The organism is Pseudomonas sp. SM4 (assembly GCF_051913165.1).
Lineage (GTDB): Bacteria > Pseudomonadota > Gammaproteobacteria > Pseudomonadales > Pseudomonadaceae > Aquipseudomonas.
Genome location: NZ_JBODOE010000002.1, coordinates 61,867 through 119,537 on the forward strand (window position 1 = coordinate 61,867; position 57,671 = coordinate 119,537).

The 57,671-nt window shown below is 60.6% G+C and carries 40 protein-coding genes and 1 pseudogene (1 of these 41 running past the window's edge); 22 read left to right on the plus strand and 19 right to left on the minus strand.

Annotated elements, in window-relative coordinates; genetic code table 11:
- Nucleotides 1-560 precede the first annotated feature (560 nt).
- The 5 genes from ACQ4MY_RS03315 to ACQ4MY_RS03335 are packed head-to-tail and all read right to left on the minus strand — an operon-like array spanning nt 561 to nt 17,655.
- Entirely contained in the window at nt 561-2,657 is a 2,097-nt protein-coding gene (locus ACQ4MY_RS03315) for an HlyD family efflux transporter periplasmic adaptor subunit (protein WP_440093710.1), read from the minus strand.
- Nucleotides 2,657-4,006: an efflux RND transporter periplasmic adaptor subunit gene (locus ACQ4MY_RS03320; RefSeq protein WP_440093712.1), complete on the minus strand. Its 1,350-nt coding sequence runs from the start codon at nt 4,004-4,006 to the stop codon at nt 2,657-2,659. The genes ACQ4MY_RS03315 and ACQ4MY_RS03320 overlap by 1 nt, the downstream gene beginning before the upstream one ends.
- Nucleotides 4,003-4,776, minus strand: a complete 774-nt coding sequence (locus ACQ4MY_RS03325) for an efflux RND transporter periplasmic adaptor subunit (RefSeq protein WP_008077548.1) — start codon at nt 4,774-4,776, stop codon at nt 4,003-4,005. The genes ACQ4MY_RS03320 and ACQ4MY_RS03325 overlap by 4 nt, the downstream gene beginning before the upstream one ends.
- A complete protein-coding gene (locus ACQ4MY_RS03330) occupies nt 4,757-6,295 on the minus strand; it encodes a TolC family protein (protein ID WP_440093714.1) in 1,539 nt (512 codons plus the stop codon). Before ACQ4MY_RS03330 ends, ACQ4MY_RS03325 begins: the two co-directional genes overlap by 20 nt.
- A 44-nt stretch (nt 6,296-6,339) precedes the next feature.
- The gene (locus ACQ4MY_RS03335) at nt 6,340-17,655 is read right to left on the minus strand and encodes a VCBS domain-containing protein (protein WP_440093716.1); all 11,316 of its coding nucleotides are present in this window, start codon (nt 17,653-17,655) and stop codon (nt 6,340-6,342) included.
- Between the two features lie 262 nt (nt 17,656-17,917).
- Here ACQ4MY_RS03335 and ACQ4MY_RS03340 point away from each other — a divergent pair, with 262 nt between their 5' ends.
- Together ACQ4MY_RS03340 and ACQ4MY_RS03345 are read left to right on the plus strand one after the other, a co-directional pair.
- Entirely contained in the window at nt 17,918-18,706 is a 789-nt protein-coding gene (locus tag ACQ4MY_RS03340) for a DUF2092 domain-containing protein (protein ID WP_008077551.1), read from the plus strand.
- Between the two features lies 1 nt (nt 18,707).
- A complete protein-coding gene (locus tag ACQ4MY_RS03345; RefSeq protein ID WP_440093718.1) occupies nt 18,708-19,304 on the plus strand; it encodes a hypothetical protein in 597 nt (198 codons plus the stop codon).
- Between the two features lie 15 nt (nt 19,305-19,319).
- Here the strand turns inward: ACQ4MY_RS03345 and ACQ4MY_RS03350 are convergent, their stop codons facing one another.
- From ACQ4MY_RS03350 to ACQ4MY_RS03375, 6 genes and pseudogenes are all read right to left on the minus strand, one after another.
- On the minus strand, nt 19,320-19,913 hold the full coding sequence (locus ACQ4MY_RS03350; RefSeq protein ID WP_440093720.1) for a hypothetical protein: 594 nt from the start codon (nt 19,911-19,913) through the stop codon (nt 19,320-19,322).
- Between the two features lie 237 nt (nt 19,914-20,150).
- Entirely contained in the window at nt 20,151-21,653 is a 1,503-nt protein-coding gene (gene proP / locus ACQ4MY_RS03355; RefSeq protein WP_158830965.1) for a glycine betaine/L-proline transporter ProP, read from the minus strand.
- A 270-nt stretch (nt 21,654-21,923) separates the two neighbouring features.
- On the minus strand, nt 21,924-22,283 hold the full coding sequence (locus ACQ4MY_RS03360) for a DUF6124 family protein (RefSeq protein ID WP_440093721.1): 360 nt from the start codon (nt 22,281-22,283) through the stop codon (nt 21,924-21,926).
- A 693-nt stretch (nt 22,284-22,976) separates the two neighbouring features.
- Nucleotides 22,977-23,081: pseudogene (locus ACQ4MY_RS03365) on the minus strand (DUF6124 family protein); the annotation flags it as partial.
- Nucleotides 23,082-23,496: 415 nt separating this feature from the next.
- Nucleotides 23,497-24,156 (minus strand): DUF3313 domain-containing protein, encoded by a 660-nt coding sequence (locus ACQ4MY_RS03370; RefSeq protein ID WP_440093723.1) that lies wholly within the window; start codon nt 24,154-24,156, stop codon nt 23,497-23,499.
- The gene (locus tag ACQ4MY_RS03375) at nt 24,156-24,470 is read right to left on the minus strand and encodes a hypothetical protein (RefSeq protein ID WP_008077389.1); all 315 of its coding nucleotides are present in this window, start codon (nt 24,468-24,470) and stop codon (nt 24,156-24,158) included. The genes ACQ4MY_RS03370 and ACQ4MY_RS03375 overlap by 1 nt, the downstream gene beginning before the upstream one ends.
- A gap of 147 nt (nt 24,471-24,617) precedes the next feature.
- Between ACQ4MY_RS03375 and ACQ4MY_RS03380 the strand changes: the two genes are divergently transcribed.
- The 3 genes from ACQ4MY_RS03380 to ACQ4MY_RS03390 all read left to right on the plus strand — a co-directional run bounded on the left by ACQ4MY_RS03380 (nt 24,618) and on the right by ACQ4MY_RS03390 (nt 27,937).
- On the plus strand, nt 24,618-25,340 hold the full coding sequence (locus tag ACQ4MY_RS03380) for a response regulator (protein ID WP_008077391.1): 723 nt from the start codon (nt 24,618-24,620) through the stop codon (nt 25,338-25,340).
- Nucleotides 25,337-26,665: an ATP-binding protein gene (locus ACQ4MY_RS03385; RefSeq protein ID WP_158830971.1), complete on the plus strand. Its 1,329-nt coding sequence runs from the start codon at nt 25,337-25,339 to the stop codon at nt 26,663-26,665. The genes ACQ4MY_RS03380 and ACQ4MY_RS03385 overlap by 4 nt, the downstream gene beginning before the upstream one ends.
- A gap of 87 nt (nt 26,666-26,752) precedes the next feature.
- Nucleotides 26,753-27,937, plus strand: a complete 1,185-nt coding sequence (locus tag ACQ4MY_RS03390) for a DUF2252 family protein (protein WP_158830973.1) — start codon at nt 26,753-26,755, stop codon at nt 27,935-27,937.
- A 13-nt stretch (nt 27,938-27,950) separates the two neighbouring features.
- On the opposite strand, the gene ACQ4MY_RS03395 is transcribed toward ACQ4MY_RS03390, so the two are convergent.
- Nucleotides 27,951-29,054, minus strand: coding sequence for a GlxA family transcriptional regulator (locus ACQ4MY_RS03395; RefSeq protein WP_440093725.1), 1,104 nt, complete (start codon nt 29,052-29,054; stop codon nt 27,951-27,953).
- Between the two features lie 48 nt (nt 29,055-29,102).
- On the opposite strand from ACQ4MY_RS03395, the gene ACQ4MY_RS03400 reads away from it, so the two are divergent.
- From ACQ4MY_RS03400 to ACQ4MY_RS03455, 12 genes are all read left to right on the plus strand, one after another.
- Nucleotides 29,103-30,089, plus strand: coding sequence for an ABC transporter substrate-binding protein (locus tag ACQ4MY_RS03400; RefSeq protein WP_440093727.1), 987 nt, complete (start codon nt 29,103-29,105; stop codon nt 30,087-30,089).
- Nucleotides 30,090-30,153: 64 nt separating this feature from the next.
- Nucleotides 30,154-31,272: an aryl-sulfate sulfotransferase gene (locus ACQ4MY_RS03405; RefSeq protein WP_440093729.1), complete on the plus strand. Its 1,119-nt coding sequence runs from the start codon at nt 30,154-30,156 to the stop codon at nt 31,270-31,272.
- A gap of 102 nt (nt 31,273-31,374) precedes the next feature.
- The gene (locus ACQ4MY_RS03410) at nt 31,375-33,672 is read left to right on the plus strand and encodes a TonB-dependent receptor (protein ID WP_440093731.1); all 2,298 of its coding nucleotides are present in this window, start codon (nt 31,375-31,377) and stop codon (nt 33,670-33,672) included.
- Between the two features lie 84 nt (nt 33,673-33,756).
- Nucleotides 33,757-35,046, plus strand: a complete 1,290-nt coding sequence (locus ACQ4MY_RS03415; RefSeq protein ID WP_440093733.1) for an NAD(P)/FAD-dependent oxidoreductase — start codon at nt 33,757-33,759, stop codon at nt 35,044-35,046.
- A gap of 13 nt (nt 35,047-35,059) precedes the next feature.
- The gene (locus ACQ4MY_RS03420; protein WP_440093735.1) at nt 35,060-35,617 is read left to right on the plus strand and encodes a helix-turn-helix domain-containing protein; all 558 of its coding nucleotides are present in this window, start codon (nt 35,060-35,062) and stop codon (nt 35,615-35,617) included.
- Nucleotides 35,618-35,638: 21 nt separating this feature from the next.
- A complete protein-coding gene (locus ACQ4MY_RS03425; RefSeq protein WP_440093736.1) occupies nt 35,639-36,985 on the plus strand; it encodes a glutamine synthetase family protein in 1,347 nt (448 codons plus the stop codon).
- Between the two features lie 137 nt (nt 36,986-37,122).
- Nucleotides 37,123-37,419 carry a DUF3144 domain-containing protein gene (locus tag ACQ4MY_RS03430; protein WP_158830987.1) on the plus strand — a complete coding sequence of 99 codons (297 nt, stop codon included), beginning with the start codon at nt 37,123-37,125 and terminating at the stop codon, nt 37,417-37,419.
- A 266-nt stretch (nt 37,420-37,685) separates the two neighbouring features.
- Nucleotides 37,686-38,363: a hypothetical protein gene (locus ACQ4MY_RS03435; RefSeq protein ID WP_440093738.1), complete on the plus strand. Its 678-nt coding sequence runs from the start codon at nt 37,686-37,688 to the stop codon at nt 38,361-38,363.
- 299 nt (nt 38,364-38,662) lie between these two features.
- Nucleotides 38,663-40,987 (plus strand): hypothetical protein, encoded by a 2,325-nt coding sequence (locus tag ACQ4MY_RS03440; protein ID WP_440093740.1) that lies wholly within the window; start codon nt 38,663-38,665, stop codon nt 40,985-40,987.
- Nucleotides 40,978-42,210, plus strand: a complete 1,233-nt coding sequence (locus ACQ4MY_RS03445) for a hypothetical protein (protein ID WP_440093742.1) — start codon at nt 40,978-40,980, stop codon at nt 42,208-42,210. Before ACQ4MY_RS03440 ends, ACQ4MY_RS03445 begins: the two co-directional genes overlap by 10 nt.
- A gap of 10 nt (nt 42,211-42,220) precedes the next feature.
- Nucleotides 42,221-42,904: a DUF1266 domain-containing protein gene (locus tag ACQ4MY_RS03450; RefSeq protein WP_440093743.1), complete on the plus strand. Its 684-nt coding sequence runs from the start codon at nt 42,221-42,223 to the stop codon at nt 42,902-42,904.
- Nucleotides 42,905-43,004: 100 nt separating this feature from the next.
- Entirely contained in the window at nt 43,005-44,864 is a 1,860-nt protein-coding gene (locus ACQ4MY_RS03455) for an ABC transporter ATP-binding protein (RefSeq protein WP_440093745.1), read from the plus strand.
- 61 nt (nt 44,865-44,925) lie between these two features.
- Here the strand turns inward: ACQ4MY_RS03455 and ACQ4MY_RS03460 are convergent, their stop codons facing one another.
- A complete protein-coding gene (locus tag ACQ4MY_RS03460; protein WP_008077422.1) occupies nt 44,926-45,318 on the minus strand; it encodes a GFA family protein in 393 nt (130 codons plus the stop codon).
- 30 nt (nt 45,319-45,348) lie between these two features.
- Nucleotides 45,349-45,825: a hypothetical protein gene (locus ACQ4MY_RS03465; protein WP_008077423.1), complete on the minus strand. Its 477-nt coding sequence runs from the start codon at nt 45,823-45,825 to the stop codon at nt 45,349-45,351.
- A gap of 179 nt (nt 45,826-46,004) precedes the next feature.
- Between ACQ4MY_RS03465 and ACQ4MY_RS03470 the strand changes: the two genes are divergently transcribed.
- A complete protein-coding gene (locus ACQ4MY_RS03470; protein WP_008077425.1) occupies nt 46,005-46,205 on the plus strand; it encodes a hypothetical protein in 201 nt (66 codons plus the stop codon).
- Between the two features lie 67 nt (nt 46,206-46,272).
- On the opposite strand, the gene ACQ4MY_RS03475 is transcribed toward ACQ4MY_RS03470, so the two are convergent.
- Both ACQ4MY_RS03475 and ACQ4MY_RS03480 read right to left on the minus strand, forming a co-directional pair.
- Nucleotides 46,273-47,571: a carbohydrate porin gene (locus ACQ4MY_RS03475; RefSeq protein WP_440093747.1), complete on the minus strand. Its 1,299-nt coding sequence runs from the start codon at nt 47,569-47,571 to the stop codon at nt 46,273-46,275.
- A gap of 104 nt (nt 47,572-47,675) precedes the next feature.
- On the minus strand, nt 47,676-50,081 hold the full coding sequence (locus ACQ4MY_RS03480; protein ID WP_440093749.1) for a glucose/quinate/shikimate family membrane-bound PQQ-dependent dehydrogenase: 2,406 nt from the start codon (nt 50,079-50,081) through the stop codon (nt 47,676-47,678).
- A gap of 372 nt (nt 50,082-50,453) precedes the next feature.
- Between ACQ4MY_RS03480 and solA the strand changes: the two genes are divergently transcribed.
- A complete protein-coding gene (gene solA / locus ACQ4MY_RS03485) occupies nt 50,454-51,632 on the plus strand; it encodes an N-methyl-L-tryptophan oxidase (RefSeq protein ID WP_440093751.1) in 1,179 nt (392 codons plus the stop codon).
- Nucleotides 51,629-52,408 carry a MetQ/NlpA family ABC transporter substrate-binding protein gene (locus ACQ4MY_RS03490; protein WP_158831011.1) on the plus strand — a complete coding sequence of 260 codons (780 nt, stop codon included), beginning with the start codon at nt 51,629-51,631 and terminating at the stop codon, nt 52,406-52,408. Before solA ends, ACQ4MY_RS03490 begins: the two co-directional genes overlap by 4 nt.
- 43 nt (nt 52,409-52,451) lie before the next feature.
- Here ACQ4MY_RS03490 and ACQ4MY_RS03495 read toward each other — a convergent pair whose 3' ends face one another.
- Nucleotides 52,452-53,354, minus strand: a complete 903-nt coding sequence (locus tag ACQ4MY_RS03495; RefSeq protein ID WP_008077434.1) for a bestrophin family protein — start codon at nt 53,352-53,354, stop codon at nt 52,452-52,454.
- Nucleotides 53,355-53,473: 119 nt separating this feature from the next.
- Nucleotides 53,474-54,607, minus strand: a complete 1,134-nt coding sequence (locus ACQ4MY_RS03500; protein WP_440093753.1) for an aminotransferase class V-fold PLP-dependent enzyme — start codon at nt 54,605-54,607, stop codon at nt 53,474-53,476.
- Between the two features lie 221 nt (nt 54,608-54,828).
- Here ACQ4MY_RS03500 and ACQ4MY_RS03505 point away from each other — a divergent pair, with 221 nt between their 5' ends.
- Both ACQ4MY_RS03505 and ACQ4MY_RS03510 read left to right on the plus strand, forming a co-directional pair.
- Entirely contained in the window at nt 54,829-55,440 is a 612-nt protein-coding gene (locus ACQ4MY_RS03505; RefSeq protein WP_440093755.1) for a dTMP kinase, read from the plus strand.
- 189 nt (nt 55,441-55,629) lie between these two features.
- Nucleotides 55,630-56,694 carry a restriction endonuclease gene (locus ACQ4MY_RS03510; protein WP_440093757.1) on the plus strand — a complete coding sequence of 355 codons (1,065 nt, stop codon included), beginning with the start codon at nt 55,630-55,632 and terminating at the stop codon, nt 56,692-56,694.
- Nucleotides 56,695-57,512: 818 nt separating this feature from the next.
- On the opposite strand, the gene ACQ4MY_RS03515 is transcribed toward ACQ4MY_RS03510, so the two are convergent.
- Nucleotides 57,513-57,671, minus strand: partial view of a hypothetical protein gene (locus tag ACQ4MY_RS03515; protein ID WP_440093758.1) — the 3' portion only. Its footprint extends 102 nt past the window's final position; 159 of the gene's 261 nt are visible here — the last part of the coding sequence; the start codon falls outside the window, past its right edge; it ends in the stop codon at nt 57,513-57,515.

Here is a 57,671-nt window from a genome sequence, read left to right on the forward strand (position 1 = left end):
CCCCTCGCCACAGGTTTTGTATTGGCACGGCGCTCTGGGGCATTCGGCAGTTACTGTCCTGCGTTGCGCCGTCCCTAAGCAGGCTGCGGCCCGATCATCATCTTCGTGTTTGCCGGCTAAACCAAAGCCTCTGTGGTGAGGGGATTTATCCCCGATGGGCTGTATGGCAGCCCCGAACTTTTTGGCCCGGATCATCAGTGAAACCGTATCTGGTGGATTTGCGACTGCTGCGCAGTCGATCGGGGATAAATCCCCTCGCCACAGGTTTTGTATTGGCACGGCGCTCTGGGGCATTCGGCAGTTACTGTCCTGCGTTGCGCCGTCCCTAGGCGGGCTGCGGCCCGATCATCATCTTCGTGGTTGTTGGCTAACCCAAAGTTTCCGCAACCCCTGTGGTGAGGGGATTTATCCCCGATTGGGCTGCATGGCAGCCCCAGAACTTTTTGGCCCGGATCATCAGTGAAACCGTATCTGGCGGATTTGCGACTGCTGCGAAGCCGATCGGGGATAAATCCCCTCACCACAGGTTCTCCATTGGGACTGGGTTTTGTGTGTATTTGTCAGAAGCCGCTTTCGCGCATCAGCACGGCCAGGACGTGCGTAGCGCCGTCCGCGAGCAGGCTGCGGCGTTCGCCTTCGATCTTCAGATGACCACGGGTTTCGCGCAGGCTCGCCAATGGCTCATCCAGTTGAATCAATACCTGAAACAACGCACTGCTTGGAATCAGCGAATGTTCGGCATTGGTCGTCGGCACCGGCCCGCCAAAGCGGGACGACAACATGCGGTGCGACAACTGGCTGGCGCGGGTGCTGCCGATTTGTACAACACGGCCGGGCAGCGGCGCGGTTTGGCCGTCCGGGTAAAAACGCACATGATCACCGATCGCCATACGATGCACCTGATCCTGCGCCACGTAAGCGTCGACCTGCCAACTGCGCGGATCGATCAGCACGCCCAAGGATTCCTGGCGACCCACCCATTGCCCCGGTTTCCAGTCCGGATTCACATCCAGCCAGATCCCGGCAAACGGCGTCTGCAGGTTGAGCCGGGCGATTTCCGAGCGGGCGGCGCGGGCCTCTTCGAACTGCACGTTGAGGCGCTGACGAGTTACGGCGTCTTCGGCCAGGCCGCCGGGGTCGGCAATCAGCCCGGACAGTCGTGCTTCATAACTGCGGGCGCTGGCTTCGCTGGTTTGCAGGCGCGAGGCGATGTCCGGTTCGTCCAGGGTGATCAGCGTTTCCCCGGCCTTGACCGGGCCGTCCGGGTGAATCGATTGCAGGCGCGCCGGGTAGGGCGCATACACACGCAACTGGTGTTCGGCGCGGGCGACACCGACCGCATCGATCTGCGTACGCCACGGCATCGCCAGGCCCAGCAGAATCGCCAACAGCACCGCGTAAAACATGATTTTGCGCCGACTCGCAATCGCCGCCCGATTCTTCCACCAGTGACCCAGTTCGCGCATCACCGGCATTGCGATAAACCACGACAGTTCGACCATGAACAGGAAAATCCCCAGAACCTTGAAGAAGAACAGGTAAACCGCCAGCGCAATCCCCAGAAACAGCACGAGTCGGTACACCCAAGTGATGATCGCGAAGGTCACCAGCAAGCGCCGCTGACCGCTCGGGAACGTTTCCGGCCAATCCTCCTGCAGCCCCAGCAGATTGCGCCGCAGGGTGACGCGCGCCAGGGCCGAGGCACGCTCGTGCAGGTTGGGAAAATCCAGCAGGTCGGAAAGAATGAAGTAACCGTCAAACCGCATGAACGGACTGGCATTCAACGCCAGTGACAGCAACCAACTGGTGGTCGCCAGATACAGCAGCGCATTACGCAGCGCGCCCGGGTCGCACAATGCCCAGCCCAGCGTCGACAACCCGGCCAGCGACAGCTCGGTGACGATGCCTGCCGAGGCGATTGCCAGCCGTTGCCGCGAGCGGCTGAGTTTCCAGCTCTCTCCGGTGTCGGTGTAGAGCATCGGCCACATCACCACAAACGCGATACCCATGTGCCCGACCCGCAAGCCCAATCGCGTGGCGACCAAGGCATGCCCGAGTTCATGCAGGGTTTTCGCGACGATCAGCGCCAAGGCAAAACTGAACAGGCCTTCGGTGGAAAACGACTCGACCACGGCACTGGTGAACACGTCCCACTGTTGCAACACCAGAATAATCCCGAGCAGGCTCAGGCTCAGCACGACCATCCCCGTCAGCGGATGAAACAGCCAGCCCAGCGCCCGAGCGAGCACCTGCAATGGCTTTTGCGGGCGCAGCAGCGGGATGCGGAAAAACAGGTAATGGTGCAGCCACCAGCGCCAGGTCAGCCAACTGCCTTCTGCGCTTTTGCACTTCAGACGCTCAAGCGCGGCAGGCCCGGCGCGCAGTAATTGGTGCTGCTCAAGGAACTGACGAAAATCGAGCACCTGCTCGACATCCGGTTTGAGTGCCGTGCCTTCGGCGATCTGCTCGCTGATCGCGCGGGGTGATTGACCCCAGCGCAGCAGGCACTCGAACTCCAGCCAGCCGATGCGGTAGAAACGGTTGATCACCGTGTCCTGAATCACCCACGCCGGTTCGCCGTTATTGCCGTGGGCCGCTTCACTCAAGCGCAAATCTTCGCGCAGGGGCGGCACCGGCAGATCGGCCGGATCAAGCATTACCAACCACTCCAGGCACGCAGCGTCGCCAGCGGTCGGCGTAGCAGGTAATAACCGAGCATCACCCGACCGCCGTAAAGCTTCGCCGTGCCGTGCAGGCCGAGGCGTGCGTGCTCCGGAGCGCCGTCAATGCTGGCGAGCAAGCGGTAGGCGACCACACCTTCATCGCTGGGCCGCGCCTGATAACTGGTTTCGAGAATCTGCCCCTTGAGCGGCGTCAGCGGGTACGCGGTCAGAAACAGCGTGACCTCGGCGCCCGGTTCCAGTGCGATGGCATCGGCCACCGCCAGTTGAATGAGCATGGCCGGCTGAGTCGGATCAGCCACCTGCATGATGCGCTCGCCCGTGACCACCGGCTTGCCCAGCCAATCGTTGGGATCGCTGAACACCGCAACGCCGGCCTTCGGCGACAGCACTTGCGTACGTTTCAATTGCGCCTGCACGGCTGCCAGTTCGGCCCGGCGCTGCTGCGCGCGACCGGCCAGCAAGGTCAACTCGCTTTTGCTTTGCGGGTTATCGAAGGCGCGCTGACTGGCTGCCTGCAACTCGGCATCGGCGACGGCGACTTCCTTGCCAAGCACTTCGGCACGGCTGCGCAAAGTGGTTTCGTCGAGCGAAAACAGCGGCGTGCCGGCATCCACTGGTTGATTCGGCCTGACCTGGATCTTTTCGATCACGCCATCAATCGGCGAGCTGATGATCTGTGCCTGCCGCGAAACGATTTCCGTCGGCGCCAATGCCGTTTGCCGCACCGGCAACAGCAGCAACGCGCCGATCACGATCAGCCCCAGCAACAGTTGTTTGCGATTGGGCCGCCAGCGACTGAAACGCTTGCGCCGGGTCAGCGCCGCCCAGCAATACGCCCACGTGGCGACCAAGCCCTTGAGCGGTTGCCACAACACGGCCGGCGGTTCTTGCTCAAGCAACAGGATCAACAGGCCCAGCCGTTGATTGTCACGATCGTGCACCGGCACGCACCACAGCCCCGACGGCCACCATTCGTTCCAGCCTTCGGCAATGTCGGCTGGCGGTGCGGCGGTTTCCTGGGTGATCCACACCGGCTCGGCGTCAGGCACTTGCGCCGCGACCCAGCGACTGGCCCGGCGTAGCCACACCAGATACGGCGAGTCCTCACTGGGCCGCGACAGACCTGAGACGTTCAGCAGTTCCAATGCAGATTCGCGCTGGGCAAACACCAGCGCCTGATGAAACTGCAGCAACGGGTACAAGTCGTTGGCCATGCTGAAGGCCAGACTGTTCAGCGAGTCGGCGGCCATGGCCTTGTCGCGCAGCGCATCGAGCTCCAGCAACAGGTGAGGGTGGGGCAGCAGCGGCTCGTTCATCGTCATGGGCGTGCATCTTGATCGAACTGCGCCGTGCCGCTCATGCCGGCCATCAGGTCGGGGTATTTGTTATCGAGCCGGGCTTCCAGTTCAACCGTTTGCGCCACGGCATCGACGCGTGAATTGATGCCGCTGACATGGGCCGGGTAGGTCTTGCCGGTTTCATGGATGCTGACTTGCAGCGGCAGGCCGGGCTTGAGGTTTTTCAGCAGATTGGACGGCACGTTCAGGCGGACTTTCAGCGCACCGTCGCTGACCAGATCAAACAGCGGCGTGCCCGCGGTGACGGTTTGATAAGGCTTGACGTAAACCTTGGCCACGCGCCCGGAAAACGGCGCAAGTACCTGGCAATAACTGCTTTGCGCCGCGCCCATGGCCCTTGCACCGTCAGCTTTTTGCACTTCGGTGTTGGCCATCGACACTTCGATATCGCCGACCGCGTTGAGCTGGCGCAACTGCTGTTTCGCTTGCAGGTTCTGTTTGGCCATGGCCAGTTCGGCGGCGGCGACTTTCGAGCGCGCTTCGGCTTCATTGCAGTTGAAGCGGGCGAGCAGTTCAGACTTGGCGACCTGTTCGCCGAACCCGGCTTTCAATTCCCCGAGGGTGCCGGCCATTTGGCTGGAGAGGGTGGTTTCCAGTTCGGCAGCGAGCAATACGCGAATGGCGCTGGCACTTTCCAGCGCGGGCGCCGAAGAGGTTTCTTCAGCATGGACGGGGAGGATCAGACTGGCCAACAGCAGCGCCCCGAAACGGGACTCACGGGCGATTTTGCGCATTCGGCGTTCCTTGCGAAGTGGCGGCGAGCAGGCGTTGTTGTTCTTGTTCGTTCAAGGTCCGCTGGATTTCCCGGGCCAGGGTCTTGATGTCGTGTTGCGAAATTTCCTTGGGTAGCACGTCCAGGCCCACCGAGTTGTACATCCGCCCCCACGCGGCCTGAGCACTGGAGAATGCCGCTTCACGTTGATAACGCGAGAGCAGGTAACGGCCCTCGGAGCGAATCACTTCGAGTTCCGAGCCCAACGCGCCGGTTTTCGCCGCTTGTGCGTAGTTGAGCAGGCTGCGGTCGACGCGCAGGCTGTCTTCGGCAAACTCCACCTCTTGACGCGCCAGTTGATAGCGCAGGGTGCCGACCCGTACTTGCGTGAGAATCGCCATCGACAGCGCCACGCGACGGGTGTCGTCGGTTTCGCTCTGGGACTTTTCCGCGGCGTTCAGCGACGGCAGTTGCAGCAGGCGAATGAGGTTCATCGACACTTGCAGACCGGTGCTCATCCAGTCGTTGTTGTAGAGGTATTTGTTGGAGTCGTACTTGTAGCCGAAATCGACGCTGACGTTCGGCCACAACTGCGCCTTGGCGATCTCCAGATCCTTTTGGTTAACGCGTTTGCGATACCACTCTTCCATGATTTCCGGACGGTTCTCCAACGACAATTGTTCCAGCCGCGCCATGCTTTGACGGACCTCTGGCAGCGGTGGATCGGGCATGTCGGCGAGGACCATTTTCGAGCCCGGCGGCAGCGACATCAGCGCCGACAATTCGGCCTGGGCAAATTCCAGATCCTGGCGGCGTACGGTCAGCAGATAAATCGAATCGAGCAGCGCACGCTGATAGGCGAGGATTTCCTGACGCGGCAGCAGGCCACGGGTCTCCGCTTCGCGAGCCGAGGTCAGCGCGGTGTGGGTGCGCATCAGCAGTTTGTCGACTTCGGGCATCAACCGCTGCGCGCCGAGTGCCCGCCAGTAAGCGTTGCGCACGTCTTGCAGGACGTTCTGCGCGACTTTGCGCCGACGTTCCTCAGCCATCAGGATCTGATCGGATTTCTGTTGCGTGCGGTAGTACGCGACACCGAAATCCAGCAGGCTCCAACTCAAGCCCAAACCATAAACTTCGCGATAGCGCTCTTCCGAGGTCGATGGCCGCAGGCTGACCTGGCGGTCTTCGATGCCGATCGAGGTGCCGCCGGAATCGTTGTCACGGCCGGCGTACCCGGCAGAGGCGACCAGACGCGGGAGCATTTCATGGCTGGAAACGTCGCGCAGGTCCGAGGCCAGCGCGCTTTCCATGAGTTTGAGGCGGTAATCGAGGTTGTATTTCAGCGCCCGCGCCGCCGCCTCGTAAAAGGTAATCGGCGCGGTGACCGGCTCCTGGCCGGAATACATGCGGGACTGGTCAGCGATGATGCGCTGGCGGTTTTCTTCATCGGTGGAGGGTTTGGGCTCCGTTGACGAGCAAGCACTGAGCAACAGTGCAGAAGCGATGGCGGTACTGAGAAGCCGGGTCGCATGTATACGCATGTTCATTCCTTTGTATTCTTGGAATTTTCTTCGGGTCGACTGCTTTACCGCTGCGTGCGCCGCTGTGCTGCATCGCGCAATTGCGCGCTGAAGCCCTTGGCCCGTGGTTTTTCCTGTTGTTTTTCAACGTGTGCCGGACTGTGCGTCAGATCGGCCGGGTTCAAGGTGAACAACGACGGATCGCTCAACAGTCCATCGGCACTCAACCCGGTCCGGCCCTGGCGCCCCTGAATCCACAGCAGATCCAGTTCGCTTTCCAGGCGACTGGTGCGCACCGCTTGCTGAACGAATTGCCCCGGCACCAGCCCCAGACCATTGCCCACTGACTCACTGGTGAATTCACCGACCGCTGCCAGACGCAGGTTGCTGCCATCGACGCCCCAGGCCGACAGCTCGGATATTTCTGCCGCACGCTCGACCACCGGCGTGACGAACACCGCCGGCTGTGGATCAGGGATCAGGAAATTGCGGTTCAGGGTGTTCGGGTCACGCTCGAAGTTGTTGCCACCCGGCGCCGGGATGAACGGCGTGGCGATATCGAGGGTGATCGTCAGTTCGGCCTGATCACTGGCACCGGCACGGTCGTTGATGGTGTAGGTGAACACGTCGCGCAGGATCTGCCCGAGACCGGCGGCGGCCAACACGGCGGGGTTGTTCTGGTCGATGGTGTAGGTGTAGCTGCCGTCGGCGTTCAGCACCAGTGTCCCGTACAAACCAATGATCGGCTGGCCAATCACGCCGGCCGTCCCTGAACCCGCCTCGGCGCCAGTGCGCACACCGACCACCACCAGACTGTCGTTGCCATCGACATCGCCATCGTTGGGCAGCACGTTGCCGACGGTTTGCGGGGCAGGGGCCTGGTCGCTGGCAAAGCCGCTGTCGTTTTGCGCCACCGGCGCGTCGTTGGCGCCCTGAATCACCACGGTCAGGCGTGCGTCCGACGTCGCGCCGGCCGTGTCGGTCATGCGATAGGTGAAGGTTTCGCTGAGGGTCTCGCCCGCCGTGCGCAGGGCCTGCACCACGGGATTGTTGTTGTCGATGACGTAGGTATAGCTGCCATCGTCGTTCAGCGTCAGTTGCCCATAGAGGCCGATCAACACTTGCCCGGCGCCCGTCGACTGGCCGGCCTGATTGGTAACGCTTTGCACGTGTTTGCTTTCGCCATTGGCGACGCTGTCGACATCCGTGTCGTTGTCCAGCACGTTGCCACTGGCATTGCTGCCCGGCGTGCCGTTATTGATGCCGCCGGCTTCGACCGCCGTGGCGCGGTCATCGACGGCAATGGGCGTGTCGTTGCGGCCATCGACGGTGATGCGCAGTTCGGCGGTGCTGGTGTCACCCCAGCGGTCGACAATGGTGTAGCTGAACACTTCAATGAGGGTCTGGCCGCTCTGGCGCAAGGCTTGAACGGCGGGCAGGTTATTGTCGACGGTGTAGGTGTAACTGCCGTCGGCGTTGATCAGCAGATCCCCATACAGACCGCGCAATGACGTGCCGACGCTGCCCACCGTGCCGATATCGTTGACGGTGCCGGTGTGAATGCCAATCACCGATAGCGGATCACTCTCGGCATCGGTGTCGTTGTCCAGCACGTTGCCGCCGGGGTTGAGGCCGGGTTGAGTGTTGTTGCTGCCGCCAGCCTCGATGGCTGTCGAGGTGTCGGCATTGGCCACCGGAGCTGAATTACGCCCGCGAATGATGATGTGAATTTCCGCAAGATCCGTCTGCCCGCCACGGTCGCTGACCTGGTAGGTGAAGCGCTCGTTGAGAAATTGCAGCGGACCCAGGGCCAGCACTGCCGGGTTGCTCGAATCGAGGTTGTAGGTGTAGCTGCCGTCGGCGCCGATAATCAGTTGGCCATACAGGCCGCTAATCAGCGTGCCGTTGCTGTTGTCGGTGCCTGTCGTGACCCCCGCCAACGCGCCGCCGGCCGCTTCGGTGCCGAAACGGATGCCGGTAACGGTCTTGCTGTCGCCCTGATCGACATCGGTGTCATTGGGCAACACGTTACCGCTTGGGTTGACGCCATTGCCGTTGCCGTTATCCGCCACGGCCACCGACGTATCGTTGACCGCCACTGGTGAATCCCAGGCACCGTCAATGCGGATGCTCAACTGCGCGATGTCAGTGGCCCCGGCGATATCGCGCAGGCGATAGGTGAAGGTTTCCACCAGCGAATCGCCGACTTTCAATGCCTGCACGGCCGCAAGGTTGTTGTTGACCACGTAACTGTAGGTGCCATCGGTGTTAAGGGTCAGCGTGCCGTACAAACCGTTGAAGGTTTGCGCGCCAGCGACGGTGGTAAAGGTGCCACCGGCCGCTTCGCTGCCGGTGCGTATACCGGTGACGAGTTTGGCGTCGTTGGCATCGACATCGTTGTCATTGGTCAGCACGTTACCGCTCGGATTGACCCCGGGCGTGCCGTTGAACGTGCCGCCGGCTTCAACCGCCACCGCCGTGTCGTCGCTGGCGATCGGGTTGTCGTTGGCCCCGCGAATGGTGATGGTCAGCGTTGCGCTGCTGGTGGCGCCAGCGAGGTCGCGGATCTGGTAAGTGAAGGTTTCCGTCAGGGTGTCGGCATTGCTGCGCAGGGCCTGGACCTGCGGATTGAGGTTATCCAGCAGATAGCTGTAGCTGCCGTCGGCATTCAGGGTCAAGCGCCCGTAGGTGCCATTGAAGCCGCTGCCGATCAAGCCGACCGAGGAACCCTGATTGACGCCGATCACGCTGAGCACTTCGCCGTTGCCATCGACATCCGTGTCGTTGCTCAGCACATTGCCGCTCGGATTGATGCCCGGTGTGGCGTTGTTTGCACCGCCGGCCTCGACAGCGGTGTTGCTGTCGTTCTGCGCGACAGGCGTGTCGTTGCGTCCCTGGATGCTGATGTTCAGCGTGGCCCGGTCAGTGGCGCCGGTGGCATCTATCACTTCATAACTGAAGGCATCGAGCAGGGTGTTGCCGGCGCGCAAGGCTTGAACGGCCGCCAGACTGTTGTCGAGGCGATAGCTATAGCTGCCGTCGGCATTGAGCGTCAGCCAGCCGTAAGTACCGCGCAACTCCGTGCCCAGTGTGCCTGCCGTGCCGGTGCCAGCCTCTGAGCCGGTGCGCACCGAGGACACCGCGCGGGTTTCGCCATAGTCGTAATTGGGCAGATCACCGGGGACTTCACCGCCGTCGACGTCGCTGTCGTTATCCAGCACGTTGCCCGTTGGGTCCTGACCTGGCTGGCTGTTGTTCAAACCGCCGGCTTCGATGGCCACGCCGGAATCGTCAGTGGCCAGCGGATTGTCGTTCTGCCCGCGAATCAACACGATGATTTCAGCGGTATCGATTTGCGGGTTCGCTCCGACGCCATCGCTGACGGTGTAGGTGAAGCGCTCCGAAAGCAGGTCAACGCTGCGGCGCAGGGCCTGCACGTCGGGGTTGCTGTTGTCGACTTCGTAGACGTAGCTGCCATCGGGGAAAATCGTCAGCGTGCCGTACAGTCCGGCTATCACCGTGCCGCCGAGATTCACGGCGATGGGCGTGCCCGGATCGCCGCTGGCGCCGGACTTGATCAGCGTCACCGTCAATGGATCGCCATCGGGGTCGGTGTCATTGGCCGTGACATCACCTGACGGGTTGACGCCCGGTGTGAGGTTGTTGAGGCCGCCGGCTTCGGTGGCAACGGCAATCACGTTTTGCGCCACGGGTGGGTCGTTGACGCCGTGCACGGTGATAACCAGTTGCGCGGTGTCGGTCAGGTCGGTGGTGTCGGTGACGCGATAGGTGAAAAACTCGGTCAGAGTCTGCCCCGGTGCCAGGGCCTGAACCGCCGCATTGGTGCTGTCGACGTCGTAGAAAAACGAGCCATCGGCGCCGATGCGCAAGGTGCCGTAGAGCCCGGTCACGACAGTGCCGTTGGCTGAGGTGGTGCCGGTGGCCACGCCGCTCAGCACATCGACCGCCGGGTTGTAACTGGCTTCGCTTTTGTTGATCACGCCATTGACCAGCAACTGGCTGCTCGGTTGGTCGTTGGCATCGACGTCTTGATCGACGCCGTTGCCACCGGGCTGGGTGATCGGCCCGGGCCTGCTGGGGAATTGGATGACGTTGCCGCTGGGATTGCTTTCCGAGGCGCTGCCGTTGGTGGATGCGGCCTGCGCCGAGGCGGCGTCATCGCTGGCCACCGGGTTGTCGTTGGCACCTTGAATGACGATGCGCAACTGCGCGACATCATCCAGCCCGCCGGCATCGGTCAGCCGATAGCTGAAAAACTCGACCAGTTGTTGCCCGGCACTCAGACGCTGAACCGTGGCGTTGCTGTTGTTGACCACGTAGCTGTAAGTGCCGTCGGGATTGATGGTCAAGGTGCCGTAGAGCCCGGCAATCGCCGTGGCGCCGCTGACTGCGGTGAAATTGCCGGAACCGGCCTCGGCCACCGGGCGAATGCCGATTACGGTGCGGGTTTCGCCGTTGGCCGCGCTGTCGACGTCCAGATCATTGCTCAACACGTTGCCCCTGGCGTCACTGCCCGGTGTGCCGTTGTTGACACCGCCGGCCTCGATGGCCACACCGTCGTCATCGACGCCTTGCGGCGTGTCGTTGGCGCCCTGAATGGTCACGCTCAATGTGGCGGTCGAGGTTTCACCGGCAAGGTCAGCGAGGATGTAATTGAAGTTGTCCTGCAAGGTCTGGCCCGACACGCGCAGCGCCTGCACGGCGGCGTTGTTGTTATCGACGACGTATTGATAGGAGCCGTTGCTGCCAATCACCAATTGGCCGTACAGACCATTGATTACGGTCACGCCGAGCACCGGCGTCTGAATGCCGGCACCCGGGCCGACCGAGACCACGTGCAACTGATCGGCGTTGGTGGCGATGTCGACGTCAGTGTCATTGCTCAGCACATTGCCGCGCGGGTCGATACCGGCGGAGGCGTTGTTGGTACCGCCGGCCTCCAGGGCCGTGGCGCTGTCGTTGACGCCGACCGGGTTGTCGTTGACGGCGGCGAGGACGATTTGCAGGGTGTCGGTGTCCGTCAACGCATCGGCGGCCGTGCCGGGAATGCCGTCGCCATCGGCATCGCCGTAGTTGCCGCGATCGTTGCTGAGCACGGTCAGGGTGTCGGTGCCATTGAAGTTGGCATTGCCCAGATAACGCAGGCTGGCCAGCGCGGTGTTGATATCGGCAACGTTGCCGGTCAGGGTCATGCTCACGGTATTGGCCCCGCTGACCGTGACACCGGGCACTGTCGCGCCAAGGAATAGCGTGCCGTGAGTGACCGTGAGAATAACGCTGATGGCGCGGTCGTTGGCGTTCGGGTCACGGTCGGCATCGACGTCGGCGACGCTGATGCCGCCGATGTTCAGTACCACGTCTTCCTGGCCGTTTTGGCTGCCGGGGAGGGTGTTGACCGGCGCGTCGTTCTGTTCGACATAACCGGCGTTGGCACTTTGCGTGTCGGCATCGCCCAACGTGATTGTGATCTGGCCGAGGGTGCCGGCATCACTGTCGACGCGCACGCGCAGATCACCCACCGGTTGCGGGTAACTGACCAGCCCCGCAGGCACGTCAATGCGGAACACGCCCAGTGGCAAGACGCCGAAGCGGTACTGACCGTTGGCGTCGGTGACGGTGGTGAACTGCAGGTTGTCGGCGGTGGTATCGAGACGCCCGTCGGCGCCGGCCCAGGTCAGGGTCACGGTTTGCCCGGCCAGACCGACGCCGTCCGGGGTGGCGCTGGCGGTCGGGCTGGCGGTGTCGTTCCACAACGTGCCGCTGATCACGCCGAGGCCGGCGTTATCACGCAAGATATATTGGTTCGGGCCAACGCTGCTGCCAGTACGTTCGCCGGTGGTGGTGCCATCGACACCGACGCTGTTGCCGCCCCAACTGGTGAAATCTTCCGGCAGGCTGCTCCAGGTCAGTGTGGCGTTGCTGCTGGCGACAACCGTGGAATTGGGCAGGTCGACCGAATAGCGCACCTGAATCTGCGCGCCGACATCCAGTTGGTCGAAGTTGACGCTCAGGCCCCCGCTGGTGCTGAAACTGATACCCGCCGGCAGATTGCCCGGGCCGTAACTCACGCCATTGATGCTGACGCTGAGCAGGGCGTAATTGCTGCCGCCGGCAAAGCTGTCGCTGACGTTGGCATCGAACGCCGGCAGGCCGCCGTTCTGGGTAAAACTCAGTTGCACCGTGGCGTTGCCGGTACTGCCGCCGGGGTTCGGATTGAAGGTGACGATCTGCTTGTCGAGGCCGCTGAAACCCGGCTCGACCACGCGCTCAAACACCGTGTCACTGACCGCACGGCCGGCGCCATTGACGATTTCCTGCGCGGTGACTGCCAGTTGTGCACCGGCAATGTTGGCGGCGATGTTGGTAACCCTGACGTTGAACTCGATGGAAATGCCTTCGAGGTCGTCATCGTTGCCATTGCCGTTGACCACGTTGCCCAGGTTGAACGTCACCACCTGGCTGCCATCCGGGTTGGTGATGATGGTCAGCCGGCTCGGGTCGAAGATGCCTTGCGGTGCGAGGCCCGACAGATCGGCCGTGATCGGCAGCGCCTCGGGACTGTTTTCATTGCCATCAATGTTCAGCGTGCCGCCGACGATCAGGTTGGCGTCGCTGGTCAACCCACCGTTGGAAATGAAGGCAATGCGCAAGGCATTCACCAGCGCATCCGGCGAAATGAACTGCAAGCCGTTGGCCAGGGTAATTTGTATTTGATAGTTGGGGTTGTTGCCCTCGGGCACCAGCACCACCACGCGATAGCGGATCACTTCGCCGACGGTCACTTGTTCGACCGTCGCGGTGGTCGGCGAGGGCGCGGCGGTGTCCGGCAAGCCACCCACGCGGGAAATCTCGATCGCCTGGGCCACCGGAATCAGCAGGGTCGACAGGTTGCGGTAATCGTTGAGGGTGCCGCCATTGAGCACGCCATCGACGCCGCTGCGTTCGCCGCTGTCCGGGCCGTCGAGGCTGGTCCATTGCACACTGGCAACGTTGGCGATATTCGATAACGCCGCAGCACTGGCGTTGACCACGCCGCTGAGTTGCAAAACGATCGAGCCGCCCTTGGCAATGTCGATATTGGCGCCGCTGGCCGTGCGCAACTGGCCGCCGACAATTTCGAAGGCAACCCCGCCGTTGTTGGTCGCCCCGTTCTGATACAGCACGCCGACCAGCGTCACGTTGCTGAGTTGGGTGGGCAGGGTGTCGAGGAAACTGATTTCGAACGCACTAAAATCGCTGGCGCCATTGCCGTTAGTAATGGTGATGTTGAAAGTCACCGTGTCGCCCTGGTCATAACCGCCAAGGCCGGAAGTGGAGGTGATCACCTGATTGACCTGCAGGGTCGGCTCGCGCACGGTCACCGTCGGCTGGCCACCGGTCAGGGCAACGTTGCGATCCACCGCGACTGCACCGTTTGGCGTGTCGCCATCCGGGTCGCTGAAAATCAACTGCGCATTGTTTTGCAGCGAGACGTTGGCCTGGTTGGCAATGACGTTGTTGGCCACCAGTTGCAGACGAATCACGAAGGTGTTGTTGCCGGTCTGGTTGTCCGCCGACACGCTGGACACGCTGAAGGTCCAGCGCCCGTCGACACCGTCGCCGCCCAACGTGCCGCCAATCCCGGTAAAACCACCGACCAGCACGCTGCCGGCAAAATCGGCGCCGAGCGCGCCACTGCCGGCACGCGTGGTGATGATCTGATAGCCGAGTCCGTTGTTGAAACTGGTGTCCAGGCGCATGCCGGGTGGAATCAGGTCTTCGATGCGCAGATTCTGCGTGGTGCCTTCGGGCAGGGTGATAACGATGTCATAGCGCATGCTTTCGCCGATCACCAGATCGCTGCCGCTGGTATGGGCGGCGCTGGAATCGCCAGCGTCCAGCGTGCCGTCAGCGAACACTTTGCTGATCACCGGGGCGGCGACCTGCTGGCTGGCCAGGTCGGTGAGGTCGGTCGGGGTGAAGTCGGTGCCGTTGTTGACGCTGGCGTAATTACTCAGGGTTGCCGTGGTTTGCAGGCTGCGGCTGGCCTCGATGGTCGCGCTGACCACGACGTCATAGCTGATCACTACCAGATTGGCACCGCTGGTATCGGCTGCCGTGCCGCTGCGCCCGGCCAACAGACTGGCCTGGCCGCCGGCATCGAGGAAGGTGATCTGGTTGCCGCTGACGCTGTAGTCGGTGCCCAACACCAGCAAGGTGCCGTCGCCGCGATAAATCTGCAGGTTGGCCGCCGCCAGACTGCCGCCGACGAAACTCAGGCCGGAGGGCAGGGTGATGCTGGTGCTGACGTCAAACGCGCCACCGCCACCGCTGTTTTCAATCGCGGTGACCAGACGCAGACGGTCGGCACCGTCGATGTTATTGATGTTGCCATCGACCGCCGACAGCTCAGTGACGCTGCCATTGAACGGTTTGCCGGTGCTGCCCGGCGGATTCCAGCTCCCCGTGGTGCCGGTCACCGTGCCGTTGGAGCCGGAGACCACGCCGTGCTTGATATTCAGCACCGGCTCGGCGACCGAAACAATCGCCACCACGTCCGAGGAAATCAGCGTGCGGTCGGTGAGGGTGGTCTGTTGGCTCGATTGCGCGAGGACGTCCAGCGAACGCTGATCGGCAAACGGTTGATCGCCCACTCTGACGGTGAAGCGAATGACGATGCGGCTGCCCGTGGTGGTATTGGTGGCGAAACTGCCGAAATCGAACACCACCGAGTTGCCATTGGCGCTGGTCACGCTGACCACGCCACCGGCATTGGTATTGCCTGCGCCCAATTCCCATTGGCCGACGTCACCGCCCGAACCCCAGGTAATCCCGGTGACATTGAACAACGGCAGCGGCAGGTAAGCCGTCAGTTTGAATTGCTCGTAATCGCCGGTGACCAGATCGTAGCTCAGCTCGAAGGTCACTTCATCGCCGGGGCGTAATTCGCCATTGCCCGGTGGTGCGCCGTTGTTGACCTCGACCAGGCTGATATCGACGGTGCTGGTCGGAATCACACTGGTGGTAGCGGAACCGTCGGTTTCGCTTTCGCCGGTGAGGTTGAATTGATCCTGCAACAGCGTGCCGTCAACCGTGGCGGTGTTGCCCAGTTCGTCACCTTCGTTGATGTCCGGGTGTGGGTTGCCCGAAGGTGGCTTGTAGGTCTGGCCGACGATGGCCGAGTAGCTCAACACCGCCACCACCGCGCCTTGCAACGTGTCGTCGAAGGCCAGATCGCCGTTGAGCCAGCCGCGAACATTGGAAAACGCATTGCGCAGCGATTGCGCGATGTCGAAGACCATTGAGGTCGTGCCATCGGCATTGTTGACCACGCTGGTGACCAGCGTAATGGTCTGCACCACACCGTTGATGGTCACGGTCAGGGTCGGCGTGCCGCTCAACGTCTGGCCGTCGCTGAGCTGATCGCGAATCACCAATTGGCCTTCGTTGAAGAAATCCTTGCCGAAGGCAAAGTAGTCGGAAATCGCCAGGTTCAGGGTGTATTGCAGCGTGTCGCCGGGGCTGATGCCGGTGTGGCCGACGTCGTTCTGCATCGTCGCGTTTTTCACCAGCGTGATCGATTTGGCGATGAATTGCGTGCTTTGGCCGGTGCCGCTGAAGTCGATGGTGGTGTTTGGCGCAGTGAGGTCACGCGGGTCCAGCGGCACCCACTGGCCGGAAGCGGTTGGCGCGCCGAGGGTGACCGTCACGGCATCGCCGGTCACCGGATTGATGACGGGCTGGCCGTTGGCATCGACTTCCGGCACGTAGAACGCGACTACGGTATCGGTCTTGCCGGTGAGGCTGTCGTAGGTGACAGTGAACGAATTGATGTAGACGTCGTTGGCCGCAATCAGCACGGCGATTTGCGCCGCACCGGTCACCACGGTGCCGTCGTGCAGGGTAATCGACGTCACTCGGCCGCCGGCGCCGGGGGTGATCGAGTTGACCTGGATGTTGTCCGGCAGCGGTTGGGTGATCACGACGTTGGTCAGCGTCTGGCCAGGTGCCGGCGTCGCCGACAGGGTCAGCGTGCGCACGTAGTTGGGGCCGGTAGCGGTTTCGCCTTCCGGGGCATTGATGGTTTCGCTGACCGTAATCACCGTCGGGTGTACGACGAAAGCGGCGGTGCCGGCCTGAATCAGGCTGGGATCATTGGTCGGGTTGTCCAGCGCATCGTTGCCGAACTGAAAGCCGCCGCTGGCACGAATGGTCAGGTCGGGGGTGCCGTTGGAGAACGCGGTGTCCGCCAGGTTGCTCAGGCTGGCGGTGATCTGCACGCCGATCACCGGTTGCTGATTGGTGACACTGGCGAAGGGCAGTTCGATGACCACCAGTTTGTCGCCGGCGCGCATGCCGTAAGTAGCAGCGTTGATGATCAGGAAATTGCCATTGGCGTCTTTGGCCAGAGGGTGCGTGGCGTTGCCGTTGGCATCGAACGTCACCACATGGCTGATCAGGTTTTGCCCCAGGTAGGTGGCGGAGATGAAATTGACGCCGTCATTGCCATCCTTGCCGGTGGCCGGCATTGCCAGGTTGATGAACGGCGCGTAACCCACCTGCGTCGAGGTGTTGCTGAAATTCACGGTGAAGGTGAACCGGTCGCCGAGCAGCACATCACTGCCGCCGGTGGATACCGTGGCGGTTGGCGCGGCGTCGGCCAGCAATCCGTCGAAATGCGTCATCGCGAGGCTGCTGATGGCGATGCTCTTGTCGATGTCACCGACTTTGGTTTCCAGCGTCCAGTCGCCGCCGGCCTTGCTGCTGCCGGTGTCATTGCTGGAGGCGCCGACATCGGCGCCGGTCCAGCGCGCGAGTTCATTGACCAGGGTTTGCCCGGCCGCACCGGCGCCGACATCGCAGCCGTACAACTGAATGTCCGCACCTTGGGTCAGGTTGCTGCGCCACTGTTCGAGGGTTTTGCCCAGCGAATCGATGTTGTCCGAGCTGACGGTGCGGTTGCCCAAGGTGAATTGCCCGGCGGCGCCGTGGGACATGATCTGAATCGAATCGACCTTGCCCAGTTGCGCCAATGCGGCGGAGATCGCGGCCAGGCCGTCTTCGCCGACATTCACCACAATCGCAGTGACATTGCCGGGTAATTGCGCAAGCAACTGATCACGGTTTTCAATGCGACTGTCGATCACCAGCAAGTTGCGCGCGGCCGACGGTCCTTGCTCGCTGGCGGCGCGGCCTTCGGTGGGCGTGGCGTGCGGCACCTGAGCCTCGGCAGCGGCCGGCGGAGCGGCGGGATCGCTGTGATGCTGGTCGACCGTCGCCGAGGCGGCAGCGCCGTCGAACAGAATTCGGGGTTCCAGCGCCAGTGACTGACGCTGCGGGCGCAAATGAGCGCCGGAAAATCCACCGCGTGAACCTTGCATGATCGGCCCTCGTACTGCCTGCTGAATCCTTCCAATGAGTGCCGACGCCGGGCGACGGACAAATTCAGCGTAGGTCGTTTCTTACGGTTTTCCAGCGTCCAAGCCGCTATTTCAGGGCCTTGGAGATACGTGGCGTAGCAGCCTTTGGCTATCAGTGGGCAAGGCCTTTGTGCGCATTGGCGCACAACAACTCTGCGGTCTAGGCTGGTCAGTCAGTCGCCCTCGGGGCGCAACGCCCAAAGCAGGGACAGGAGCGGAACCGATGAAAACCCCAGCCAGTATTGTCTGCCTGATGTTCACGCTGGTTCTCGCGCCGCCCGTGCGCGCCGAAGACCCGCCCGCCAGCCCTGCGCCCGAGGCTACCGATGACGCGCCGCTGATCAATCCGCAGGTGGTCGACAAGCTCATCGACATGGGCAATTACCTGCGCAGCCTGCCGAAATTTCAGGTAGATGCCCAGGTCTCGCGCGACACGGTTCTGGAGTCCGGGCAGAAGATCAAGACGGAGTCCGCCAACACCCTGAAAGTGGTCGGCCACGATCGTCTGTACGCGAAAAGCGAAGGCGATGTGCGCACCCGCGAGTTCTTCTACAACGGCAAAAAACTCACCCAGTATTCGCCGTACCTGAAGTACTACACCACAGTCGACGCCCCGGCCACCGTGGCGGAAACCCTGCACAGGGTCGAGAACTTCTACGGTGTGCAGGTGCCGATGGAGGATCTGTTTCTGTTCGGCAGCGATCAGGCACAGATCGATGCCTTGAAAGCTGCGTTGTACGTAGGCCCGTCGATCATCAAGGGCCAGCTCTGCGACCACTTGGCGTTTCGCCAGGAAGGCATCGACTGGCAACTGTGGCTGACCCGTTCCGACAAACCCTTGCCGTGCAAACTGGTGATCACCACCACGGACGAAAAGAGCTATCCCGAGTACAGCGCGGTGTATCAGTGGAACCTCAAGCCGACCATCCCGGAGACGCAATTCACCTTCAAACCGGGCAAGGGCGATGTGGCGATTGCGTTTAAAAAAGCCAGCGATCAGGGAGGGCAGTGACATGAACAAGTCGATGACGTGGAGTCTGTTGTTGTCGCTGGCCGCCGCAACGCTGTTGACCACAGGTTATGTCGCCGAGGCCGACGCCCGGCCGCAACGTGCTCAAGGGCATGCCCGCGCCAACGTCAACCGCGCGCCGGCACCCAACGCGCAACGGGCGCAGCGAATCAACGCACCGCAGCGGGCCAATCATGTGAACGCCAATAATCGGGTGAATGCGAATAACCGGGTGAACGCCGGCAATCGGGTTAATGCCGGCAACAATGTCGGCAACCGCACTTACGTCAACAACAGCAATCGCAACGTCAACCGTAACGTCAATATCGACAATCACCGCGATGTCGACATCGATGTCGACGGCCATGGCCGTTATGGCTACGACGATAACTACCATCCAATTGCGACGGCAGCGGCCGTAACGGCGACAGTCGCGGTGACGGCGGCGGTGGTCGGCTCGATTTTCACCCCGGCGCAAATGCCCAGCAGTTGCGTGCAGGTGATTCGCTACAACGTTGCCTACATGCAATGCGGCTCGACCTGGTACCAGCCGCAGTATCAGGGCAGTGATGTGACGTATGTGGTGGTCAATGCACCTTGAGCAGGGCTGAGGCTTTCAGGCTTTCGGCAGCCAGGGTTGCATCTGCGCCAACATCCCGCGCCCGCCACGGCGCAAACCAGTGGCCAGCGTCAGCCACGACAGATCGCTGACGATGACTTGCGCGGCAGGCACCAGCCGTACCTCACCGGCGGTGCCGCCGGCAGGACCACCGTCCGGCATGAAAATCGTCAGCCAGTCATCCACGCTTTCGACGATCAGGCACAGCCGAAAGCCTTCGCCTTCGGCAATCATGCCGACCTTCGAACCCTCTTCGTTTTCCATCCCGGCAAACCGCGCGGTGGTGTCCTTGAATAGCTGATAGCCCGGCAAATTGCTCAGCAACTTGTTCTCGGTGGCCTCCAGCGCCCGCGCCGCCACTGAAGTGCGCGCGAGCAATCCGGCGAGAAAACACAGGATGATCAGCCCCAACAACGTGGCAACGGTCACCAGCGTGACGCCAGCCACATCAAAACCCTTGAACATCGGCAGCAGCTTCTCGACGGGGCCGCGCAGCAGGTGAATGGCTTTTTCGATCAACACGACGATCAGCACCAGCGGCAGGATGAACAACAGCCCGCCGATGACGGTGGTCTTGATGAACTTGAACATGACGGCTCCTTGAATGACGGGCGAGGCGCATTCAAGGCTAGCTGATGCCGGGCGACATGTTCGATATGGCTTGAGGGGAGAAATGACAGGTGGCGAGGACGCTTGCTCCCGCTGGGGGGGCGAAGCGTCCCACGCATGATGCCTGGAGAGTTCGGGGCTGCTGCGCAGCCGATCGGGAGCAAGCTCCCTCGCCACAATGACGAGCGTGTTCTCTGCTGAGTGCGGTTCGATCTGGCCTCAGTCAATCCGTGGATGCTGTTGCGCCAACTCTTGGCGCTTGGCTTCCAGCGCGGCGATTTCGGCGTCGATGTCTTCGATTTTCTGCTCGATGTTGTCGTGGTGTTCTTGCAGCAGTTCCTTGGCTTCCTCAAGGTCCGAGGCCGCCGGTGCAGCGCCACGCAGGGGCTTGTTGGCAGTTTCCTTCATGGTCACGCCGGTGACCAGGCCGACCACGGCGATGACCATCAGGTAATACGCCGGCATGTACAGATCGTTGGTGCTTTCAACCAGCCAGGCGACCACAGTCGGGGTCAGGCCGGCGATCAGCACCGAGACGTTGAAAGCTGCGGCCAATGCGCTGTAGCGAATGTGCGTGGGGAACATCGCTGGCAGTGTAGAAGCCATGACACCGATAAAGAAGTTCAGCAGCACGGCCAGCATCAGCAGGCCGGCGAAGATCAAACCGATCTTGCCGCTGTTGATCAGCATGAACGCCGGAATCGCCAGAATGAATAAGCCGATGCTGCCGACGACGATGAAAGGCTTGCGGCCGATCTTGTCGCTGACGAAACCGATCAAGGGCTGCACGAACAGCATGCCGACCATGATCGCGATGATGATCAGCACGCCACGGTTTTCGCTGTAGTGCAGGTTGTGCGACAGGTAGCTCGGCATGTAGGTGAGCAGCATGTAGTAGGTGACGTTGGTCACGGCCACCACGCCGATGCAGGTCATCAGGCTGCGCCAGTGTTTGGTCGCGACTTCCTTGAACGACACTTTCGGGCCACGGGCCAGGCCTTCGCGGTCACCCTGTTCGAGTTTTTCGACGTGCTGCTGGAACGCCGGGGTTTCTTCCAGCGCATGGCGCAAGTAGAGGCCGATCATGCCCAGCGGCAGGGCGAGGAAGAACGGCAGGCGCCAGCCCCATTCTTCAAACTTGGCTTCGCCCAGCGTCGTCGAGATCAACACCACCACACCGGCACCGAAAACGAAACCGGCGATTGAGCCGAAATCCAGCCAGCTGCCAAGGAAACCGCGTTTGCGATCCGGCGCGTATTCGGCAACGAAGATCGACGCACCGGTGTATTCACCACCGACCGAGAACCCTTGAGCCATTTTCGCCAGCAACAACAGGATCGGCGCCCAGATGCCGATCGAGGCATAGGACGGGATCAGGCCGATGGCAAAGGTACTCAGCGACATGATCACGATGGTCGCGGCGAGGACTTTTTGTCGTCCGTACTTGTCGCCCAGCGCGCCAAAGAACAAACCGCCCAGCGGCCGGATCAGGAAGGGCACGGAGAACGTCGCGAGCGCGGCGATCATCTGCGTGCCGGGATCGGCGCCGGGGAAGAACACTTTGCCGAGCACATAGGCGACAAAGCCATAGACACCAAAGTCGAACCATTCCATGGCATTGCCCAGGGCGGCGGCGGTGATCGCCTTGCGCATCTTGGCGTCGTCGACAATGGTGATGTCGTTCAGGCCGATCGGCTTGACGGTTTTTTTGCGTGATTTCATCCGGGTATTCTCTTTGCTGATCCATCTTGCCGCGTAAATGCCATCGATTTGATGGCGCGTGCTCTTTGGCTCAGATACATGAGGACACGAAATAATTCACTGCTCACTGCTTTTTTTCCCGCACGCCCCTGTAGGAGCCGCCGAAGGCTGCGATCTTGATCGTTCCCATGCTCTGCGTGGGAATGCCGCCGGGGACGCTCTGCGTCCCACCATCAAGAGATCGCAGCCTTCGGCAGCTCCTACAGATCTCAGTGTAGTGAAGGGCGAGGGTTAGCTCGGCAATTGCAGATTATCCAGCACCCGATTCACCGCCAGTTCCCCGAGCATGATCAGTTGCGCAATGCCCAACAGCGTCCGGCGCTGCGACGCTGGTATGAGATGGGCGAAGTCATTGGCGATGTTTCTTGCGCAAGCGAGGGTTTCGCAGGCATCGACCAGCAGCTCCTCGTTTTTGAAGTCGGCGGTGACGGCGTACATCCTGCGAGGTTTACGCGGCGGTGGCCTGGAACCCGGCGGGCAGAGGTAGTGATCGAGGGCGCGGTCGGCGGCGTCGTTGAGTTTTTTTGAATCTAGGGATTCGTAGGGGGAGGTGAGATCGGATTCGGGCGGGTTAGGCGTTGGTTTGATCATGGGTGAAGCTCCTTGACTGTTGGAGCCGCCACATTTCGCTGCGAAACGAAGAGAGGTGGCAGCTGTACGCAGGTTCGCAGACCGGGAATCAAGGAACCCGGCATACCCGAAGGTATCCCGCGCACAGCCGCCATGAAGCACCGTTGCGATAAATATCGAGAGCAACGATCTGGAGCGCTGTGCGCCTTGATTGATCCGGGCTGCGAAACCCGATCGCTGAGTTGTCAGCGACCGGACCACAATAGAGCCCGCCCCAAAGGCGCACAAGCCGGCGGATTCTGGCGTAGCTGTAGGCAATTACGCAAGGTTGCGTAGCCTGATTACATGTCTTGGCGTGTCTTTTAAACGAGGGTGTTTAAAAGCCAAAAATTGCAGTCTCCAACGTCGTCATCGGGTAAATGTTCAGGTCTGCAATCTTGATGTTGGGACGCAGAGCGTGGGAACGATCAATAGGCCTTATACATAGATGCAATCGGGTAGCAGTGTTCAAAAGCGGATTGAATGATGGGCGAGTCCATACATAGGAGCTGCCGAAGGCTGCGATTTTGATCGTTCCCATGCTCTGCGTGGGAATGCCGCCGGGGACGCTCTGCGTCCCAACATCAAAAGATCGCAGCCTTCGGCAGCTCCTACAGATATCGGTGCAGCGAAGGGCGGGGGTTAGCCCGGCAATTGCAGATTATCCAGCACTCAGTGATCGAGGGCGCGGTCGGCGGCGTCGTTGAGTTTTTTTGAATCGAGGGATTCGTAGGGGGAGGTGAGATCGGATTCGGGCGGGTTAGGCGTTGGTTTTATCATTGTGAAGCTCCTTGAGAAAAATGGAGCCGTCAGCCATCGCTGCTAAACGAAGAGGTGGCGGCTGTACGCGGGTTAGCAGACCAGGCTCAAGGATCCCGGCGCACCGAAGTGCCCCACGCAAAGCCGCCATTACATATTGGCGGAACTCACGTGCCTTGATAATTGCCGAGCTGCTAAACCCGATCGCTGATTCGTCAGCGACCGGACCACAATAGAACCCGCCCCCAAGGCGCACAAGCCGGCGGATTCTGGCGTAGCTGTAGGCAATTACGCAAGGTTGCGTAGCCTGATTACATATCTTGGCGTGTCTTTTAAACGCGGGTGTTTAAAAGCCAAGGATTGCGGTCTCCGGCATGGCCATAGACGGGTGGAAATACACCGTGATTTCTGCACGTTAAACAACAAAGCCGCGGTACTAGCGACGAAGCCCTACATACGATTGCCGCAGATCACTGGCCCAGCCATCCAGCACGACTTTGACGTCATCGGCCGTCAGCACTTGTTGGTCGTTTTCCAGTGCCACACCGGTGCCCTTGCGCACCACTTCGGCGATCACTTCGCCGGTCGAACCGTCCTCGAACGACACCTCGGTGGCGACTTCACTGTCCTGATCGCGGATGCCGGCAGCGGTACTGATCCCGGCAGCCACTAACGTGACCGGCAACCATTCATAAAAGCGCAAGCCCTGAGTATTGGTGGCGACCTGAGTGATGGCGGGGCGTACGACCAACGTGTCCGGTCCCGGCTGATTGACCAGGTGCAAGACCTTGCCCAATTCCAGCCTGAGCGCCGCGTCGTAGTAGTCGGTGACGCCGGCGAGGGTGCTCAGCGGGATGCGCTTGGTCGGCTCGGCACTCGGGTAAAACTGGCTTGGCGCCAGGTACACCTGAGTGTAGCGAGCCCTGGCCAGGGCCGGGCTGACCCACGCCAGCAGCGGTTGACCGGATGGCGACTGACGCTCGCTCAACACGCTGTAGTCATGCAGAAACCCGGTGGGTTCGACCTTTTGATTGCTGCAGGCCGACAAACTCAGTGAGGCGCTACACAACACGGTCATCAGGCAATGGCTTCTCATCAACGCGCTGCCTGCTGCTTGGGTGTGCTGTGATCCGAGCACTCGATGTGCAACTGGCCGTGGCGCATGATCCATTCGACAAGGTCGGCGGCCGCGATGCTGTGCACGTACTCGACCCAATGCGCACTGGTCGGGCTGAATTGCTCGAAGTAGCGGCGCAGCACGATCCGGCTCTGATCGCCCGACACGCCCAGGCACGATTCCTGAAACACCACCGGCGTGTCGGGACCGAGCGCGGCGGTGCGCTGGCTGAGGATCAAGGGACGGTTGCTGTGCTGTCCCTCGGTGCAATGGCTGTTGTTCAATACCTTCATGCGAACCCCCTCGATTGGAATGGCTGCAGAATGCGCGAGAGGTTTTGCCAGACGATGTCCGCTTGATGTCTGGCGTGCAGGAATGTTGCTCGATTGAAATAAATGACCCGGGCGGCGAAATGGCTTTAGATAGCCTCTTTTTGGTCCATGGATCCTGTAACCGTGAGCAGACTGTTGTTCGTCGACGATGACGTGGAAATTCTCGCGCTGCTGAAGAAGTTCTTTGTTCAGCACGGCTATGACGTCGACGTGGCGCCCCACGGCGAGGCCATGTGGGCGTCGATCGCCGAGCAGCGCCCGGACACGATCATTCTCGATCTGATGATGCCCGGCGAAGGCGGTTTGAGCCTGTGCCAGAAGGTCCGGGCGCAGATGGCCATTCCGATCATCATGCTCACCGCCATGGCTGAGCTCAGCGACCGCATTGTCGGGCTGGAACTGGGCGCAGACGATTACCTGACCAAACCGTTCGCCCCGCAGGAACTGCTCGCCCGGGTACGCGCCTTGCAGCGTCGCGCGGGCGAACAGCGAGCGGCGGTCGAGCCTTCGCGGCCGGTGATCGCCTTCGCCGGTTGGCATCTGGACATCACCTGCCGCGAATTACGTTCACCGCAAAACGTGATGATTCCGCTGTCCGGCGGTGAGTTCGATTTGCTCGTGGTGTTTCTCGACCATCCGCAGCGCATCCTCACCCGTGAACAGTTGATCGACCTGACCCACGGCCAAGGCCACGACGCGTTTGATCGCAGCATCGATGTGCAGGTCAGCCGTCTGCGCCGCAAGATCGAGCCGGACAGCAAGCGCCCGGACCTGATCCGTACCGTGCGCAACGGCGGCTATATGTTCACGGCCAAGGTCACGCGCTCGTGATCCGCCGACTGTTGCCGGGCGATACCCTCAGCCGCCGGATTGCCCTGACCATCGTCGCAGCGATGCTCGCCTCACTGGCGCTGAACGCACTGTTCGTGCAGGTCGCCGGCATCTGGGCGCGCCCGCCCATTGAACGCACGGGCCTGCTTGAGCAGATTGCCGCGACCTCGCGGGTGATCGAGGCGGCGCCCGTCAGCCTGCGCCCGCAACTGGCGGACGCGGCGAGCAGCGCCATGCTGCAAGTGTCGTGGAAAGCGCAGCGCGCCGATTTCGATCTGCCCAATGACGGCGTTCGCGTCGAAGCGAGCCGGGTGCCGGTGCTGCAACAACTGCTCGGCGGCGATCGCAAGATCGAAGCCTTCAACCCTGACGACTGGCCGCGCAACAATCCCCGTGCGCATTACGCAGCGCTGGTGCAACTGGCGGACGGCAGTTGGTTGTCCTTTATTCCGCCTGAACGCAGCTGGGGTCTGGAGCTGGGCACGCGGATCGCAATCATCATCGCCCTGGGCCTGATCGCGACCTTTTTGGTTGCCTGGATCGCCACTCGGCAACTGGCCAATCCGTTGCAACGTTTCTCCCGTGCAGCGCGACGATTCGGCACGGACCTGCGGGCGCCACCGATCAAGATCGAAGGCCCCCACGAAATTCGCCAGGCCATCGTCGCGTTCAACACCATGCAGGCGCAGATTCAGCACTTTATTGCCGAGCGCACCCACATGCTGGCGTCGATCTCGCATGATTTGCGCGCACCACTGACGCGCATGCGCCTGCGCAGCGAATTCATGGAAGACCTCGATCACCAGCGCAAGCTGATTCGCGATGTCGAAGAAATGCAGTCGATGATCAACGCTGCACTGGCGTTCTTTCGAGAAGACACGCACCGCGAGCCAAGCACCGCGTTCGACCTGTCGGAGCTGCTGCAAACCATCATTGATGACTATCGAGATCAGCAGATTGAGGTCGATTTCAGCGGCCCGGCGCATCTGGTGTACGACGGCCGACCGCTGGGCATCAAACGGGTGATCGTCAATCTGCTGGAGAACGCGGTGAAGTACGCACAGCAGCCGCGCATTGCGTTGCGCGCTGATGAGTATTCGATTTGCATTGAAGTCAGCGACACCGGCCCCGGTATACCCGAGGCCGCGCTGGAGCAGGTATTCGATCCGTTCTTTCGCCTGGAAGCTTCGCGCAACCGCGACACCGGCGGCGTTGGCCTCGGGCTGTCGGCGGCGCGCGCGATCGTGCGTGAACAGGGGGGCGAGCTGACGCTGAGCAATCGTCACGGCGCAGGGTTATTGGCGCGAGTCGAGCTGCCGCAATAACGAAAGGGTTGCGAATACCTTGAAACACTTTGAAACATTCGTGCACTGCGGGCGGTCAACAGCTCACATCCCGCACAAGAAGCGTCCATGAAAACCCCGCGTCCCTCCGCCCGACTTGAACCGCTGTCGCAACTGCGCAATCTGAAAATGGCCCGCTCGGCGCACGCTTATGTGCGCGGCAGCACCGTGCAATTTTACGAGTGGCTGCACAGCCAACCGGGCCGCAGCCTGCCCAAAGGCCCGGCGGTGTGGATTTGCGGCGATTGCCATGCCGGCAATCTGGGCCCGACCGGGGATCTCAAAGGGCAGATCGACATTCATATTCGCGACCTCGACCAGACCGTTATCGGCAACCCGGCGCATGACCTGGTGCGCTTGGCACTGTCGCTGGCCACGGCGGCGCGGGGCTCGGACCTGCCCGGCGTGGCGACCGCACGCATGCTCGAAGAAATGATGCGTGGCTATGAGCAAGCCTTCGTCGGTGATCTGGATGAAGACCCGCCACGGCCGGCGCAAGTCAAAGCCGGCATGCGCAGTGCCGTGCAGCGCACCTGGAAGCATTTGGCCGAGGAGCGCATCGAAAGCACCAAACCGACCATTCCATTGGGCAAACAGTTCTGGGCGCTGTCGCGCGATGAACGCGCTGCATTGAAAACCCTCTGCGCCACGCCGGAAATCCATACGCTGGTGACGTCGTTGAAGGGCCGCTCGAAGGATGATCGGGTGAAAATGCTCGACTCGGCATATTGGGTAAAGGGCTGCAGTTCGTTGGGGCTCAAGCGTTATGCCGTGCTGCTGGGCGTGGGCAAGGGCGATGACGAGGAATATTGCCTGCTCGATATCAAGGAAGCCGTCGGTGCCGCCGCCCCCCGCGCCGCCCGAGCGGCCATGCCGCGCGACAACGGCAAACGCGTGGTCGAAGGCGCGCGGTTTCTTTCACCGGGGCTGGGCAATCGGATGCTGGCGACACGCATGCTTGATCACGGCTTTTTTGTTCGCGAGTTGCTGCCGCAGGACATGAAGCTGGAACTGGATCAGTTGAGTCAGCGCGATGCGATGCTCGCGGCCGGCTATCTGGCGCGGGTCGTCGGCGTGGCACATGCGCGACAGATGGATCTGGCCACCCGATCCGAGTGGATGGCGGATTTGCAAACCTGTCGCTCGAAACGTCTGGACGCGCCTTCCTGGCTGTGGACCAGCGTCGTGCAACTGGTCGGCAATCATGAAAAGGGCTATCTGGAACATTGTCGGCGGTACGCGCTACAGCATTGACTGGCGCGTCGGGCTATTGGGCCAATCCCGCCAAGGCAATGCCCAACGGCTGGGCCGCACCGGCCGTGGTGGCTTTCATTTCGCTGCGGTAGCCGTTTGGGCTGGTGCCCAAGTGTTTTTGGAACGCGCGGCGCATGCGTTCCTCCCGGCCAAATCCCGCTGTTTCGGCAATGCGTTTGATCGGCTCGCTAGTGGTTTTGAGTAACCGAGTGGCCGTTTCCAGACGCAGGTTCTCCACCGCTTGCGCCGGTGTTTCGCCCGTGGCGGCAACGTAGGCGCGGGCAAAATGGCGCGGGCTCATGCCGAACTGTTCAGCCAGTCGCTCCACGCGCAGGTCACCGTTCAGATTCGCCGCAATCCACGCATGCAGCCGCGCCAGGCGCACGTCCGGATCGGTGCGCAAGGCGTTGGACTGGGCATTAAGCGAGGCGCTCAGTTGCGGCTGCTCCGCGCCGCGCCAGAGGAACACCGTGAAATACCGCGCCAGCGTCAACGCCGCTTGCGCGCCGAGGTCTTGCTCGACCAGCCCCAGCGCCAGATCAATCCCGGCGGTTGCGCCGCCGCATGTCCACAGATTGCCGTCGTGCAGGTACAGCGCCTCGGTCTGGCAATGTACCGCCGGATAGCGCGCCTGCAATTCGGCGGCAAATTTCCAGTGCGTCACCACTTGCCGGCCATCGAGTAACCCGGCAGCCGCCAAGGCAAAAGCACCCGTACCGATCGAACAGAGCCGGCGGATCTGCGTTGATCGCACCCGCAACCAGTCACAGGCCTGTTCGTCAGCTTCCAGCGCCGCCATTCCCGGGCCTCCGGCGACGATCAACGTGTCGATCTGCGGGGCCATCTGATCGATCTGTGCAAGTGAGCAGGTCGCGACGCTGATACCCGAAATCGACAAGACCTCGCCACCCTGCGGCGACGCCATCAGCAAGCGATAGGGCGGTTGACTGCTGAAAGCGCCGCCCAACACACGCGGTATCGCAGCGAAGACCTCCAACGGCCCGGCCGCATTCAGCAACAACAGATCATCGAAGGCCAACACCACGACGGTGCGGACTGGCTGCGGCGGGGTGTCCGCCATGGCAGCAAAGGAGGGGTGTTTGGCATGGAGCGGCACGGCGGGCCTCGACATACTGAATTCAACGCAAAAAACGAGGCCACGACAATGCCGGTAAAACCCGCGACTGCCAAGTATTCACTCACCCGTCATCTCGGCCAGTGCCTGCAAGCACTGTTGTGCTGCGCGACTTTGTTGTTGGCGGTGCCGGCGGCCGAGGCAGCGTTGAAAGTCGGTGACCAAAGCGGTTTGACCCAAGCGTTGCTGAAGGCATCGGGGCAAGACCAAGGCATCACCTATGCATTATCGTGGCATCCGTTTCTGGCCGGCACGACCTTGCTCGAAGCGCTGAGCGCCGGGGCAATCGATGCCGGTGTCGTCGGCAATGCGCCGCCGGTGTTCGCTCAGGCGGGAGGCTATGACGTGCGCATCGTCGGGGTGGCCAGCGGCGCGCAAAACAACAATGCGCTGCTGGTGCCGCAAGGTTCGACCGTTACGCAAGTCGCCGACCTCAAGGGCCAACGCATTGCCGTGGCCAAGGGCAGCAGCGGCCACTATCTGTTGCTGGCGGCGCTGCATCAAGCGGGCCTGACGCCACGCGATGTCAGCATCGCCTATGTCAGCCCGGTGGATGCGCAAAATGCCTTTGCCAGCGGCAAACTCGAGGGTTGGGCGGTGTGGTATCCGTTTGTGGGCCAGGCCACGTCACGCGGCGCACGGGTTTTGGTGGACGGCAGTGCCTGGCCGGAAACCGGGCTGAATTTCACCGTCGCCAGCCTCAAGGCCCTGAATGATCCACAACGGGCAGCGCAACTGGGCGATCTGCTCGGCAGACTGGCCCGTGCCCAAGCGTGGGCCACTGCGCACCCGCAGGCGTGGGCCGAAGTGTTCGCGCAAACCACCCGACTCCCCGTGGCGCTGGTGCAAGAGATGCTCGCGCAACAGGACCTGCATTACGTGCCGATCGAATCATCGGTGATCCATTCGCAGCAGCAATTGGCCGATATGTTCGCCAGCGAACGGCTGATTCCACGACCGTTGCAGGTCGAGCAGATCTTCGACGACCGTTTCAACAGCGCCTTGCCCCCCCCCTGACAACCCTTTCTGTTCACCGTGCCGCTTTGCTGGCGGCCGGGACTCACACGCCTGGAGAAAAGCCATGCCTAACCTCGAAACCACCACCCTCAAGCGGCGCAAAACCGGCTTGATCGCTGTCGATCATGCCCGCAGCGCTGGCGGCTACACGCTGTTCGCCCCGCAAACGGCACAGGGCAATGTGTTCCTCATCGACCTCGATGGCGAGGTCGTCCATCGCTGGAAACTGCCACAACGCCCTGGCCGCGACGCGGTGATCCTGCGCAACGGCAACCTCGGTTACAACGGCAACCATCCGGACTCACCGGACCTGTTTCCGGGCTGGTCGGTGTGGCACGGCGGCGCGTTCAGCGAAGTGACACCGCAAGGCGAAGTGGTCTGGGAACACACGGATCTGCTGCATCACCACGATGCGCAATGGCTCGACAACGGCCATCTGCTCTACACCACCGCCGAGCCTTTAAGTGCAGAGCTGGCCCGGCGCGTGGTCGGCGGCATTCCCGGCAGCGAAGCACCGGGCGGGGTGATTTATGCCGACGTGGTCAAGGAAGTCGATCGCCAGGGCAATGTGGTCTGGGAGTGGCGCAGCTGGGAACACCTGCGCCCTGAGGATTACCCGTTGCACGAATGCTTTGAGCGTCACCACTGGCCGATGACCAATGCGGTGACGCCCGGTCGCGACGGCAAAGTGATCCTCAGCCTGCGCAGCGTTTCGTCGGTGATTGCCGTGCAACGCGGCAGTGGCGAAGTGTTATGGCGTCTGGGCCACGATCTGGTCGCGCAGCAACATTGCCCGAGTGAACTGGAAAACGGCAACGTGCTGGTATTCGACAACGGCATCTTCCGTCCGCACGTGAGCATGCCGCACTCGCGCATCCTCGAAATCAACCCGTCGACGCAGCGCATTGAATGGCAATACGCCGACACGCCGGGCTACGCCTTTTTCACCCCGTTCATGGGCGGCGCACAGCGTTTGCACAACGGCAATACGCTGATCACCGAGGCCAACTTCGGTCGCTTGTTCGAAGTCACTCAGGCCGGTGAAGTGGTCTGGGAATACGTCAATCCGCACTTCGCGACCTATCCCGATGCGGCCTCGCAACGTTATCTGCCGGGCGCCAACAACGCGATATTCCGTGCCCACCGTTATCAGCGCGCAGATCTGCCATGGCTGCGTGACTGAACACCTTCACATCCACCGCAACGATCACGCTCACGCACGCCACGCGCAGCGAAGTATCGACTCCTCTCGAAGAGCGGCTCCTCGCCGCTCCAGGAACCACCGATGAATCTTCTTTTTTCGCGCAACGTTTCAGCTGGCGCCCTGGGTTTGTGCTCGTTAATGCCGTTACAGCCCGCCACCGCCAGTGATTTGCCCAACAACAATGATGTGCTGCAAACGGTTACGGTCGAATCCCGGCGCCGTAGCGAGGACGCTCAGCAAGTGCCCACGGCCATGAGCGTGTTGGGCGCGCAGACGCTGGAGGAGCAACGCCTGTATCGCTTGCAGGATTTGCAGCAGGCGATGCCCAGCGTCAACGTCGCGTTCATGCACGCCCGGCAATCGAGCCTGTCGATTCGTGGCCTGGGCAACAACCCGGCCAGCGATGGCCTGGAAGGCAGCGCCGGGATTTATCTGGACAACGTCTATCTCGGACGCCCCGGTATGGCGGTGTTCGACTTGCTCGACGTCGAGCAGATCGAACTGCTGCGCGGCCCGCAAGGCACCTTGTTTGGCAAGAACACCACGGCCGGCGTGTTGAATATCACCACACGACGTCCGTCATCGACGCCGCAAGGCAGCTTCGCCAGCTCAATGGGCGAGGACGGTTATTCGCAAAACCAGGCGAGTTTTTCCGGCCCGCTCAATGACTCGCTGAGCGGACGCATCGCCGCGTACAAAACCTACGAAAATGGCTACGTGAAGAACCAGTTCGACGGCCATACCCTCGGCGGTGGCGTGCGGCAGGGCGTGCGTGGGCAACTGCTGTTCCAGCCCAACGACGATTTCAATGTGCGTTGGCTGGCCGATTATCACGAGGAGGATTCCAGTGCGGGCACACGCTCGTTGTTCAGCACCGGGCCGACCATCAATGGCGTCAACCGTTATCAACAACGTGCCGCCGCGGTTGGCGCGACGTTGGTGGACGGGCGTCGGGTCAATCTCGACGCCGATCAGAACGTCACGGTGTTTCAGGGTGGCACCTCGCTGGAGGCGAACTGGAACCTGCCCGGCGACTTCACGCTGACGTCGATCAGCGCTTATCGCTGGTGGGATTTCACGCCGCGTAACGATGATGAGCTGAACGTCGACGTGATGGACAACGTCGGCCAGTCGGCGCGCGACAAGCAATATTCACAGGAGATACGCCTGGCTTCGCCGGTCGGTGAACACTTCGACTACGTGTTGGGCGCGTATTACTTCCGTCAGGAGATGAGCAACAAGGTTTTCACCGACTACGGACCGTTGGCCGATACCTGGAACGGTACCCCGCAAGGCGCGCTGAACAATGTCACCAGCATTGGCCATGGCGATGTCGACACCGACAGCTTTGCCACATTCGCCCAAGGCACTTGGCACCTGACGCCGCAAGTGGATTTCAGCCTCGGTGTGCGCGGTACCTATGAGCGCAAACTCGCCCAGGTCACGCGTAACGCACCGGTCGGTGGTGTCGGCGTCAGCGGTGCAGCAGCTGCCGCCAGGGCAGGGCGGTTGGGGGCGTATGATTCCGGCGACTTGAGCCTCTACAGCTTCAGCCCTTCGGCGCTGGCAAGCCTGGCCTGGCACGTCAGCGATCAGGTGCTGGCGTATGCCTCGTTGTCTCATGGCGAGAAGTCCGGCGGGGTCAATCTCAGCGTGGCGAGCGCGCCGGTGGCGGGGGCAGACTCATTGTTGATCGGCAGCGAACGGGCCAACGACGCCGAACTGGGCATCAAGACCACGCTGCTCGATCAGCGCCTGCTGCTCAATGCCAACCTGTTCTGGACCGTGGTCAACGGCTATCAGACCAATGCCTACGACGACGTCAACCTCACCAGTTACCTGACCAACGCCGGTACCGTGCGCAGCCGTGGCGTGGAAGTCGACAGCAGTTGGCGGCCGATCTCGGGGCTGACGATCAACCTCAACGGCGCCTTCAACGACGTGCGCTATCTGTCTTACGACGATGCCCCATGCCCGGCTGAAGTCGCCTTGCGTCCCGGCGCCCCGGCCGCCTGCGACCTGAGTGGCCACGCAGTGGTGGGCGCGTCGAAATGGGTCTTCAACAGCAACGCCAGTTATCAATGGAGTCTGCACAATGGCCTGCAACCCTACGTCAACGGTAGCTACGCGTGGCGCTCCCATGCGGTCGGCACCGTCGATGATTCCCGCGACGCGCAGTTGCCCGGCTACGGACTGGTGAACCTTTCCAGCGGCGTGCGCGGCGATTGGGGCAAGGGCCAGTGGGACGTGTCGTTGTGGTTGAAAAACGCCTTCGACAAGACCTACTACACGACCCTGTGGAATTCCCCGAACGGCGCCTACACCGGGGGGCTGGGCACACCGCGAACACTGGGCATGACGGCGCGCTACGATTTTTGATCGGGACAACGGCGGCTTGCAGGCGTGAAATTTATTCTGTAAATTTTCATGAAATTATAAAAAGATAATTTCACGAGGTCGCGAATGTTTCAGCAGTCCAGCCAGCACGTCGACAGTTATTACGCCCACAGTTGCGCCGATATTCTGCGCCAGCGACCGGCGCTGGAGGGCGAGCAGCACACCGACGTGGTGATCATCGGCGCCGGTTTCAGCGGCTTGCATACCGCGTTGCGACTGGCGCTGGCGGGCAAACGCGTGACCTTGCTGGAGGCCAGCCGTGTAGCGTGGGCAGCCTCGGGGCGTAACGGCGGGCAAGCGATTCTCGGCTGGTCATGTGACATGCCGCCACTGGAAGCCGCGCTGGGACATGAACGCGCTAAACGCTTGTGGGACGGCATGCGCTGGGCTGCGCAGGAATTGCGTGAGTTACCGGGGTGTCACGGTTTCGACATTGATTATCGCCCTGGGCATTTGTGGACATCGGTGATGCCACGACGAGTCAGTCTGCTCACCGAATGGCAACACGAAGCCAGCCACAAGTGGGGCCACGATGCCTTGCAGTTCATCCCGCGCGAGGAGCTGCCGGCGTGGGTGGCCAGTGATCGCTATCAGGCCGGGCTGTACGACCCGGAAGGCGCGCACCTCAATCCGTTGAAACTCGCCTTGGGCCTGGCGGGCGCCATCGAGCGTGCCGGTGGGCGTATCTATGAGCAAAGCAAAGCGTTGAGTTATCAGGAGGAGGGCGCAGGTTTTCGCGTTCACACCGAGCACGGATCAGTGCGTGCCGATGTACTGGTGCTGGCCTGCAACGCCTATCTCGATGAACTCGACCCGCAACTGTCCGGCTGCATTTTGCCGGTGGGCACCTATCAAGTCGCCACCGCGCCGCTGGCACCTGATCTGGCCACCGCGTTGCTGCCGAGCAACGTCTGCGTAACCGACAACCAGTTCGTCCTCGATTACTTCCGCCGCACGCCAGACCACCGCTTGTTGTTTGGCGGTGGCTGCACCTACTTGGGCGGCATGCCGAAAGACATCGCCGCTGCGACCCGACCGTTTTTGCAGCGTGTGTTCCCGCAGCTCAAAGGTGTCGAGGTGGAATTCGCCTGGGGCGGGCACATCGACCTGACGCTCAAGCGCACACCGGACGTCGGCGGCGAAGGCAATCGTTACTGGCTGCAAGGCTATTCGGGCCACGGCGTATTGCCGACCCTGGCCGCCGCACGGGCGGTGTCTGCGGCCATTCTCGGCGACGGTGATGAATTGGCGTTGTACCAGGGCTTGAGCAATGGCCGCTTTCCCGGCGGCAAGCATTTCGCCGCACCGCTGGAGGCGATCGGCAAAGCCTGGTATCGCCTGCGCGACAGTATTTGATGAGGCTTTGACGATGAACAAGCAAGAAGAGATCGCCGCGCTGGCGATCCTCATCCACGACCTGCGCAAGCACAAGAAGTGGACCCTCAAGGAACTGGCCGACAAGATCGGCCGTTCGGTCGGTTTCCTCTCGCAGGTCGAGCGCGGCCTGTCGCGGCCGACGGTGGCGGACCTGACCGCGATCAGCGAAACCTTTGGCGTGCCAACCACCTATTTCTACAGTTTGCCCAAGCCCAAGGAGCTGCCGTGGGTGACGCGTCCGGACGAGCGCCGCACGTTGTATTACGCCAACGGCATCACCGACATTCTGGTGTCGCCGCAGATCCGCGCCTCGTTCTCCATGCTCGAAAGCCATCTGGAGGCTGGCGCGAGCAGCGGTGACCGCCACCTGACGGACAGCTCGGAGCAGGGCGGTTACGTGCTCGAAGGCGAACTGACGTTGTGGCTGGGCGATGACGAAGAACCCGCCACGCTCAAGGCTGGCGACAGCTTTCAATTCGACAGCCACACCCGCTGCCGCTACGGCAACCTCACCGATCAGCTCACACGCGTGCTGTGGGTCTACACCTGATAACCATAAAGGATGAACACGATGGACGCTGTCTGCGCTGACCTGCTCGCTGAAGTACGGGCGTTTCGCCAACGCTACCCCGAGGTGCGTTATGTCGACCTGATATCCCTGGACATTCCCGGGCACTTTTATGGCAAGCGTTACCCGGTCGACATGCTTGAAAAAGTCGCCGCCGGCAGCGCACTGAAACTGCCGCAGAACTGCGTGTTGCTGGGCGTGCAGGGCGGCTTGTTCAACATCGGCGATTACTGTTTCAACGACGGCGACCCGGACGCCGTGCGCCGTTTGGTTCCGGGCACGTTGAAACCGGTGACCTGGGAAGCGCAGCCGTTGGGGCAGATGCTGATCACTTCGCACGGCACCGAAAAACCCATCGAATTCGAACCGCGAGAAGTGCTTGCACAGGTGTTCAATCGCCTCGCACGCAAAGGCATTCATCCGGTAGTGGCGTTCGAACTGGAGTTTTACCTGTTCGACAAAAAACTGCGTGACGGTCTGCCGCAGTTCCCTCGCGATGAACTGAGCGACGACGCCGACGACCAACCGAACATGCACATCGAACGCCTGTCGCGTTTTGCCCCGGTGCTCGATGAAATGGTCGAAGCCACGCGAGCACAGGGCATCGATGCCACCGTGATCACCGCCGAGCTCGGCCCCGGCCAGTTCGAAATCAACTTCGGCCACCTCGACGACGGCTTGCGCGCCGCCGACTGGGCAGCGTTGTTCTGCCGCAGCACGCGTGGCGTTGCGCTGAAACACGGCTATCGCGCCAGCTTCATGGCCAAGCCATATTTGCAGCATCCGGGCAGCGGCATGCACGTGCACGTCAGCCTCTACGATTCAGCGGGAAACAACCTGTTGGCGGCGAACGATCAGCAGCCACTCCGCCATGCGGTCGCGGGGTGCCTGGAACTGCTGCCACACAGCATGCCGATCTTAGCGCCGAATCAGAACGCCATGCGCCGCCTGGGCGGTACGGTTAACACGGCAACCAAAGCCAGTTGGGGTTTTGAGGATCGCGATGCATGCCTGCGCATTCCGGAATCGGACGCGAAAAACCTGCGCGTCGAGTATCGCCTCGCAGGCGCGGACGCCAATCCGTATCTGGTGTTGGCGGCAATTCTGGTGGGTTTGGAGCATGGGCTGGCATCGGGCAAGGAGCCGATTGCGCCGCTCAATGAAGACCGCAGCAGCGGCATTGATTTCCCCAAGGAAATGTTCGAGGCCGTGCGTGCGATGCAGCATCAGCCGCAGTTGCGCGAGGGCTTGGGCGCCGAGTTTGTCGATGTGTATTGCGAGAACAAACGTCAGGACCATCTGGCATTCATGCAGGAGATCAGTGCGCGGGAGTATCGCTGGTACTTGTGATGGCGGACATTGATGCGCGTAGGGTCATGCAAGGTTGTTTTCGGCCAGCAGCCTTTTTCATTTCACCGCGTAGCGCAGCCGAGGCGGGAAGTGTTCCAATTACGCAATTTCCCGACGTTGATAGAAGGTAATCCGCAATGACCGATACGACCGATGACGCTTTCTACGATCGCGCCGACGCCCACATCAGCCTGTCGAACGAGCAGCTCAAAGTGTTCGAAAACCTCGGCAAAGTCAGCGCATCGATGATGTTTGGCACCACCCGGTTCAATGCCTGGGTGAGCGCACGCAGCTTCAAGTCTGGCGAAGAAATGGCGCAAGCGCGCGAGGCGATGCTGAAGTACTTTTGTGAGCAGTACCGGATGATGCTCGAGGATAACCTTGACGACCATATCAACAATTTCAGCCAGTACATGACTGTGAAAGATGCCTGACTGACAGGGTCTGGACTGCTTTGACTTACTCAATAAAGGAATATTGCGTGCGCGACTACATCATGTTTATGCATCTGGATGCGATCGACATACATGCGGCAACTGACTCGGAGCAGTGGTCTGGTTATCTCACCTAGTTGCGTGGCACCGGGCAATTCGAGGGTGGCAGTTCGATTGGTGAGGGCGAGTGTCTGCGCAAGGGGCAAACCAGTCATTTTGGTGTGACTGGCCTCAGTGGATTCAACAAAACAATAGAGGAATGGCGGGTGAACGATGAATTGAACGTTGCCACAAAATATGGCTTGTTCTGGGCCTCAAGCTCAATGGAGGGGGCCGACGGAGAACTACTAGCGGATGGCACATACATACAATTACCCGAGCGCTTTTCAGAGACTTTTTTCGTCCTGTTCGACAAGCTTCACCAGCTTAACGACTACTGCTTTCACCAACTATTGACTGTCGAAAAACGCTGCGCAGAGCTGACCGAGCAGCGCGTGTCGATCATCGCTTCTGGCAGGAGGGCTGAAGAACTCGACTGGCTCGACGACGAGGTTCCACGCTGGGAGGACAATCTAGCGGTCGTAACTCAGGCTACTTCGCTTGTCTTGTTAAGCAGCTTTGTGGAGTGGGGCTTGAAACGGGTAGTAAAAAGTTTACATGGAAGTGTCCCACGTAAGCCCTCTGGAGCTGCCACCAGCGATGTAGAGTTTCTCTTACAACATATCGCTCAATCGGGACTGCATTTCTCTTTGAATCCAGTTCTGCTTGAGACGGTGAATGACTTTCGACACGTCCGGAACGCCTTCGCGCACGGCGATTGGGCACGCGTCGACGAGCAATTAGCTAATATTTCTTTGCTCGCCTGCTTCCAAGCTGTTTCGCAAATATTCGTATGCCTGGAGTCAGCTGCATGGGAAGGTCCGTGGAAAAACACGGGCGTATAGGCCCCAAAGGTAGTAATCAAAAACTGTCGTCCAGAAGCGGCGACTTGAAGTTACCCAGCCAGAGCCGATTCACCGTGTCGATCCACTGCCTACACGTTAATCACTGCTTTTGCCCCACCCACACTCTTGGTTTTTCAAACGCCAACTGGTAGCGTGCGCGGCCTCGCTGTATTGCCCGATCCCTTTCGTCATCCGTTGCCTGTACAGGGCACACGCACACGAGTACCCGCTGCCCCACTTGAGGGCGCCGACGCAGGATGCATCGGGCGATGCACAGTCATTCGCAAATGGAGTTCACAATGACGCAAAACAGCACCGTGCTGTCCGGTATTGCGCTGGATCAATTCATGGATCGTCTTGAGGTCGAGCATCAGGAACACGGTGCCGATTATCTGCTGGGCCAACTGCGCGCCCAGCCGCTCAAGGCTGTCTCGCTGGAGTCGATTGGCCGTCTGTATGTGCTGTGGGTCAACGCCGGTGATGCTGAAGCGGCCAAGGCAGTACTGACCGACGATGGCCAGGCACTGATCGCGGCGACGCCGGGCGATGCGCGCAACGAACTCAAGGTCAATCTGCTGATTTTCCAACTGCGGCTCGGCAACTACCTCAAAGCCGAGCAAGGCGTGCTGCTGGCGCTCGACACCCTGCAGCAATTGACCCACGAGTCGCTGCCGTTCGACGTTGAACAGTACCGGCGCTACCGCATTTTCGACGACCTGCAACACGCCACCCTCGACATCGCCCTCAAGGCCATCGAGGTGCGTCACAGCATGGCCCTGATCAACCCTGATCGTCACGCTTTGCGCGCCTGGGACGATGCCGATCAACAGCGGCGTCGGGCCCAGGTGCTGGCCGCTCATGAACGTGACGAAGCAGCGCGCGAAGCCGCACTGGCGGCGATTGATGCATTTCGCACGGCCGGCAACGATCAGGATATCGACGCTGACGACTGGCTATGGCTGGGCGATGCGCTGATCGAAATCGTGCCGTTGCGCCTGGCGCTGTTCGAACAACCGGTGATGCAGTTGACCGCCGATTTGTCGCTGCCTCAGCGCCGGGAATGGGAAGTGCGCCTGGCGCGTCTGGCCGCCCGTTCACTGAAGGCCCAGGGCGACCTGGTGGGTGCATTGAAAGTCTGTGACGTGGCGACCCTGAGCCTGGATTCGGGCGGCGCTGACAACTTCGTCGATTACCATTTGCCATGGTTGCTGGAGAACGGCCAGGTCGACGAGGCGGGGCAACGTGCCTTCGAGGAAATCTATGAAGTGCGCGCTCACATGTGGCCGGGCACGGCCTATTGGGTCAACGAACGTCTGCTTGATGCTGAAGACGCGTCCGTGTGGTGGCCGCTGTGTGTAATGCGTGCCTGTGACGATCAAGCGGTGCTGGAACGGTTCCTTTCCGGCTTGCCATGGCGTGATGAGTCGACGCCGTCTCAAGGGGCGCTGCTCGATGCACTGCAGGCCGCGCGCGATGACCTGGAGCAAATCGACAACGTCTTCGCCCAGGCTCTGGCGGAGGCGCGACGTCGCGCGCCGGATCATCCGTGGATCAACCGCCTGGTGGCGGTGCGTGAAGGCCAGGCCGGGCGCATCGACGCCAACACCCAACTGGCAATGCTGCGTGAAGCCGTCTCGGCCGGTAACCTGCACGACAATCGCAGCAACTTCGCCCTGTTCAGTGCCCATGCCAGTGTGTTTGGTATCGCTGATGCCCTGCGCCAACCCTTGCCGCCATTGGCCAGCGGTATGTACTACTACCAGTTTGCGACCAACCTTTCGGGACTGGTCGAAACCCATGTCGAATCGCTCTCGGAAGAGCAAGCCGAACCGATCTGGTGGCAACTGCGCGAAGTACAGAAGGTTGCCTACGAACACGGCCAGGCCCGTATGGAGCAATGCATTACCAGCGGCCGCGGTCACCGTTTTGACGCCTGCGCACACCTGTACTCAATGCTGTGCGCCAACCTGGCGTTCAATTACCGCTGCTACAACGACAAGCTCATGGGCCGGGCCCTTGAGTTGCATGCACGCGGCATCGCCGCCAGCCCGTTCGCCGAACACTATCAGGGCATCCTGGAAAATCGCATCAAGATAAAGGACGACCAAGGCATCGCCGAAGCGGCCGAACAGCTCTGGCACTACGCAGCCGACCATGGTTACAGCCGCCACGACCCGGAAGAATATATTCAGGACGTTACCCGCGCGCTGTACCGACTGGACCGCGGACGCGAGATTCTGATCTGGCTGGAACGTCTTATCAAATGGCAGGAAGAGTGCGAAATCAGCGACAAGGCGCTGGAATACTCGCCGCTGTTCGCACGCATGAAAATCGCCATGTACCTCTCCTACACACTGCCGGAAGCAGCCACCAGCCTGTGGCTGCGTTACGCGCCGATCATCGACGAAAGCGCCGAACCGTCCCTGCTGGGCTGCGCCGGTGATGTGCTCAAGGGGCTCGGCCGCAACGAAGAAGCCGTGGCCTATTACCATCGCTCGATCCTGCGCAGTGATCCGAACAACCCGGTTGATCAGGGCAACAATGAGCTGTTCCACCAGTGGATCGCCGAATTGCAGGCGTCTGCAAAACCGGCCGCCAAGGCCTGGTGGCAGATATGGAAGTAACGGTGGACGGAGCCTCGCCGCCGCGCCAGTCCGGTTACGCCCCGCGCAACGCACTCAATGCCGATCAACTCAAACGCGGCATTGCTGAGCGCAGCCATGCTCGCGGCGATGCGCCGGAAGTCAGCAAATGGTTGCTCAACCATTTCTACCGTCATCTGGTCGGCAACTTCGAACCTGCGCGGCGGATCACCACGCTGATGCAGGCTGCCGAAGCATTGGGCAGCGAGCCGCCAGCCTGGGTGGAAAGGCATTTGCACGACGCCGGCAAAGCGTCGCAGCAGACGCTGGCGCCGCTGGTCTGGGTCGATCCGCAGCAGGCGCCACTGCTGGCCGAGGAAGCGTTGCTGGTGGAGTTTCTGACCTCACGCCAGGGCACGGCGCTGGCCGACAAGCTTGAGCGCATCAATTGCCCGCAAGCGCTGGCACTGTGGCAAAAGGAACACGCGCAGATGGCGGCGCGGGTCGAGCAGGGCTGGTGCCAGAGCCGTCCCGAAGCCTTGCTTGCGCGGCTGACCACTGCTGAGCACGTCTTGCACGAACTGCGTCCCGAGAGTGATTGCCTGCGCGCGGAAATGGCCTTTGAAAGTTATGTGATGCGCCACTGCCTGGGCCAGTTCGCTGATCGCCGCGCCTTGACCGGCGGTTACGGCGAGCGCTATGCCGAAGCGGTGGAGCAGCAGCGCATGCGCGTGTTCAGTTTTCGCGATGCCCAGGGCCAACCCCACATCACCATCAGCCTGATCGTCCAGGCCGACGGCACCTTGACGGTCGAGCAGGTCAAAGGCAAACAGAACCGGCCACCGGTCGAACGCTACTACCAAGACCTGCTGCAGTGCCTGAACGCCTTGCACACCGACCAGCAAACGCCCGCCGACTGCATCGCCATCGGTATCGTGCGCACTGAAGCCGGTTGGCTGCGCATCGAAGACGTCAGCGATCCGACCGCGCAGACTCGTCTGGTGGCGCGGTATCCGCAATTGTACGAGCGCCTCGATGCGCCGTCGGCGATGGTCGAATGGCTGGTGGCCGGGCGTCAACCGCAGCAGTTTTTGCAGGTTGCCCCGCAAGCGGTGTCGGTCAAATACGCCATCCGACATATTTTCAGCAAGCGCATTGAGCGTCAGGCCAGTGAGCCGCTGTGCCTGACCGAAGGTGTGCCGTGGCCGGACATGGCGCCGGCCACTGCCGAGGAAATCCAGACCTGGCAGGCTCGGACAAGGTGAGGGGAACGGCATGTTTTTAATGATTGCAGTGGTTGTTTCAGTCTGGTTGTTGTGGCAAGCATTCAAGCCCCGCCGTGCGCCGTTGTTCAGCCCACGCAAGCACTGGTCGCTGCTGCTGGCCAAACCTATGGCCGATGCGATGGGCGTCGAGGGCTTCTATTCGTCGGCGTGTGATCACTTCAACGAGCAGGCGCAGAAGATCCTGCGGGCAGCGTTGCTGCACCAGGCCGGGATACGCAGCCATTGCGATGACGAGGCGGTGCGGGCGCACTTCAGTGCAACCCTTGAACGGCAATGGTTCGGCCTCGACCTGCAGGCGCTGAAAGCCGACGATGAGCCGCGCGCGGCCATGGCCTTTGCTTGTGTGCGGGTGGCGTTTCTGGTCCGTTGCGCACTGTTGATGCACTGGCTCGAACCCGGTGTCGCCTGGCGTGTGTTGCTGCTCAATGCGCAGCGCGCACAGGACTGTTTCGACAGTTGGGAAGATTTTGGCAAAGCCTTCCAGCAGGGGCGCGAGCAGTGGGTGGCGGCATTTCGCGTCGACTCGCTGGGCGAGGCGTTCCACGAGCAGCATCTGCGCCAGTTGCTGACGCCCGGCAGCGGTGCCTGGAACGCTATCCCTTGGCATACGCCAGCGGCGTTGAGCCCGACGCCGGCAAGGTCGTTCAGCAAAATGCGTCAAGCGATTCGCTGAGGGCGAAAAGCCGTTCCATCGAGCACACACTTTTTCACAAAGACCTCCAAGCCACCGATCAATGGCAGAATCCCCTTACTTGAAAGTTTTGGAGATCACCATGCTTCGTGTGTTTGAACGAAGGCTCGACCCTTTTCCTCCTGACGAGGTACCGCCACCGCCCACCGGCCTGGCGCGGTTCCTCTGGGCTTGCACCCGTGGCGCGCGCGGTTACATCCTTGCGCTGGCGCTGCTCAGTGCCGCTGTATCGATTTATGAAGCGTGGCTGTTTTCCTTCCTCGGCCAAGTCGTCGATCTGCTCTCGACCTGGCAGGCCGGCGGCGAAGCGGCGGCGCAGGAGAGTCGGGTGTTGTGGGGTATGGGCATCGTCATGGTGCTCAGTGTCGGGCTGGTGGCGTTGCGCACGATGGTGCAGCACCAGATTCTGGCGATTAACTTGCCGCTGCGCCTGCGTTGGGATTTCCATCGGCTGATGCTGCGGCAAAGCCTTTCGTTTTTCTCCGATGAGTTCTCCGGTCGGGTCACCACCAAAGTGATGCAGACGGCGCTGGCGGTGCGCGATGTGTTGTTCACGATGATCGAGATTCTGCCGGGGATCGGTGTGTATTTCATTGCGATCATCGCGTTGGCCGGCGGTTTTGCGCTGAAGCTGATGCTGCCGTTCCTCGCCTGGGTCGTGCTGTTCGGCCTGGCCATGTGGTACTTCGTGCCGCGTCTGGGCAAAGTGGGGCAGGAGCAGGCCAATGCGCGGTCGATGATGACCGGGCGCATCTCCGATGCGTACACCAACATCACCACGGTGAAGCTGTTCTCGCACTCCAATCGCGAAGCGCATTTCGCGCGGGCGGCGATGGAAGATTTCAAGCTGACCGGTTTTTGCCAGATGCGTCTGGTCAGCCTGTTCGAGATCGTCAATCAGGCGTTAGTGGTTGCATTGATCATGTCGGCGGGCGGTTATGCGCTGTGGCTGTGGCATCAGGGTGAGGTCGGCGCCGGTGCGGTGGCGGCGATCACCGCCATGGCGTTGCGCATCAATGGCATGTCGAACTGGATCATGTGGCAGATGACCTCGCTGTTCGAAAGCATCGGCACCTTGCACGATGGTATGGCGACGCTGACCCAGGGCACCAAGGTGCAAGACGCGCCGGAAGCCGGCGTACTGAAGACTTCCGGCGGCGCGGTGACTTTCGACAACGTCAGCTTCAATTACAACGGCGAACGTCAGGTGCTCGATGGCCTGAGCTTGAATATCCGTGCGGGTGAAAAAATTGGCCTGGTGGGCCGTTCTGGCGCCGGAAAATCGACCTTGATCAACTTGTTGCTGCGCTTTTACGACATTGATCGCGGGGAGATTCGCATCGATGGCCAGAACATCGCGCACGTGACCCAGGACAGCTTGCGCAGCTGCATCGGCATGGTCACGCAGGATACTTCGCTGCTGCACCGTTCGATTCGCGACAACATTGCTTACGGCAGGCCCGATGCCACCGACGCGCAGATTCGCAGCGCGGCGGCCAGCGCCCAGGCCGATGAATTCATCAGTCAATTGAGTGATCGTCAGGGCCATACCGGCTACGACACGCTGGTCGGTGAACGCGGGATCAAGTTGTCGGGCGGCCAGCGTCAGCGTGTCGCGATTGCGCGTGTGATGCTGAAGAACGCGCCCATCCTGTTGCTCGACGAAGCCACCAGCGCGCTGGATTCGGAAGTCGAAGTGGCGATTCAGGAAAGCCTCGATGACATGATGCAGGGCAAGACCGTGATCGCGATTGCTCACCGCTTGTCGACGATTGCAGCGATGGACCGGCTGATCGTCATGGACGAAGGGCGCATCATCGAACAGGGCACCCACAGCGAACTGCTGGAACTGAACGGCGTGTATGCGCGGCTTTGGCAGCATCAGAGCGGCGGGTTCCTCGGCGAGGATCAGGGCGTGGTGGAGGCCTTGGATCAGGCCTGATGATCACGTACAAAAACCGGCCTTGCGCCGGTTTTTTTGTCGCCGAATGCGCGCTGCGCGCTCAGGGTGACTGCCAGGGCCCGCCATCCGCTACGGGCACCTCACCCAGATCATAAGGATTGATGCCTTCAAGACAGCCGACATTGAAACCGAATTCATGCGGATTGCTGCTGCGGCGGTGATGGGTGTAGATGCCGCAGTTGCCGCAGAAAAAATGTTCGGCCACTCGCTGGCCAAAGCTGTATTTCAATAACGCCGACTCACCGCGGATCACCCTCAGGTCAGCCGCTGGTACCGCCGCGACGATCGCCCCTCGACGCTTGCAGAACGAACAGTCGCAGCGATGGGGCGTGGGCAGGCCATCGGGCAAGTGAATCTCGAGGACGACGGCGCCGCAATGGCAGCGCGCGCGATGGTCACGCTGGATGAGCGTGTTACCGATCTGCTTGAGCATGACTGGGCCTCCATCGACCTCGAGCGCTGTTTATCTGGCGCGACCGCGAGCACGATTGATCGCCAACAGACAGAGGCCTACGAGCGTTGCCGCACCTGCAACCAGTAATGCAGAGGGTTGCATCGGCTGACGCGGGCCGGTACTGCCGCGTCGTTGGGGCATATCCAGTTGCCGGGTTGAAAAGGTCGATTCGACAAGCGGCGGTAATGAGCTGACGCTTTGCGCCTGATACGGCAACTCCTCGATGCTCAGACGCAGACCATCGCTCAACTCCAGTGTCAGCGCGGTGATCGTGCCAACGATTCTGTCGGGGTAAACCGGTTCGCCGGCGGGATCGAGCTGGTCATACAAGAAATTCTGGCCTTCGAGCCAGCCGACGGCGGTCTGCAGTTCAGGGCCCAGGTAGTATTTTCCGTCGAGGAAAAAGCCGGGGAATTGAGGCGCGCGCTCTACGCTTTCAATGCAATAACGCTCACCCGGTTTCATACCGGTTGCAGGGGCAATCATGGTGAATTCCTCTGATGGTTTTGCGATAGAGAACAGAGATCACTCAGGGTTCCATGCAATGGAGGAAAGGTAGCTGTCGGCCTTGAGGCGTGCCATTCGTCCAGTGGCGGGCACTCGCGGTGGTGGAGAGTCTCTGACGTTCAAGCGCGGAATTTCCGTGCATCAGCAGGAGAGCCAGCATGGACATTGATGAGAAAGCGCCGGGCAACCAGTCTCAGCAGCAAGTCACGCGCACCACGGACAATGAGACCGGGCATGATCCGCGACGCGATGAAGCTGAGGTGCCGCTGCCGGCGGACGACGAGGCGTCGGTCGATGAAGACATGAGCGACGTGGACGCGGCCAACTCGGTCGCAAGCGAACATCCGCAGTCGAGATAATTGCAAGGCAATAAAAAACCCGGCATTTACGCCGGGTTTTTATTGCCTGCTATTCCCGCACATTCGGTCAGAGCGACGCTTTCACCTGCAGACCAAACACCAACGCATTGTCGATGTCCTGTCCGGAGAACGCGCCCGGCTCGATGATGTATTGCATGTTCGGGCGCAGGGTCAGCCATGGCGTGGCTTGATAGCCGTAGCCGAGTTCGATCAGCTGTTCGGCGCTATCGAGGTTCGGGAACGCAGCGCCGTTGTCCTGCGCGGCGTCTTGCAGCACATCGCGGCTGCGCGGGTTCGGCACGGCGCGACCGTAGCCCAAAGCGACGGTGTCACGCGGACGACCTTCGAAGGGCTTGTAGAGAACCACGCCGGTGCCGTACCACTTGCTGAACGGCGAGGCCGCTTCGCTGGCCGCCGAGTATTGGCCGAACGCATGCAGGCTGCGGCCTTCGGACGACTCCGAGCGCCACACGGCTTGATCAACCAATAGGTAATGGCCGCCGCGACCGGACACTTCTTTGCTGCTGCCGATGCGTTTCACGTCGGAGCTGTCGTAGTAGTAGCCGACTTTGTATTCGCCTGGCAGCTCGCCCGCATGCTTGTACACCAGCTCGATCGGCACCACGGTGCCGGTGGTGTGTTTCGGGCCAAGGTGCCAGGCGCGGCTGGAGTTGCCGTTGCTTTCCGGATCGACGTTGAACGCCGCCACGCGCAGTTGCCACGACGGCGACAGGTCGTATTTCACCCGCACACCCAAGTGCGCGTTCGGGTAGTTGGTCCAGCCGCTGCCACCGGACATGTTCAGCGGGTGACCGCAGAAACCGGCGTTCATGAAGTTACAGAGAATGCCACTGTCGAGGCCGCCGAGGTCGTTGCCCATGGCCATGTAACCAAGCTTCACGTTGAGCGCCGGGGTGAACAGGCTGCGCTCGTAGCTCAATTCGGTCAGGCGCGTGTACAGGCCGCCGTAGTTTTCCTGGATCGGCAGACGGTTGCCGACGAGGTCTTCCGAGGCGCTGTTGCCGCGACGGTCGTTGATGGTCAACTGAACCTTGCCAGCGTTGTCGACGCCGTACAGTTTGCTCAGATCGAACTGCACGCCGAGCTTAATGTTCTGCGAGTAGCGCGCCGAGCGATGCAGGCCGCCGCCAGCGTTATAGGCGGTTTCGCCGCTGTAGTCGCCGGTGAACTTGACGCCTTCTTCGTCCATCTGGTGACGCAAACCACCCCAGTCACCCGTGAGGGTGCTGCGGGTCAACAGATCGGAATCGTTGTCGGCCAGCGCGGGGAGGGCAGTGGTGCACGCGACGCCCAGCAGCAGGCCTTTGAACAGGTCGGAACGGGAAAAACCAACAGCCGATAGCATGTAAATCTTCCTGCAGAAAACTTGAGCAATAGGGGAAAAGCAGCGCGGCACCCGAGGGTGCCGCGCTCAAAAAAAGCGTCCGCGTTTAACGTGGACGCTGGGGGTTACGGCAGAGCATAAGCCATGACGTAGTCGCCACGATCGGTCGACTGACGCGCACCGCCGGCGGTGATGACGATGTACTGTTTGCCGGTTTTCGGCGAAACGTAGGTCATCGGGCCGCCCTGGCTGCCAACCGGCAGACGCGATTTCCAGACTTCTTCACCGTTGCCGCTGTTGAACGCGCGCAGGTAGAAGTCCTGGGTGCCGGCGATGAAGATCAAACCACCTTGGGTCGACAGAGTGCCGCCGAGGGTTGGCAGGCCGATCTTGATCGGCAAGTGCATGCGGATGCCCAGTGGACCGGTGTCTTCAACGGTACCGACTGGAACCTGCCAGGCGACTTTCTGGGTCTTCATGTCGATCGCGGTCAGCGTGCCGAACGGCGGCGCCTGGCAAGGAATGCCGGCCACCGACAGGAAGCGGTTCTTGTTCACGGCGTACGGCGTGCCTTTCAGCGGAACGGCGCCCATACCAGTGTTCAGTGCTTCGCCACCGCCAGCCGCCTGGCCTTTGTTCTGCGACGGGATCATCTGAATCCACAGACCCAGGCGCATGTCGTTGACGAAGATGAAGCCGTGCACTGGGTCAGTCGAAATGCTGCCCCAGTTCATGCCGCCCAGCGAACCCGGGAAGCTCAGCGATTTGTCAGTGCCCGGCGCGGTGTACAGGCCGTCGTAGCGCATGCCTTTGAAGTCGATACGGCAGAGCAACTGGTCGTACGGCGTGGCGCCCCACATGTCCGATTCGGTCAGGTGCTGCGCGCCGATTTCTGGCATGCCCACCGATTTCGGCTGGGTAGGGGAGTACGGTTCGTTCGGGATGTTCGCCGCTTTGACCGGGACTTCTTTAACGTCGGTCAGCGGTTTGCCGGTGGCACGGTCGAGCACGTAGATCTGCCCGGCCTTGGTGCCGATGACCACGGCCGGTACGGTTTTGCCGTCCTTGGTGAAGTCGATCAGGCTCGGCTGCATCGGCAGGTCGAAGTCCCAGAGATCGTTGTGCACGGTCTGGAACACCCAGCGTTCTGCGCCCGTGGTCGCGTCCAAAGCAAGGATCGAAGCACCGTAGGTGTGATCCAGTTTGCTGCGTTCGACACCATAGATGTCGGTCGACGAACTGCCCATCGGCAGGAATACCGTGTTGGTCGCCGGGTCATAAGACATCGGCGCCCAGCTGTTCGGCGTGCTGCGCACGTAGGTGCTGCCGTCGGCCGGAGCCTTTTTATCCTGCGGATTGCCCGGGTCGAACGCCCAGCGCATGGCGCCAGTAATCACGTCAAAACCACGGATCACGCCGCCCGGCATGTCTGCTTGCACGTTGTCAGCCACGCGACCGCCAACCACCACGGTGGTGCCAGCCATCAACGGTGCGGAGGACAACTGATAGTAGCTGTCCGGCACATCACCCAGACCGGCCTTCAGATCCACTTGGCCGTTGTTGCCGAAACCCTGGCAGAACTCGCCGGTGTCCGCATCGACCGCGATCAGGCGGGCATCGATGGTATTGGTCAGCAAACGACGCTGGCAATTGGCAGCCGGAGCAGGCTTGGCCTCGATGATGCTCGAGTTGGACGGCTGAGCAATGGCGGCGGTGGCGTCGAAATACGCCATGCCACGGCAGCGCTGCCAGACTTTCGACTGCGCGTTGATCGAGTTCTTCCACAGTTCTTTGCCGGTGTCGGCATCGAGCGCGATCAGGTTGTTGTGCGGGGTGCAGATGAAGACTTTGTTGCCGATTTGCAGCGGGGTCAGCTGGTCTTCGGCGCCGTTGCCATCGCTCTCGGCGACGTCACCGGTGTGGTAGGTCCACGCAACTTTCAGCTTGTCGACGTTGTTGCGATTGATCTGGTCCAGCGCGGCGAAGCGGCTGCCACCTTCGGTATTACCGTAGTGCGCCCAGTCTTTTTGCGCCTTGTCCGGCTCGACCGGGGTCAGGCCAGGGCCGGTGCCGGTTGCGGCAACGGTCGGGTGAGCGACGAACATATTGCCGGCCGCCACAACCACGCCGACCGCCAGCACCGCCGCCACGGCATAAGCGCCGCGGCCCGCGACGCCACCGTTGGCACGCTTGAGCAGCGGATAGACCAGGGCCACGACCAGGCCGATCACGCTGAACATGAACAGGCGCGAGAACACCGGCCAGAACACCAGGCCAGCATCGATTACCGCCCAGATCGCGGTGCCCACCAGGAACGCGGCGAACAACCACGCACCGGCCGGCTTGAAACGCGCGATCAACAGACCGGAAACGGCCATGACCAGGCCACCCAGCAGGAAGTACCACGAACCTCCCAGGCTGACCAACTTCACGCCGCCCGCAGCCAGCGCCAAGCCGAGCAGGGCGATGACGACGCCCAGCCCGACCAGAATGAATTTTGATATGCCCGAGAGGCTTTGACTCTGCTTCACGTTGAGTGTCCCGTTGAAATGAGGCGCGCATTATATAGTTAGGTAACTACCTAGTTAAATCACAAATTTCAACGTGAAGCGTAGTTCGCGCTTTTGACTCGCGCCTGAGGTGGCTCAAATGTTGAAAAGTCTGTCGAAATGCACACTAAAATCGCTCTTCTGTAAGATTTATTGTGATTTTTGACAGATATAGACTGTCGCGCCTTCAGGCTTAAATCATTTGCGCCGGGTTGTAAATGCGACGAATAAGCGCCCAATAGCCCGATACAGAGCGTTCAGCAGACGCATCGAGCTATATGGATATGCTTTTTTAATCTTGGAATTCGCGGTGTTTTACCGCTCAACTGGCGCCTTTTTGATAGGTGGCTATTTATGTCCGAGCGATGTGATGTGCTGGTTTTAGGCTTGGGCGCGATGGGCGCCGCCACGGTTTATCAGTTGGCGAAAGCGGGGGTTAACGTCGTCGGTATCGATCGCCATCACCCGCCGCATAACCTCGGTTCCAGCCACGGTGATACGCGCATAACGCGACTTTCGGTGGGAGAGGGTGCGCAATATGTGCCGATCGTGCGCAATTCTCATCGCATCTGGCGTGAGCTGGAGGCACTGTCGGGCGAGTCGCTGTTCGAGCAATCCGGGTTGCTGGTGTTAACGTCGAGCAGCGAGTTCGATCCTGAAGATCAGACCGACTTCACCTTGCGCACCATCGGCCTAGCGCAAACCTACGGCATCGAGCACGAAGTCTTGTCCGCCGAACAGATTCGCCAGCGTTTCCCGCAATTCGCCCACGCGCACGACTCGGCCATCGGTTATTTCGAACCGGGTGGCGGCTTCGTGCGCCCGGAGCGCTGCATCGATGTGCAGCTCAAACTGGCCGAGCAACACGGGGCAACGCTGTATAAAGGCGAGACCGTCGCCGGCATCACTTCGAGCGAGGAGGGTGTCACCGTCACCACCGACCGCCGCACCCTGTTTGCCAACAAACTGGTGATCAGCGCGGGCAACTGGAATGGCGAATGGCTCGGTGAGCGTTATGAAAATCTGCTGAGTGTCTACCGGCAAAAACTGTTCTGGTTCGAACTGGAGGAGGACGCCGGACTGGTGGGCCACTCGCCGACGTTCATCCTCACTCACGGCCGTGGTGACGACAACATCAACTACGGATTTCCCGCTTTATCCGGCGAAGGCAGTATGAAAATCGCCACCGCGCAGTACCACACCGCATCGGCGCCGCAGACCATCGACCGCACGGTTTCAGCAACCGAAGCGCAGGACATGTACGAGCACCAGGTACACAACCGCATCGCCGGCGTGACCTCGACAGTCGTCAAGTCCGCCGTCTGCGCCTACACCGTGACACCGGATCGCCATTTCATCATCGACGAACATCCGTCGCTGCAGCACACCCTGTTCGTCTCGGCCTGCTCCGGACATGGCTTCAAACATTCCGCAGCACTCGGCGAGGCGTTCGCACAATGGTGCATACGCGGCTCGACCGACCTGGATCTGTCCTCTTTCTCCCTCAAACGCTTCGAAGGAAAACTATCGTGAAACGCGTCGCGCTCTCCGTTGCACTGCTGGTCGCCGCCATGGGCAATGCCTACGCCGAAACCCTGAAAATCGCCGTGGTGCCTGTGCCCCATGCCGAGATTCTGGAGTTCTTGAAGCCTGAACTGGCCAAAGAGGGGGTGACGCTGGAGGTCAAAGTCTTCTCTGATTACATTCAGCCGGATCGGCAGACCGATGAAGGCTTGCTCGACGCCAACTACTTCCAAAGCAAGCCGTATTACGAGGCCTACAAAAAAGACCGCCCGAGCAGCGATCAAGTGCCTGTCGTCGCCGTGCACATCGAACCGTTCGGCGCCTACTCGAAGAAGATCAAAAACATCAGTGAACTCAAAGATGGCGCGACCATTGCCATTCCCAACGACCCGACCAACTCCGGTCGAGCGCTGCTGCTGATCGCCAAGCAAGGCCTGATCACCCTCAAAGATCCCGACAACATCATGGCCACGCGTCTGGACATCGTTAGCAATCCCAAACATCTGAAGTTCCAGGAACTGGAAGCGGCCATGCTGCCGCGGGTGTTGAATCAGGTTGATTTGGCCCTGATCAACGCCAACTACGCCCTGGAAGCCAAACTGGTGCCGCACAAAGACGCACTGTTCATCGAAAGCTCGGAGTCGCCGTACGCCAATTACCTGTACGTGCGTCGCGACAAGGCCAACGACCCGGCGGTGCAGAAGCTGGGGGCACTGCTCAACTCACCGCAGGTGAAGCAGTTCATTCTTGAGCGTTATCACGGTGATGTGGTGCCGGCGTTCTGATTGACTTGGGAGCCGTCAGTAGAAGTGGCGGTTCCCGACACCCTCACGCGTTTTCTTCAATCCTGCGCACGTCCCCCAACGAATCACGCTGCATCGACTGCAGGTTTTTCTCGATGGTTTCGCACAGCGCTTCCATCTGAATCTGATGCTCGCTGTGGCGAAACGGGCTTTGCAGATCGGTGCCGATGCGCTCGATGGCCAGCAGCATGAAACCGACCACGGTCGAGGCCAGCGGCGTGAACCAGCCAAGAGACTCCACCAGCCCCACCGGTACGATCAGGCAGAACAGCGAAATAAACAGGCGCGGGAAATACACATAAGGGTAGGGCAGCGGCGTATTGGCAATGCGCTCCATACCGCCCTGGCTGTTGGACAAATCCACCAGTGTCGATTCCAGCCGCGCCAGACGAATGCTGTCCAGACGCCCGGCGTTGTATTCCCGGGCAAGCAGCGCGGCCGAGCCGGTGAGGATGTCGTTGGCAAAGTTATTGGTGGTGCCACTGCGGGCGAATTCGTCAGCGGGAATGAACGCTCGGACCTCTTCAGGACAAGGCTGGCCTTGCAGATGCGCGGCGAGGCAATTGACATAGGCGACGTGGCGGCGCAGCAGGGTCGACTTGACCGGGTTCACCTCACTGCCAGGGTCATCCAGTAACGTCAGCACCTGGCGGGCGAAGCTGCGCGAATTGTTGATCATCGAACCCCACAGCGTCCGCGCTTCCCACCAGCGGTTGTACGCGCTGCTGTTACGGAAACTGATCAGCACGATCAATGCCGAACCCAACAATGTCAGAGGCATCAGCGGCAAATTCAGCTTGGCGTTGAGGAACAGCATGAAGTCCACGGTGACGGCAATGTCCCAGAGCAACAGCCAGAACAAGGCCCAGCCGACATAACCCAGGGTCTTGATGATCAAACGGTATTTTTTGACGATGGCAGCTTTCAAACGGAAACCTCGTGGCGAGCGGTAAGCATTGATGCCTTAGCTCGGACGGCGTTTCCGTGGGAAAGGTTCGCTGATCGCTTTACACAATGTGTCCGCGACGCTGAGCGATCTGCGTGAGGTCAGTCAACCATCACCTCATCCAGCGCCTGCTCAAGCGTACTGACCGTGCGTTCGATATTGTGCAGTTTTTCCAGCCCGAACAGCCCGATACGGAAGGTCTGGAAGTCGGCCGGCTCGTCGCATTGCAGCGGCACGCCGGCGGCGATCTGCAGGCCATGGCTGGCAAATTTCTTGCCGTTTTTGATATCGGCATCGTCGGTGTAGCTCACCACGACGCCCGGCGCCTGAAAGCCTGCCGCGGCGACGCTTTTGAAGCCTTTGCCGGTCAACAGGGTGCGCACCCGATCGCCCAGCGCCTGTTGCTCGTCGCGAATCTTGTCGAAACCGTAGGCTTGCGTCTCTTTCATCACCTCGTTGAAGCGTGCAAGGGAATCGCTCGGCATCGTCGCATGGTAGGCATGTCCGCCTTGTTCATAGGCCTGCATGATCTGCAGCCACTTTTTCAGGTCACAGGCAAAGCTGCTGCTTTGGGTGTGCTCGATACGCTCCAGCGCTAAAGCACTGAACATCACCAGCGCGCAGCAAGGCGATGCGCTCCAGCCTTTTTGCGGAGCGCTGATCAGCAGGTCAACGGCGCATTTGTGCATATCAACCCAAAGCGTGCCCGAGGCGATGCAGTCCAGCACGAACAGACCTCCCTCCGCATGCACGGCGTCGCCGACGGCCCGCAGGTAGTCGTCGGGCAGGAGGATCCCGGATGAAGTTTCAACGTGAGGGGCGAAGACGATCTTCGGCTTTTGCGTCGCGATCGCTGCCAGCACTTCGTTCAGCGGCGGCGGGGCGTACGCGGCCTGATGACCGCTTTCCACCGGCCGGGCTTTCAACACCGTGGTGGCCGCCGGGATATTGCCCATCTCGAGGATCTGGCTCCAGCGATAACTGAACCAGCCATTGCGTATCACCAGGCATTGCTGTCCGGTAGCAAACTGGCGCGCCACCGCCTCCATGCCGAAGGTGCCGCTGCCCGGCACCACCGCAACCGCCTCGGCGTTGTAGACCTGCTTCAGGGTCTTGGAGATGTTCTTCATCACCGCTTGAAAGGACTGCGACATGTGGTTCAGCGAGCGGTCGGTGTAGACCACGGAGTACTCGACCAACCCCTCGGGATCGATACTGGGATAGAGCTTTGACATGGCGTAACTCCTTTGGCAGAGATGTCAGTGGGTTCGACCCTGCCTCAAGCCATGACAAATGACAAGTTGGCCGGATTGAATGGCGGCTTCGGTCAAGCGGCATTGAAAAAGGCGGGTGAGCATCATTGGGACGCAAGTGTAGGCAAAGGGCAGGGATGAGCTGATGCAATTGCGCAAATGCGGTTAGAGTGTTCGCCATAGTCTTGATCGTTGTGTGAAGAATGAATCCCTCGCTGTTTATTTCTCTGGATGGCCCCAAAGGCACCGGCAAAACCACACTGTTGGAGGCCGTTACCGCAGCACTGAGAGCGGACAAGCAGAAAGTCATTCGGCTCTGCGAGAGAAAAAGCGATCCCTTCAGGGCTGAAACCATGGCCCTCGTTAACCAACTCGCCAGAAATCCTTCCGCGAAACTCGAGTGGGCTGTGTGTCAGCGTTTTGCCGATAGCCGAAGCTGGATCTCCCGACACGTGCTGCCTGAACAACCGCCGAACAGCATCATCCTGATTGATCGTTGGTATCCGTCGGATGCCGCCTTTCGCCACACCGTGCCGTTTGCAGAAATTCTTCAATTGAACATGGAGCGAGACGTGCGAGTGCCGGATCTGCATGTCGGGGTCGTCACTGCACCGGATATTTCATGGGCGAGGGCAACAGCACGATCGCGCGGGCTGGGCGGCACGGTGATTCAGAAGCACGCCGAGCACGTCGCGTGTACCGAGATGTTCGAGCAGGCGGTTGCGGATCAGGGCTGGGTGTTGTGCCGTAATGAAGGGACAGTCGAAGAGGCGACGATGCAGGTGGTCAGCGAGATTTATAGAGTGCTTCGGTGATTGTCGAGGTGCAAAAGGACATCCATCCGGGCCATTGCCCATCATTTCATTCTGCTCGGGCCAGAGTCGCCATAGGAATCGAATCGGGGGAGGGTGAGGCGAAGCCAGTGCTCAGCCACACTGGATGCATGAACAGTTAGTTGCTAGAATCCTGGCAATATTCCATATTTATTTATGCCAAGGATGATGATGAGCACCGGCTCTCTTCAAATCAATTTAGGTCTTTTTGAACCTACTCTTTTAGCTCTGTACGTTCTTGCAGCCATCTTGCTCATCGCGCTCTACCGCAAGACCGATGCTCAATGGTGGACGCCGTTTGTGCACGGCATTTTTTTTGCCATCGTGACCATCATCGCCGGCGCCTGCGGCGTTTCAGACAAGTACACGAATCCGGCTCTCTTCATCACGCTCTGTACCGTCGTGGGCTACTACGTTTTCAGCATCAGTGCCTATGTTTTCAATGTGGTGCGCAGATCGATGCGCATGAACCGACTCTGGTCTGCGATCCCGAGAGACCAGCGTCGCAGAAAACCGCACTGGCCATGGACGCCTTTCAATGAAGCCTGGTACGACACTGCGCACTCAACCCTGGGCGAAATGCTTCAAAACGCTCAGATCACAGAGGGGCTGGCGCTCCTTGAGGAGCTTACCGAAGAACACCTGATCACGCTTTCAAGGAAGCGAATCCAGTGTGCCTACAAAGACGAGTACGAGATCCTGCGAGACGGCGATTGGCCAAAGCACGCAAAGTACTTCATCAAGGCAGTCGCTATCCCAGCGATGGAGGCGCACGGGCTCACTGTGCATCCTCCGCTTAAAGCCATGCTCGAATTGATGAATGACATCGTCCCGGCCACCGCGTCACTCGATGACCAAACAACAGAAACTCAGCTTCACGAGCACAGCTCCGGCTCTGACTATGAGATGCATGTGGCGCGGATCCTGGAAGAGGCCGACTGGCAGGCGAAGATGACACCGGCCACCGGGGATCATGGTGCAGACATCATTGCTATCAAAGGCTCCTTTCAGGCGGCGATCCAGTGCAAGTATTACTCCCAGCCTGTTGGTAACGGTAGCGTCCAGGAGGCTTACTCTGCGAAAGGCTTTTACCGCTGTGATGTGGGCGCCGTAGTCTCTAACGCGTCCTTCACGAAAGCGGCTCGAACAGCCGCTACAAACCTGAATGTGCCTCTTCTGCACCATGACGACCTCGTTGAAACCCTTGAGAAGCTACGAATGCACGCGTTGACTTGAGTTCGTCTCTGGCGCGTCGAGCTTGCATAGGCGCGCGGTGTTTCTTGGTGAGTTGGCGCAGGTGGCTTTGGGTTGCGCTCAAAGCTTAGTTTTCCGACAGGACTGGAGGGGTAACGCGAGGGGCTGATTTTCCACTAGACGGGGTTTTGTGCACAAACCGACTGTCAGCGCTCCATAAAAAAGATAATTTTAACCAACTGATTTTAAAGATATAATATTTTTCGCATGCATTTTCCTAAGATAAAATTGGATTTTTTCTCTCATATAAGGGCTTAAATTCTATTTTTATCCTTTTCAAAGATCACCTGCAGCGCAAGAAGAGATAAAATTAGATCTACGTGGTTCTATTTAAAGAGAACAGCTGCGAAGGGAGCAGTCTCAATCTTTTTTCGATAATAAATAAGCTCGGATAGCTTTTTCATTTGACAGGTCATAGCGGAGTGTTGGATTGATACTGCAGGCGAAGATGGCGGTGAGCTATCATCCCAAACGCCTTCGTCTTAAGGCCGGCCATTTCTATCAGCTGCCATCGATTACCAGCTCTACAAAGCTGGTCATTTGAGTGGGCTAGTGCATTGACCAGCACAAGTGTACGTCTTGACCGGCAGAAATCGACCCAAAGCTGCCCTTCACGAAGGGCAGCAATCGGCCAAAAGCGGACGTCGGATGCGGACTGGTTCCGGGGGTTAAAGCGGAGTTAGATCAGCTACCAGATCTGTAAGGCTAGCGCCTGGCCGCTCCTTACCCTAACCGGGAGAGAGCGGCCAAATAGCGTCAGGGCCGCGTAGCCGACACCCCAACGCTCTACTGCCTTCGACTCATTTAGCCGGCAAGTCCAACAACTGGCGCAACGTAGCCTCATCGGTATCAGCTTCATCGATGGGCGTTCCATCTTCAAACACTCTTGAAGACGCCAAGTCGCCGGTGATCACCGGTGCATTGCCGGCGTCGCGCACCAGTTGGGCGGCTACTTGCAG

Excerpts from the sequence above, each read along its gene's own strand:
- ACQ4MY_RS03315 (WP_440093710.1), bottom strand. The coding sequence starts at position 2,657 with ATGCTTGATCCGGCCGATCTGCCGGTGCCGCCCCTGCGCGAAGATTTG.
- ACQ4MY_RS03320 (WP_440093712.1), bottom strand. The coding sequence starts at position 4,006 with ATGACGATGAACGAGCCGCTGCTGCCCCACCCTCACCTGTTGCTGGAG.
- ACQ4MY_RS03325 (WP_008077548.1), bottom strand. The coding sequence starts at position 4,776 with ATGCGCAAAATCGCCCGTGAGTCCCGTTTCGGGGCGCTGCTGTTGGCC.
- ACQ4MY_RS03330 (WP_440093714.1), bottom strand. The coding sequence starts at position 6,295 with ATGCGTATACATGCGACCCGGCTTCTCAGTACCGCCATCGCTTCTGCA.
- ACQ4MY_RS03335 (WP_440093716.1), bottom strand. The coding sequence starts at position 17,655 with ATGCAAGGTTCACGCGGTGGATTTTCCGGCGCTCATTTGCGCCCGCAG.
- ACQ4MY_RS03340 (WP_008077551.1), top strand. The coding sequence starts at position 17,918 with ATGAAAACCCCAGCCAGTATTGTCTGCCTGATGTTCACGCTGGTTCTC.
- ACQ4MY_RS03345 (WP_440093718.1), top strand. The coding sequence starts at position 18,708 with ATGAACAAGTCGATGACGTGGAGTCTGTTGTTGTCGCTGGCCGCCGCA.
- ACQ4MY_RS03350 (WP_440093720.1), bottom strand. The coding sequence starts at position 19,913 with ATGTTCAAGTTCATCAAGACCACCGTCATCGGCGGGCTGTTGTTCATC.
- proP (WP_158830965.1), bottom strand. The coding sequence starts at position 21,653 with ATGAAATCACGCAAAAAAACCGTCAAGCCGATCGGCCTGAACGACATC.
- ACQ4MY_RS03360 (WP_440093721.1), bottom strand. The coding sequence starts at position 22,283 with ATGATCAAACCAACGCCTAACCCGCCCGAATCCGATCTCACCTCCCCC.
- ACQ4MY_RS03370 (WP_440093723.1), bottom strand. The coding sequence starts at position 24,156 with ATGAGAAGCCATTGCCTGATGACCGTGTTGTGTAGCGCCTCACTGAGT.
- ACQ4MY_RS03375 (WP_008077389.1), bottom strand. The coding sequence starts at position 24,470 with ATGAAGGTATTGAACAACAGCCATTGCACCGAGGGACAGCACAGCAAC.
- ACQ4MY_RS03380 (WP_008077391.1), top strand. The coding sequence starts at position 24,618 with ATGGATCCTGTAACCGTGAGCAGACTGTTGTTCGTCGACGATGACGTG.
- ACQ4MY_RS03390 (WP_158830973.1), top strand. The coding sequence starts at position 26,753 with ATGAAAACCCCGCGTCCCTCCGCCCGACTTGAACCGCTGTCGCAACTG.
- ACQ4MY_RS03400 (WP_440093727.1), top strand. The coding sequence starts at position 29,103 with ATGCCGGTAAAACCCGCGACTGCCAAGTATTCACTCACCCGTCATCTC.
- ACQ4MY_RS03405 (WP_440093729.1), top strand. The coding sequence starts at position 30,154 with ATGCCTAACCTCGAAACCACCACCCTCAAGCGGCGCAAAACCGGCTTG.
- ACQ4MY_RS03410 (WP_440093731.1), top strand. The coding sequence starts at position 31,375 with ATGAATCTTCTTTTTTCGCGCAACGTTTCAGCTGGCGCCCTGGGTTTG.
- ACQ4MY_RS03415 (WP_440093733.1), top strand. The coding sequence starts at position 33,757 with ATGTTTCAGCAGTCCAGCCAGCACGTCGACAGTTATTACGCCCACAGT.
- ACQ4MY_RS03420 (WP_440093735.1), top strand. The coding sequence starts at position 35,060 with ATGAACAAGCAAGAAGAGATCGCCGCGCTGGCGATCCTCATCCACGAC.
- ACQ4MY_RS03425 (WP_440093736.1), top strand. The coding sequence starts at position 35,639 with ATGGACGCTGTCTGCGCTGACCTGCTCGCTGAAGTACGGGCGTTTCGC.
- ACQ4MY_RS03430 (WP_158830987.1), top strand. The coding sequence starts at position 37,123 with ATGACCGATACGACCGATGACGCTTTCTACGATCGCGCCGACGCCCAC.
- ACQ4MY_RS03440 (WP_440093740.1), top strand. The coding sequence starts at position 38,663 with ATGACGCAAAACAGCACCGTGCTGTCCGGTATTGCGCTGGATCAATTC.
- ACQ4MY_RS03445 (WP_440093742.1), top strand. The coding sequence starts at position 40,978 with ATGGAAGTAACGGTGGACGGAGCCTCGCCGCCGCGCCAGTCCGGTTAC.
- ACQ4MY_RS03450 (WP_440093743.1), top strand. The coding sequence starts at position 42,221 with ATGTTTTTAATGATTGCAGTGGTTGTTTCAGTCTGGTTGTTGTGGCAA.
- ACQ4MY_RS03455 (WP_440093745.1), top strand. The coding sequence starts at position 43,005 with ATGCTTCGTGTGTTTGAACGAAGGCTCGACCCTTTTCCTCCTGACGAG.
- ACQ4MY_RS03460 (WP_008077422.1), bottom strand. The coding sequence starts at position 45,318 with ATGCTCAAGCAGATCGGTAACACGCTCATCCAGCGTGACCATCGCGCG.
- ACQ4MY_RS03465 (WP_008077423.1), bottom strand. The coding sequence starts at position 45,825 with ATGATTGCCCCTGCAACCGGTATGAAACCGGGTGAGCGTTATTGCATT.
- ACQ4MY_RS03470 (WP_008077425.1), top strand. The coding sequence starts at position 46,005 with ATGGACATTGATGAGAAAGCGCCGGGCAACCAGTCTCAGCAGCAAGTC.
- ACQ4MY_RS03475 (WP_440093747.1), bottom strand. The coding sequence starts at position 47,571 with ATGCTATCGGCTGTTGGTTTTTCCCGTTCCGACCTGTTCAAAGGCCTG.
- solA (WP_440093751.1), top strand. The coding sequence starts at position 50,454 with ATGTCCGAGCGATGTGATGTGCTGGTTTTAGGCTTGGGCGCGATGGGC.
- ACQ4MY_RS03500 (WP_440093753.1), bottom strand. The coding sequence starts at position 54,607 with ATGTCAAAGCTCTATCCCAGTATCGATCCCGAGGGGTTGGTCGAGTAC.
- ACQ4MY_RS03505 (WP_440093755.1), top strand. The coding sequence starts at position 54,829 with ATGAATCCCTCGCTGTTTATTTCTCTGGATGGCCCCAAAGGCACCGGC.
- ACQ4MY_RS03510 (WP_440093757.1), top strand. The coding sequence starts at position 55,630 with ATGAGCACCGGCTCTCTTCAAATCAATTTAGGTCTTTTTGAACCTACT.